The organism is Fischerella thermalis PCC 7521 (assembly GCF_000317225.1).
GTDB classification, from domain to species: Bacteria; Cyanobacteriota; Cyanobacteriia; order Cyanobacteriales; family Nostocaceae; genus Fischerella; species Fischerella thermalis.
The window spans coordinates 115,343-173,013 of the sequence record NZ_AJLL01000081.1 but is presented as its reverse complement, the minus strand read 5'-3'; the positions used below and the strand labels follow the sequence as shown (position 1 = coordinate 173,013).

At 41.5% G+C, this 57,671-nt stretch carries 52 protein-coding genes and 4 pseudogenes (2 of these 56 running past the window's edge); 33 read left to right on the top strand and 23 right to left on the bottom strand.

The genetic code is table 11. The annotated features are described in order from the left end of the window. The 3 genes and pseudogenes from UYK_RS24360 to UYK_RS26295 all read right to left on the bottom strand — a co-directional run. Positions 1-1,420 (bottom strand): annotated as a pseudogene (locus UYK_RS24360) (ATP-binding protein) (it extends 1,228 nt beyond the left edge of the window). Continuing rightward, complete coding sequence (locus UYK_RS0117705; protein ID WP_009453705.1) at positions 1,407-2,570, bottom strand: response regulator; 1,164 nt, start codon at positions 2,568-2,570, stop codon at positions 1,407-1,409. The pseudogene UYK_RS24360 and the gene UYK_RS0117705 overlap by 14 nt, the downstream one beginning before the upstream one ends. 556 nt (positions 2,571-3,126) lie before the next feature. Then, positions 3,127-3,264 carry a hypothetical protein gene (locus UYK_RS26295; protein WP_157221838.1) on the bottom strand — a complete coding sequence of 46 codons (138 nt, stop codon included), beginning with the start codon at positions 3,262-3,264 and terminating at the stop codon, positions 3,127-3,129. Positions 3,265-3,503: 239 nt separating this feature from the next. Here UYK_RS26295 and UYK_RS0117695 point away from each other — a divergent pair, with 239 nt between their 5' ends. The 13 genes from UYK_RS0117695 to UYK_RS0117630 all read left to right on the top strand — a co-directional run bounded on the left by UYK_RS0117695 (position 3,504) and on the right by UYK_RS0117630 (position 16,362). Beyond that, positions 3,504-4,634 (top strand): photosynthetic reaction center family protein, encoded by a 1,131-nt coding sequence (locus UYK_RS0117695; RefSeq protein ID WP_016871858.1) that lies wholly within the window; start codon positions 3,504-3,506, stop codon positions 4,632-4,634. Positions 4,635-4,664: 30 nt separating this feature from the next. Then, positions 4,665-5,750, top strand: a complete 1,086-nt coding sequence (gene psbA / locus UYK_RS0117690; protein ID WP_009453703.1) for a photosystem II q(b) protein — start codon at positions 4,665-4,667, stop codon at positions 5,748-5,750. Between the two features lie 146 nt (positions 5,751-5,896). Then, positions 5,897-6,373 (top strand): allophycocyanin subunit alpha-B, encoded by a 477-nt coding sequence (gene apcD, locus UYK_RS0117685; RefSeq protein WP_009453702.1) that lies wholly within the window; start codon positions 5,897-5,899, stop codon positions 6,371-6,373. A 115-nt stretch (positions 6,374-6,488) separates the two neighbouring features. Beyond that, the gene (apcB, locus tag UYK_RS0117680; RefSeq protein WP_009453701.1) at positions 6,489-6,974 is read left to right on the top strand and encodes an allophycocyanin subunit beta; all 486 of its coding nucleotides are present in this window, start codon (positions 6,489-6,491) and stop codon (positions 6,972-6,974) included. Positions 6,975-7,077: 103 nt separating this feature from the next. Further along, positions 7,078-7,557, top strand: a complete 480-nt coding sequence (apcD, locus tag UYK_RS0117675) for an allophycocyanin subunit alpha-B (protein ID WP_009453700.1) — start codon at positions 7,078-7,080, stop codon at positions 7,555-7,557. A gap of 83 nt (positions 7,558-7,640) precedes the next feature. Next, positions 7,641-9,899 (top strand): phycobilisome rod-core linker polypeptide, encoded by a 2,259-nt coding sequence (locus UYK_RS0117670; RefSeq protein ID WP_009453699.1) that lies wholly within the window; start codon positions 7,641-7,643, stop codon positions 9,897-9,899. Positions 9,900-10,024: 125 nt separating this feature from the next. Beyond that, entirely contained in the window at positions 10,025-10,546 is a 522-nt protein-coding gene (gene apcD / locus UYK_RS0117665; RefSeq protein WP_009453698.1) for an allophycocyanin subunit alpha-B, read from the top strand. Between the two features lie 31 nt (positions 10,547-10,577). Further along, positions 10,578-11,639: a photosystem II D2 protein (photosystem q(a) protein) gene (gene psbD, locus UYK_RS0117660; protein ID WP_009453696.1), complete on the top strand. Its 1,062-nt coding sequence runs from the start codon at positions 10,578-10,580 to the stop codon at positions 11,637-11,639. 74 nt (positions 11,640-11,713) lie between these two features. Continuing rightward, positions 11,714-13,138: a photosystem II reaction center protein CP43 gene (gene psbC, locus UYK_RS0117655; protein ID WP_009453695.1), complete on the top strand. Its 1,425-nt coding sequence runs from the start codon at positions 11,714-11,716 to the stop codon at positions 13,136-13,138. Positions 13,139-13,446: 308 nt separating this feature from the next. Beyond that, positions 13,447-14,979 carry a photosystem II chlorophyll-binding protein CP47 gene (gene psbB, locus UYK_RS0117650; RefSeq protein WP_009453694.1) on the top strand — a complete coding sequence of 511 codons (1,533 nt, stop codon included), beginning with the start codon at positions 13,447-13,449 and terminating at the stop codon, positions 14,977-14,979. A 73-nt stretch (positions 14,980-15,052) separates the two neighbouring features. Continuing rightward, complete coding sequence (gene psbH, locus UYK_RS0117645) at positions 15,053-15,259, top strand: photosystem II reaction center phosphoprotein PsbH (RefSeq protein ID WP_009453693.1); 207 nt, start codon at positions 15,053-15,055, stop codon at positions 15,257-15,259. A 335-nt stretch (positions 15,260-15,594) separates the two neighbouring features. Next, positions 15,595-16,074, top strand: coding sequence for a photosystem I reaction center protein PsaF subunit III (locus UYK_RS0117635; protein WP_009453691.1), 480 nt, complete (start codon positions 15,595-15,597; stop codon positions 16,072-16,074). Between the two features lie 141 nt (positions 16,075-16,215). Next, positions 16,216-16,362, top strand: coding sequence for a photosystem I reaction centre subunit IX / PsaJ (locus UYK_RS0117630; RefSeq protein WP_009453690.1), 147 nt, complete (start codon positions 16,216-16,218; stop codon positions 16,360-16,362). A gap of 31 nt (positions 16,363-16,393) precedes the next feature. On the opposite strand, the pseudogene UYK_RS27670 reads toward UYK_RS0117630, so the two are convergent. The 3 genes and pseudogenes from UYK_RS27670 to UYK_RS0117615 all read right to left on the bottom strand — a co-directional run. Then, positions 16,394-16,489, bottom strand: a pseudogene (locus UYK_RS27670) (NADH-quinone oxidoreductase subunit B family protein); the annotation flags it as partial. A 219-nt stretch (positions 16,490-16,708) separates the two neighbouring features. Beyond that, positions 16,709-17,575, bottom strand: a complete 867-nt coding sequence (locus tag UYK_RS0117625; protein WP_016871857.1) for a fructosamine kinase family protein — start codon at positions 17,573-17,575, stop codon at positions 16,709-16,711. A gap of 209 nt (positions 17,576-17,784) precedes the next feature. Further along, positions 17,785-19,065 (bottom strand): M16 family metallopeptidase, encoded by a 1,281-nt coding sequence (locus tag UYK_RS0117615; RefSeq protein ID WP_009453688.1) that lies wholly within the window; start codon positions 19,063-19,065, stop codon positions 17,785-17,787. 360 nt (positions 19,066-19,425) lie between these two features. Between UYK_RS0117615 and crtD the strand changes: the two genes are divergently transcribed. Further along, positions 19,426-20,934 carry a C-3',4' desaturase CrtD gene (crtD, locus tag UYK_RS0117610; RefSeq protein WP_009453687.1) on the top strand — a complete coding sequence of 503 codons (1,509 nt, stop codon included), beginning with the start codon at positions 19,426-19,428 and terminating at the stop codon, positions 20,932-20,934. A gap of 127 nt (positions 20,935-21,061) precedes the next feature. On the opposite strand, the gene UYK_RS0117605 is transcribed toward crtD, so the two are convergent. Beyond that, on the bottom strand, positions 21,062-21,463 hold the full coding sequence (locus tag UYK_RS0117605) for a metal-sensing transcriptional repressor (protein WP_016871855.1): 402 nt from the start codon (positions 21,461-21,463) through the stop codon (positions 21,062-21,064). Between the two features lie 550 nt (positions 21,464-22,013). Between UYK_RS0117605 and UYK_RS0117600 the strand changes: the two genes are divergently transcribed. Beyond that, positions 22,014-23,228: an HhoA/HhoB/HtrA family serine endopeptidase gene (locus UYK_RS0117600; protein ID WP_009453684.1), complete on the top strand. Its 1,215-nt coding sequence runs from the start codon at positions 22,014-22,016 to the stop codon at positions 23,226-23,228. Between the two features lie 68 nt (positions 23,229-23,296). On the opposite strand, the gene UYK_RS0117595 is transcribed toward UYK_RS0117600, so the two are convergent. After that, positions 23,297-23,677 carry a hypothetical protein gene (locus UYK_RS0117595; RefSeq protein ID WP_009453683.1) on the bottom strand — a complete coding sequence of 127 codons (381 nt, stop codon included), beginning with the start codon at positions 23,675-23,677 and terminating at the stop codon, positions 23,297-23,299. Positions 23,678-23,874: 197 nt separating this feature from the next. On the opposite strand from UYK_RS0117595, the gene hslO reads away from it, so the two are divergent. From hslO to UYK_RS0117580, 3 genes are all read left to right on the top strand, one after another. Then, a complete protein-coding gene (gene hslO / locus UYK_RS0117590) occupies positions 23,875-24,780 on the top strand; it encodes an Hsp33 family molecular chaperone HslO (protein WP_009453682.1) in 906 nt (301 codons plus the stop codon). A gap of 154 nt (positions 24,781-24,934) precedes the next feature. Further along, a complete protein-coding gene (locus UYK_RS0117585; protein ID WP_016871854.1) occupies positions 24,935-26,956 on the top strand; it encodes a coiled-coil domain-containing protein in 2,022 nt (673 codons plus the stop codon). 409 nt (positions 26,957-27,365) lie between these two features. Next, complete coding sequence (locus UYK_RS0117580) at positions 27,366-28,031, top strand: LabA-like NYN domain-containing protein (RefSeq protein WP_009453680.1); 666 nt, start codon at positions 27,366-27,368, stop codon at positions 28,029-28,031. 63 nt (positions 28,032-28,094) lie between these two features. On the opposite strand, the gene UYK_RS0117575 is transcribed toward UYK_RS0117580, so the two are convergent. Next, the gene (locus tag UYK_RS0117575) at positions 28,095-29,072 is read right to left on the bottom strand and encodes an aldo/keto reductase (protein WP_009453679.1); all 978 of its coding nucleotides are present in this window, start codon (positions 29,070-29,072) and stop codon (positions 28,095-28,097) included. A gap of 652 nt (positions 29,073-29,724) precedes the next feature. On the opposite strand from UYK_RS0117575, the gene UYK_RS0117560 reads away from it, so the two are divergent. Next, complete coding sequence (locus tag UYK_RS0117560; protein ID WP_009453677.1) at positions 29,725-30,852, top strand: glycoside hydrolase family 10-like protein; 1,128 nt, start codon at positions 29,725-29,727, stop codon at positions 30,850-30,852. Between the two features lie 275 nt (positions 30,853-31,127). Here the strand turns inward: UYK_RS0117560 and UYK_RS0117555 are convergent, their stop codons facing one another. Further along, positions 31,128-32,123: a phosphatase PAP2 family protein gene (locus tag UYK_RS0117555; RefSeq protein ID WP_016871852.1), complete on the bottom strand. Its 996-nt coding sequence runs from the start codon at positions 32,121-32,123 to the stop codon at positions 31,128-31,130. Positions 32,124-32,423: 300 nt separating this feature from the next. On the opposite strand from UYK_RS0117555, the gene UYK_RS0117550 reads away from it, so the two are divergent. The 3 genes from UYK_RS0117550 to UYK_RS0117535 all read left to right on the top strand — a co-directional run bounded on the left by UYK_RS0117550 (position 32,424) and on the right by UYK_RS0117535 (position 34,630). Then, the gene (locus UYK_RS0117550) at positions 32,424-33,392 is read left to right on the top strand and encodes a sodium-dependent bicarbonate transport family permease (protein ID WP_009453675.1); all 969 of its coding nucleotides are present in this window, start codon (positions 32,424-32,426) and stop codon (positions 33,390-33,392) included. A 4-nt stretch (positions 33,393-33,396) separates the two neighbouring features. Next, positions 33,397-33,708 carry a P-II family nitrogen regulator gene (locus UYK_RS0117545; RefSeq protein WP_009453674.1) on the top strand — a complete coding sequence of 104 codons (312 nt, stop codon included), beginning with the start codon at positions 33,397-33,399 and terminating at the stop codon, positions 33,706-33,708. A gap of 220 nt (positions 33,709-33,928) precedes the next feature. Further along, positions 33,929-34,630: a carbonic anhydrase gene (locus UYK_RS0117535; protein ID WP_009453673.1), complete on the top strand. Its 702-nt coding sequence runs from the start codon at positions 33,929-33,931 to the stop codon at positions 34,628-34,630. 78 nt (positions 34,631-34,708) lie between these two features. Here UYK_RS0117535 and mfd read toward each other — a convergent pair. After that, positions 34,709-38,274, bottom strand: a pseudogene (gene mfd / locus UYK_RS24355) (transcription-repair coupling factor). A gap of 528 nt (positions 38,275-38,802) precedes the next feature. Between mfd and UYK_RS0117525 the strand changes: the two are divergent. Then, positions 38,803-40,128, top strand: a complete 1,326-nt coding sequence (locus UYK_RS0117525) for a hemolysin family protein (protein ID WP_009453671.1) — start codon at positions 38,803-38,805, stop codon at positions 40,126-40,128. 231 nt (positions 40,129-40,359) lie between these two features. Here UYK_RS0117525 and UYK_RS0117520 read toward each other — a convergent pair whose 3' ends face one another. After that, positions 40,360-41,133 carry a hypothetical protein gene (locus UYK_RS0117520; protein WP_009453669.1) on the bottom strand — a complete coding sequence of 258 codons (774 nt, stop codon included), beginning with the start codon at positions 41,131-41,133 and terminating at the stop codon, positions 40,360-40,362. A 193-nt stretch (positions 41,134-41,326) separates the two neighbouring features. Then, entirely contained in the window at positions 41,327-41,545 is a 219-nt protein-coding gene (locus UYK_RS0117515) for a hypothetical protein (protein ID WP_009453668.1), read from the bottom strand. Positions 41,546-41,905: 360 nt separating this feature from the next. Here UYK_RS0117515 and UYK_RS0117510 point away from each other — a divergent pair, with 360 nt between their 5' ends. Further along, positions 41,906-43,198: a hypothetical protein gene (locus tag UYK_RS0117510; protein ID WP_016871849.1), complete on the top strand. Its 1,293-nt coding sequence runs from the start codon at positions 41,906-41,908 to the stop codon at positions 43,196-43,198. Between the two features lie 48 nt (positions 43,199-43,246). Here the strand turns inward: UYK_RS0117510 and UYK_RS0117505 are convergent, their stop codons facing one another. Continuing rightward, positions 43,247-43,717: a CYTH domain-containing protein gene (locus UYK_RS0117505; protein ID WP_009453666.1), complete on the bottom strand. Its 471-nt coding sequence runs from the start codon at positions 43,715-43,717 to the stop codon at positions 43,247-43,249. 479 nt (positions 43,718-44,196) lie between these two features. Here UYK_RS0117505 and UYK_RS0117500 point away from each other — a divergent pair, with 479 nt between their 5' ends. Both UYK_RS0117500 and UYK_RS0117495 read left to right on the top strand, forming a co-directional pair. Further along, positions 44,197-44,466 (top strand): hypothetical protein, encoded by a 270-nt coding sequence (locus UYK_RS0117500; protein WP_009453665.1) that lies wholly within the window; start codon positions 44,197-44,199, stop codon positions 44,464-44,466. Positions 44,467-44,877: 411 nt separating this feature from the next. After that, the gene (locus UYK_RS0117495; protein ID WP_009453664.1) at positions 44,878-45,123 is read left to right on the top strand and encodes a hypothetical protein; all 246 of its coding nucleotides are present in this window, start codon (positions 44,878-44,880) and stop codon (positions 45,121-45,123) included. A gap of 138 nt (positions 45,124-45,261) precedes the next feature. Here the strand turns inward: UYK_RS0117495 and UYK_RS0117490 are convergent, their stop codons facing one another. After that, positions 45,262-46,035 (bottom strand): amino acid ABC transporter ATP-binding protein, encoded by a 774-nt coding sequence (locus UYK_RS0117490; protein WP_009453663.1) that lies wholly within the window; start codon positions 46,033-46,035, stop codon positions 45,262-45,264. Positions 46,036-46,125: 90 nt separating this feature from the next. Here UYK_RS0117490 and UYK_RS0117485 point away from each other — a divergent pair, with 90 nt between their 5' ends. After that, positions 46,126-47,631: an ABC transporter permease subunit gene (locus tag UYK_RS0117485; protein ID WP_009453662.1), complete on the top strand. Its 1,506-nt coding sequence runs from the start codon at positions 46,126-46,128 to the stop codon at positions 47,629-47,631. A gap of 240 nt (positions 47,632-47,871) precedes the next feature. On the opposite strand, the gene UYK_RS26285 is transcribed toward UYK_RS0117485, so the two are convergent. Then, positions 47,872-48,018 carry a hypothetical protein gene (locus UYK_RS26285; RefSeq protein ID WP_157221837.1) on the bottom strand — a complete coding sequence of 49 codons (147 nt, stop codon included), beginning with the start codon at positions 48,016-48,018 and terminating at the stop codon, positions 47,872-47,874. Between the two features lie 17 nt (positions 48,019-48,035). Then, positions 48,036-48,623, bottom strand: coding sequence for a thermonuclease family protein (locus UYK_RS0117480; protein WP_009459315.1), 588 nt, complete (start codon positions 48,621-48,623; stop codon positions 48,036-48,038). Between the two features lie 129 nt (positions 48,624-48,752). On the opposite strand from UYK_RS0117480, the gene UYK_RS0117475 reads away from it, so the two are divergent. Next, complete coding sequence (locus UYK_RS0117475) at positions 48,753-49,499, top strand: hypothetical protein (RefSeq protein ID WP_009459314.1); 747 nt, start codon at positions 48,753-48,755, stop codon at positions 49,497-49,499. A gap of 617 nt (positions 49,500-50,116) precedes the next feature. Here the strand turns inward: UYK_RS0117475 and UYK_RS0117470 are convergent. Together UYK_RS0117470 and UYK_RS26870 are read right to left on the bottom strand one after the other, a co-directional pair. After that, positions 50,117-50,359 (bottom strand): hypothetical protein, encoded by a 243-nt coding sequence (locus UYK_RS0117470; protein WP_009459312.1) that lies wholly within the window; start codon positions 50,357-50,359, stop codon positions 50,117-50,119. 83 nt (positions 50,360-50,442) lie between these two features. Then, a complete protein-coding gene (locus tag UYK_RS26870) occupies positions 50,443-50,580 on the bottom strand; it encodes a hypothetical protein (RefSeq protein WP_016871848.1) in 138 nt (45 codons plus the stop codon). A 114-nt stretch (positions 50,581-50,694) separates the two neighbouring features. Between UYK_RS26870 and UYK_RS26280 the strand changes: the two genes are divergently transcribed. From UYK_RS26280 to UYK_RS0117450, 4 genes and pseudogenes are all read left to right on the top strand, one after another. Continuing rightward, positions 50,695-50,832, top strand: coding sequence for a hypothetical protein (locus UYK_RS26280; protein WP_157221836.1), 138 nt, complete (start codon positions 50,695-50,697; stop codon positions 50,830-50,832). Positions 50,833-51,050: 218 nt separating this feature from the next. Beyond that, entirely contained in the window at positions 51,051-51,224 is a 174-nt protein-coding gene (locus UYK_RS26865; protein ID WP_009459310.1) for a hypothetical protein, read from the top strand. A gap of 807 nt (positions 51,225-52,031) precedes the next feature. Further along, positions 52,032-52,211, top strand: a pseudogene (locus UYK_RS0117455) (hypothetical protein); the annotation flags it as partial. 72 nt (positions 52,212-52,283) lie between these two features. Further along, positions 52,284-52,484, top strand: coding sequence for a hypothetical protein (locus tag UYK_RS0117450; RefSeq protein ID WP_009459307.1), 201 nt, complete (start codon positions 52,284-52,286; stop codon positions 52,482-52,484). A gap of 52 nt (positions 52,485-52,536) precedes the next feature. Here UYK_RS0117450 and UYK_RS0117445 read toward each other — a convergent pair whose 3' ends face one another. Then, on the bottom strand, positions 52,537-52,839 hold the full coding sequence (locus tag UYK_RS0117445; RefSeq protein WP_009459305.1) for a hypothetical protein: 303 nt from the start codon (positions 52,837-52,839) through the stop codon (positions 52,537-52,539). A gap of 657 nt (positions 52,840-53,496) precedes the next feature. Here UYK_RS0117445 and UYK_RS0117440 point away from each other — a divergent pair. Beyond that, the gene (locus UYK_RS0117440) at positions 53,497-54,174 is read left to right on the top strand and encodes a sugar transferase (protein WP_009459303.1); all 678 of its coding nucleotides are present in this window, start codon (positions 53,497-53,499) and stop codon (positions 54,172-54,174) included. Positions 54,175-54,623: 449 nt separating this feature from the next. Here UYK_RS0117440 and UYK_RS0117435 read toward each other — a convergent pair whose 3' ends face one another. The 3 genes from UYK_RS0117435 to UYK_RS0117425 all read right to left on the bottom strand — a co-directional run. After that, positions 54,624-56,186, bottom strand: a complete 1,563-nt coding sequence (locus tag UYK_RS0117435) for an NAD(P)H-quinone oxidoreductase subunit N (RefSeq protein WP_009459301.1) — start codon at positions 56,184-56,186, stop codon at positions 54,624-54,626. A 342-nt stretch (positions 56,187-56,528) separates the two neighbouring features. Continuing rightward, entirely contained in the window at positions 56,529-56,843 is a 315-nt protein-coding gene (locus tag UYK_RS0117430; protein WP_009459299.1) for an RNA recognition motif domain-containing protein, read from the bottom strand. Between the two features lie 735 nt (positions 56,844-57,578). After that, positions 57,579-57,671: the final stretch of a hypothetical protein gene (locus tag UYK_RS0117425; RefSeq protein WP_009459297.1), read on the bottom strand. It continues 213 nt past the right edge of the window; 93 of the gene's 306 nt are visible here — the last part of the coding sequence; the start codon falls outside the window, past its right edge; it ends in the stop codon at positions 57,579-57,581.

Here is a 57,671-nt window from a genome sequence, read left to right as displayed (position 1 = left end):
TGAACTCGTTGCTCTAATTCGGCATTCAATGCACAGATTTTTTTCTCAGCTTGCTTGCGCTCTTCGATATCGCACTGCAAGTTGGCGTTGAGAGCATTGACTTGCTGATACAGTTGGTATTGATGAATTGCGATCGCAAAGTGACTAGCCAAAGCTTGGGCAAGTTCAATTTCCGTAGTCTTCCATTCTTGGACTTGACCTCGCTTCAACTCTCGCCACACCTCAAAGGATTTAATCGGAGACAAATGTCTCTCATCATCGCGGTCTGGTCGTCGCGCCCAGATAGTTTCTACGTCTATTTCGTTACGAAAAATACTTAAATAACCCAAAATCTGCTGCCGATATTGCAAGCGCACAATTAACAAAGTACGAATCCCAGACTTCAAAAACGCCTGTGCTAAATCTGACTGTAGTGCCGCTTGATACAAATCATTAACAACCCAAACTGGGCTTTCTTCAACAACAGTTGTTTCCATTCTTAGCCATTCTCGCCAGCTGGGATGTTCTTCGAGGGGGGAAAATGAAGAATTTATTACTCCCCCTTGTCCTCTTTTCCCCTTTTTCCCCCTTGTCTTCCTTGTCTTGTGTCTGGCTGTTTGCCAGTAGTAAACAACTGCGCTTCCTCAGCAGGGTTCTGGGGGGTAATGCAAATTCTGCCACCTGCGCCTTGTAGCGCTGATACAGTTAACTCTAGTGCTTGTTGCACCTGCATCTGTGTCATGGAGTGTAGCAGCTTGGCAACGCGGTTAATTGTGGCTTCTTGTTGGGCTTGGAGGCGGCTTTGTTCGAGGAGAGTAGACTGAGCGATCGCAATTGATAATTGATCTGCGACTAACTGTACCACCTGTAATTCTTGCTCTGTTATTTGGCGCGGTAAACTATGATGGGAAACTAATAAGCCCCATAATTGCTCGCGATGCAAAATTGGCACTACTAAAGAAGATTGCACTCCCATTGAGGTGAGGTATTCTACATGGCAGGGGTCTACCGAGCGAAATCGAATGTCATTTTTGAGTTCGATGGATTCGTCAGCTTCCGGAGCAGGGCTGAGTCCAATTTGTTGTGTTCCTACATCCACAATTGAACGCTGACGAGCCAACAAAAATAATTCTCGTGCTTCAGATGGAATATCCTGAGCAGGGAAGTGTTGCCCTAGTAAGGATGGTAGACGTTCTTTATCAACCGACTCTGCCACAACTTCACCACTACCATCTGTATCAAATCGATAGATTTTAACGCGGTCAGTCTCCAAGAATCCACGGATTTCGGCAACAGTTATTGAGAGTATCGCTGGTAATTCCAGAGATTGGCGAATGCGATTCATTATCCGATGTAGCAATACTTCTAAAGAAGTGATTTGCTTTTCACCAGCAGTGTTAGTCTGATTTAACGCCTTGGAATGGGGATTATTCGATGGCATCATCTAAAACATCATGGCAAAGTATTTTCTCTAGTTCTGCAAACGCAGGCTGCTGTATTTCTTGCTTCAAGGCTATAACCAAGTTGTACAAATGCAACACTTGGTTTTGATTAATGTTCATATGCGATCGCAACATCTGCTCAACTTCAAAAGCCAAACGCGACCCTTTGGTAAAACCAAAGATGCCCAAAGCCCCTGTCAGTTTATGTGCAGCTTGTTGTGCTTGTTGTCTTAATTCATCTCCCAGGTTGTTTTCTAGTAATGCTTCTGTGGCTTGCTCTAGGATGATGATGCGATCGCAATTCTTAACTTTCAATTTCTCCCACAATTTAGTTAACGCTGCTTTGGTTTGTTGTATATTATCATGTAAATCTTGAGCCTCATAAAATAAATCTTTTATCTGTTGTTTTTTACTTGGTTTTACACCATTTAATCTGTGATTTTCTTTTGTTTTTTGTGGCAATTTTTTGGAAGATGTAGGTACTTTCAGGCGATAACCCAGACCATACACCGTTTCAATAAAATTATTCTCCGCTCCTGCTTGTTTGAGTTTTTGTCGCAAACCTTTAATGTGAGCTGTAACTGTATCTTCTTGGGGAGCTTCTTCCGTTGACCACAAGTGTTCTAAAATGTCGCCGCGGCTAAAAACTTGATGTCCGTTGCGAAGAAAAAGCTCTAGCAAACGATATTCTTTGGGAGTTAAATTGAGAAGGTGATTGTTATAGACAACTTCACATTTACCAGGATCAAGACGCAGGTTTTCCCATTCCAAAACCGTTTGTAGAGTTGAATTTCGCCGCCGCAATAAAACCCGAATTCGAGCTAATAATTCTGACATGTCAAAAGGTTTAACAAGATAATCATCTGCTCCAGCATCCAATCCCATTACTTTATGAGTGCTAGAGTTTTGCGCTGTTAATAACAGCACGGGAGCTTGATAGTTATGAGAACGTAACCTTTGACAAAGCTGAATACCGTCCAACTTCGGTAGCATGACATCTAACAAAATTAAGTCATACTTGAAAGCCTCCACAAGCTCCCAGCCTAATTCCCCATCATTTGCAACATCGACAACATAATGTTGATTCCCAAGAATATTTTCTAGAGTATTGGCAATACACTCGTCATCTTCAACTAATAAAAGTCTCATGAAATATCACCCTGTTATGATTGGGAATATGTCGAATTACACGCCTAGGTTTTGAGCTTGGACAGCTTGGAGAAATTTCCCCACTTGACCATATTGGTTAAGCAAGCGTGACATTCGCGATTAATCAGTTGACTTTTTAGATGATCTTTTGGTGATGTCTAAGGAAGAATTCAAGAGAAAGATAAACAGGGAATATTTGCCTTTTCACCTTTCAGAATGTTAACAAGCTGCGTTTTAGAATTTCCATGCGATCGCTCCGCACCCTTTAGGAAGGCTCCGCCTACAAAATGAAAGTATTTTTTTAAAAATGTGCAAGTTCTGAATTAATCAGAAATAATCGCCAAAAAATCAAAATCAAGAATATCAAAAGTTTGGTTAATAAAAAATAACTGATTGTTCACAAAAATGTTACTAAGATTTTCCCATTTCTAGGATAGTTGGGCATACTAAAATATATTATTCTGTTGACAATTACAATCATTATTAACAGATTTCTCACAAAATTAATTACTTAGCTTCAATAAAATTTTCATTTCTTTACTTATTTTTATAAAAACTAGAGTAATTTTTTACACATCTCCGAATTATCCAAAGATGCAGCTGGCCAATCAGGGATTGCACGCCCCATCAAAAATTTTCCGTCATTCCACCAGATGACCAGACGTAGCATTGCTACGTCTCTTCTACGAACCATTATCTGAAAACTGCTCAAATTTACTTATCAACTATGGTTTTGTAAGTTTATGTAAAGAAAATTAATTCCTTCATTAGTTCTTCATGTTTTTTCACTATTCTGCTTTTCATCAATCTTGAATAATATTTTCGTCGTAGCTGATGAAGGTTTGACTGCAAATATATAGCCCTGCCATCGCCTCTGGTGTGAGATTGTGCTGCGATGGAAACTCCTGCCCATTCAATGAGGATGTATTGAGTATGAAGCTAGAGTCAGACCATGTAATTGCAACCTCAGATAGTAGCAATTACACTTCTGAGCCAACAGCAAACAAACTCTCAGAAAGACGCAAAAAAGTTAATCATTGGGAAAAATTTTGTTCATGGGTTACCAGCACAGAAAACAGACTATATGTCGGCTGGTTTGGTGTGTTGATGATTCCTTGCATCTTAACAGCAACAACTGTTTTTATCATCGCCATCATCGCTGCTCCTCCTGTAGACATGGATGGAATAGGTGCGCCCATTTCCGGTTCAATACTTTCTGGAAATAACATTATCACTGCTGCTGTTGTGCCAACATCGGCTGCAATTGGTCTGCATTTTTATCCAATTTGGGAAGCAGTTTCCATTGATGAGTGGCTTTACAATGGTGGGCCATATCAAATGATTGTGCTGCATTTTTTGATTGGCATCATCGCCTATCAGGACCGGGAATGGGAACTAAGTTACCGCTTGGGAATGCGTCCCTGGATTTCTCTAGCATTTACTGCTCCCGTCGCCGCAGCTGTCTCAGTGTTGTTAATCTACCCAGTTGGACAGGGTAGCTTATCTGCGGGAATGCCTTTAGGAATATCTGGCACATTTCACTTCATGTTGCAGTTTCAAGCAGACCACAACATCTTGATGAGTCCTTTGCATCAGTTAGGAGTGATTGGGGTTTTAGGTGGTGCTTTTGCGGCTGCAATGCACGGTTCCTTAGTCACGTCTACCTTAATTCGCAGTCATAATCACAGCGAGTCTGAATCAATTAACAAAGGGTACAAACTTGGTCAACAACACCCAACCTATAATTTTAGGTCTGCTCAAGTTTATTTATGGCACTTGATATGGCATCGTGTCAGTTTTCCTAACTCTCGCAAATTGCACTTCTTCTTGGCAGCCTTACCAGTAGCAGGAATTTGGTCTGCGGCTTTGGGTGTGGACATCGCTGCCTTTGACTTTGACTACTTGCAATTTCATCAGCCTGAGATCAAAAGCCAAGGGCAGATTATTCACACTTGGGCAGACACAATTGATTGGGCTTCTTTAGGGATAAAAATTTTAGATGAACGCCATATTTATGACTTCCCTGAAAACTTAACAGCAGGTGAAGTAGTGCCTTGGAAGTAGGCATCTTGAATTTTCAATTTGGAATTTTTTATGACTACTATTTCCACACGACCAACGAGCCGTTTCCCAACCTGGGATAGGTTCTGCAATTGGGTAACAAGTACCGAAAATCGTCTGTATATTGGCTGGTTCGGCGTCTTGATGATTCCTTTGTTAGGAGTTTCTATCTGCGTCTTTACGATCGCCTTTATTGCCGCTCCCCCAGTGGATATTGACGGCATCCGCGAACCAGTATCTGGTTCACTACTCTACGGCAACAATATCATTACCGCCGCCGTAGTTCCTATGTCCAACGCGATTGGACTGCACTTTTACCCCATTTGGGAAGCAGCTTCTATGGACGAATGGCTCTACAACGGCGGGCCATATCAAATGATTGGTTTCCACTACATTCCAGCCCTTGCTTGCTACATGGGGCGTGAGTGGGAATTATCATACCGTCTGGGAATGCGTCCTTGGATTGCAGTTGCCTACAGCGCTCCTCTTGCCGCCACAACTTCAGTGTTCTTAATTTACCCAATTGGACAAGGCAGCTTCTCTGACGGTCTGCCTATGGGTATCAGCGGCACTTTCAATTTTATGTTTGTGTTCCAAGCCGAACATAACATTCTCATGCATCCCTTACACATGATTGGAGTCGCTGGAGTCTTGGGAGGTTCGCTGTTCTGCGCAATGCACGGTTCACTAGTGACATCAAGTCTCATCCGTGAAACCACAGAATTAGAATCGCAGAACTACGGTTATAAATTTGGTCAAGAACAAGAGACTTATAACATCGTTGCAGCCCATGGTTACTTTGGTCGCCTAATTTTCCAGTACGCCAGCTTTAACAATAGCCGCTCATTGCACTTTTTCCTTGCAGCTTGGCCGGTGATTTGTATTTGGGGTACTGCTATAGGCATCAGCACAATGGCGTTTAACCTGAATGGCTTCAACTTTAATAATTCCATTCTTGATTCTCAAGGACGTGTACTCCCCAGTTGGGCTGATGTGTTGAACCGAGCAAACTTAGGTTTTGAAGTGATGCACGAACGGAATGCTCATAATTTCCCACTGGATCTTGCTGGTGGTGAAGCTGTTCCTGTCGCAATCACAGCGCCTTCCATCACTGCCTAGTCGGTTTTCAGTTGTCAGTTTGATTCCTCCCTGACAACTGAACCATTTCCTAATCGATTTGTTGTTAGTTGTTGGTTGTTGTTTGTAAGCTACTAAACCACTAACTACTAACCACTAACCACTAACTAAAAAATCAGGAGTAATTTATGAGTGTCGTTACCGAATTAATTCTGAATGCTGATAGTGAATCTCGCTATCCTGCTCCCAAAGAGTTAAGAATTTTTCAAGACTTTTTGAGAACAGGAGACCAACGCATTCGGATTGCAAAAATTTTAGCGGAAAATGAACAACTAATTGTGCAACGTGGTAGCCAAAAATTCTGGGAACGCTGTCCTAATACTCCTAGTAATAGTGGCAACGAGCGGAAAACAGCTTCCTGTCAGCGCGATCAAGGTTGGTATGTTCGCTTAGTTGCTTACTCAGTCTTGGCGGGCAGTGAGAAACCCTTGGAAGAAATAGGTACTGTTGGCATTAAAGAGATGTACAACAATTTAGAGATTCCACTCAGAAATATAGTGGAAGCAATGCGCTGCATTAAAGAAGAAGCTGTATCCATGATGAGTGAGGAAGATGCTGTTGAGGTAGGCCCATATTTTGACTACATCATTAGAGCGTTGTCATAGGAAGGAGTAACAGATGAATAATGAAGTATGAAAAATAAAAAATAAATTTATACTTCATTTTTCGTCTTTTCTTAAACATCTATTACTCGAATACTCAAATTAAGGATACAGAATTATGCAAGACGCAATTACTTCTTTGATTAATTCTTCTGACGTTCAAGGAAAATACCTGGATAACAATTCTTTAGAGAAGCTACAACACTACTACCATACTGGTGATATGCGAGCGCGTGCTGCTACTACGATTAGTGCTAATGCCAAAACTATCGTTACTCAAACAGTAGCCAAATCTCTGCTTTATACAGATATCACGGCTCCTGGCGGCAATATGTATACTTGTCGTCGTTATGCTGCTTGTGTTCGAGACTTAGATTACTTTTTGCGCTATGCTACCTACGCCATGTTGGCTGGCGATCCCTCAATTTTAGACGAGCGCATTCTGAATGGTTTGAGGGAAACTTATAACTCTTTGGGCGTTCCTATTGGTGCAACTATACGAGCAGTGCAAGCAATGAAGGAAGTAACTAATAGCATGATAGGTGCTGATGCGGGTAAAGAAATGGGTGTTTATTTCGACTACATTGCTTCTGGCTTGAGCTGAAGACCAATAAATAGGGAATAGGGAAAAACAATTAATCATCAACTCCCATTCCCAATTTCCAATTCATACTTTTTTACTAGCAATTAACAATTTCCTATTTCCAATGAGCATTATTATAAAATCAATTGTAAATGCCGATCGCGAAGCTCGGTATCTAAACGCTGGTGAGTTAAGCGCAATTCAAGAGTTTTATGAAAGTGGAGTTTCTCGGCTTAATCTTGCCATGACTCTAACGGAAAATGAACAAAAAATTGTAGAAAAAGCAAGTCTCAAATTTTGGGAACGCTGTCCAAATACACCTAGTAATAGTGGTAATAGAATGTATCGAAATTCGTGCTTGCGCGATCAAAGTTGGTACATTCGTTTGATTACTTATGCTGTGGTAGTGGGGGATGTAGAGCCTTTAGCAGCAATTGGTACTATTGGAGTGAAAGAAATGTACGAATCTCTAGAAATTCCCCTACCCAATCTAGTAGAAGCAATTCGTTGCCTTAAAGAAGTATCTTTAGACTTATTTACCTTAGAAGATGCCACCGAAATAGCACCTTATTTTGACTATTTGATTCAGAGTTTAATGCCTTAATTGGTTAGTAGTTAGTAGTTAGTGGTTAGTTGCTAATACTAACAACAAACAACAAATAACAAACAACAACCAACAAATAAAAAATGAGTGCTAAAGCAAGTAGTAGTATTTCAGTTGCTCATCCACAACTATATCAAACTGTACCTATTGCAGTTATTTCACAAGCAGAACAACAAGACCGCTGTTTAAAGCGTACTGAACTTCAAGAACTCAATTCATTTTTTAGTTCTGGTAATAAGCGTTTAGAAATTGTAGAAACGCTAACTAAAAATGCAGATGAAATTGTATCTGTGGGGGCAAATCGGATTTTTGTTGGCGGTTTTCCCATGGATTACTTGGAAAAACCCCAAGATCCTTTAGGATTGCCAGGTTCTGGTTATTATGTAGGTGAGGATTACCTGAGTGCAGCACGAAGAAATGGTTATGTTCCGGATAAGGAACGGGTGAATTTAATACCAACGCCAAGATTTTTCAATCCTTTAAGGGGTTGGTGGGAACAAGCGCGTACCCTCTTCACTGACAGAGATCCACTCCCGGAAGGTTTCCGTTTTATCAATATTTCTCGCTATGGGCCAACAAGAATGAAACGGTCTATGCGAGACTTAGCGTGGTTTTTACGTTATATAACTTATGCCATTGTTGCTGGTGATACTAGTATTTTGTCAGCCAATGCCAGAGGCTTGCGCGGCATCATTCCAGAAGATGTAACAGATGCTACTGTTGTTGCTCTTAAGGAAATGCAACGTCAATCCCTAAATTACTTTGCAAATGATGCTGAGGCACAGGAAATTATCAAACATAATTTTCAAGTATTAATATCCGAATACCTTGTGGAAAAACCTCCAATTGAACTTAGAATTGGGGTTTCCGACGAGCAACAAGGTTTAGTATTGCCTCAAAGTTATGCGATCGCCTCACTCGTGCGACTCAAATATGTGATGAAATCGGTCTTACCAGAAACAGAAAAGCAAGCAGTAATTAAAGCTGCCTATCGGCAAGTCTTTGAGCGCGATGTGGCTGCTACCTATGGTTTCCCTGTAGATGAATTGGAGTCCCAAGTCAAGGGTGGACAAATTTCCATGAAGGAATTTGTTCGTCGTTTAGGTAAATCTCGCCTCTACCGCAGACTTTTCTGGGAGCCGTACACCATCAGTCGCGTGATTGAATTGGCAATGCGTCACTTTTTGGGACGGGGATTGAGTTCTCTAGAAGAGTTCCAAGAATACTTTGCTGTAGTTACCAAAGGTGGTTTACCTAAGCTAGTTGACACTTTGGTAGATTCCCAAGAATACGCTGACTACTTTGGCGAGGAAACAGTACCATATCTGCGTGGCTTGGGACAAGAAGCTCAGGAGTGCCGTAATTGGGGGCCACAAATAGATTTGTTTAAATACAGCACTGTTGTTCACAAAGTACCCCAGTTTGTCACCCTGTTTGGCAAATACACCAAACCATTACCCAATCAGCATCCTTACGGTTCTGGTAACGACCCCCTCGAAATTCAATTTGGTGCAATTTTCCCTGTAGATACTTTACCCGCAACCACTCTCCACAGTCCTGCACCCTTTGGTAAAGATAACCGCCGCATTCTGATTAGCTCCAATGGCTTGGGACAAGTTCCAGGCACTTTGGGAAAGATAATCAAGTTAGATCATCCAGAGAAGTTACACACAACATCTCCAGTAAATGGAAAACAAGCACCACCCAACATCAGCCTCGCGAAAAATTCCCCATCCATAGTAATTCAAGTGGCTTATCGACAAGTATTTGGACGTGATGTCTTTGAAGGTCAGCGTATAACAGTCGCAGAATCAGCATTCCTAAGTGGTGCAATTACCATGCGGGAGTTTATCCGCCAATTAGCCAAATCTAAATTATTCCGGAGAATGTTTTGGGAACCACTATACATAACTAAGGCGATTGAATATATCCATCGGCGCTTGTTGGGTCGTCCTACCTATGGGCGACAAGAAATGAATCATTACTACGACATCTCTGCAAATCAAGGCTTTTACGCACTAATTGATGAAATGATCGATAGCCCAGAATATATGCAAACTTTTGGAGAAGATACGGTTCCCTATGAACGCTATGTTACACCCAGAGGTTTTGCAATGCGATCGCCAAAATCATCTTACGCCGTAAATCTGTCGGCAAAATCTTTGCTGTCATCCCCATCAGAATTAGACAGGTTTGTTCCCAACCACCGCAACGGACAAACACAAACTTTGCCAGAGTTGGTAAATGGGTGTGAGACTAACCTCCAAGAACAAAAGCTGGAAGCAGAATTAACTCCAGTAATTGAGTCTGAAAGCCAAGAAAGCTATATCAATCCAGTCTGATTGCAAAAAATTTGGTTTTCTTGGTGTCTTTGTGTCTTGGTGGTGAAAAATCTTTTTTTGAAACACAAAGACACAAAGACACAAAGAGCTAATCCTAATTACCAAATCCAAAATCCAAAATTGATATGAGTCTTGTAAAGCAGGTAATTGAGAACGCTGATGAACAGATGCGCTATCCTAGCCCCGGAGAAATCCGCATGATTCAAAATTTTTGCCATTCGGGGGACAAACGGATTCGCATTGCTACAACTTTGGCGAGTAACCAAAATCGGCTTGTAGAAAGAGCTAGCCAGAAGTTCTGGAAGCGGTGTCCAGTGACACCCAGTAATAGCGGCAATATGAGGAAAACAGCTTCCTGTCAACGCGATCAAGGTTGGTATATCCGTTTAGTTGCCTATTGTGTTTTGGCAGGAAATGAGCAGCCGTTGACGGAAATTGGCACAGTAGGAATGCAACAAATGTATCAATCTTTAGGAATTCCGCTCTCTAATTGGGTTGAGGCGGTGCGTTGTATTAAAGAAGAAGCTCAAGCACTGCTTGGTGATGAAGATGCTGCGGAAGTCACTCCTTATTTTGACTACATTATTCAAGCTCTTTCCTTTCCAGGTGCTCCTTATTTTATGAATGATGGTCGGTCGGATTGGTGAACAAAGTTTTTTAGCAAAAGGATAAGTGATTATGACCATTGCAATTAGACCCTCACGGACAAGGGGGTTTGAATGGTTTTATGTCCTCGATGACTGGCTGAAACGCGATCGCTTTGTGTTTATTGGTTGGTCGGGTTTGTTACTCTTTCCCTGTGCTTACCTGGCGATTGGGGGTTGGTTTACTGGTACGACTTTTGTTACTTCTTGGTATACTCACGGGATTGTGAGTTCTTATTTGGAAGGCTGTAATTTCCTGACTGCGGCTGTTTCCACTCCTGCTGATAGCATGGGACATTCCTTGCTGTTTTTGTGGGGACCAGAGGCGCAGGGAGATTTTACCCGTTGGTGTCAAATTGGTGGTTTGTGGAATTTTGTTGCTTTGCATGGTGTCTTTGGTTTAATTGGCTTCATGCTGCGCCAATTTGAGATTGCTCGTGCAGTTGGCGTTCGACCCTACAATGCGATCGCTTTTTCTGCTCCTATTTCCGTATTTGTTTCTGTCTTCCTTATTTATCCATTAGGACAATCTTCCTGGTTTTTTGCGCCTTCGTTTGGGGTCGCTGCAATTTTCCGTTTCTTACTATTTTTCCAAGCTTTCCACAACTATACGCTGAACCCGTTTCACATGATGGGAGTCGCTGGTGTATTGGGAGGTGCGCTGTTGTGTGCTATTCACGGTGCGACAGTGGAAAACACTTTGTTTAGAGACACCAAAAGCTTTAATACTTTCGGAGGGTTTTCTCCTACTCAAGCAGAAGAAACCTATTCGTTTGTGACTGCAAACCGCTACTGGTCACAGATTTTTGGGATTGCCTTTTCTAACAAGCGATGGTTGCATTTCTTTATGTTGTTTGTGCCAGTTACGGGCTTGTGGATGAGTTCTATTGGCATGGTGGGTTTAGCTTTTAACCTGCGGGCTTATGACTTTGTATCTCAGGAAATCCGCGCAGCCGAAGATCCAGAATTTGAAACTTTTTATACCAAGAATATCCTGTTGAATGAGGGAGCTAGAGCGTGGATGGCGGCTCAAGACCAGCCCCATGAAAAGTTTCAATTCCCTGAAGAGGTAATGCCTCGTGGAAATGCTGAATGAGGGAGCCAGAGCCTGGATGGCGACTCAAGACTAGCCCCATGAAAAGTTTGAATTCCCTGAAGAGGTAATGTTCTGTGGAAACGCCCTTTGATTCTAAAGTTTCAAAACCAAAAGACGAAGTCCAGAAACCTGCTTATATCGTCAATTCACCAAGCGAAGGTCGTGATGAAGCCTCAACTGGATATGCTTGGTGGGCTGGTAACGCTCGTTTTATTAACCAATCTGGTCGGTTTTTAGGTGCTCATGTTGCCCATGCAGGGCTGATTGCCTTTTGGGCAGGGGCGATGCTGCTGTTTGAAGTCGCTCACTATGTCCCGGAAAAACCGATGTATGACCAAGGTCTGATCTTAATGCCTCACATTGCCGCCCTTGGTTTTGGTGTGGGGCCAGGAGGTCAGGTAGTAGATATCTTTCCATTTTTTGCGATCGCTGTAGCTCACCTCATTGGCTCTGCTGTTTTGGGTTTTGGTGGCATCTATCACTCCCTCAAAGGCCCGCAAAAACTTCCTGGTTTCTTTAACTTTGATTGGAGCGATAAAGATAAAGTCACTAGCATTTTGGGATATCACCTGATTGCTTTGGGTGTTGCCGCCTTCTTACTTGTCGGTAAGGCGATGTTGTGGGGTGGGTTGTATGACACCTGGGCACCTGGAGGTGGTGGTGTACGCCTTGTTACTAATCCTACCCTTGACCCCAGAGTCATTTTTGGTTATCTGTTCAAAGGTTTTACAGGTGGAGCAGGTAATATTGCAAGTGTTGACAACCTAGAGGATTTAGTCGGCGGTCATATTTGGATCGGTTCGCTGCTGATACTTGGTGGTATTTGGCACATTGTTACCAAGCCTTTTAAGTGGACTCACAAAGCCTTTATTTGGTCGGGTGAAGCTTACCTTTCGCAAAGTTTGGGCAATGTAGCCGGACAAGCATTTATTGCCACGATGTTCATCTGGTTTAACAATACTGCCTATCCCAGCGAATTTTACGGGCCGACAGTTGCTGAATCTTCCAATGCTCAGGCGCTAGTCTTTCTCGTGCGTGACCAAAATTTAGGAGCAAATGTCGCTTCAGCGCAAGGACCAACAGGTCTGGGGAAATATTTGATGCGATCGCCAACCGGAGAAATTATCTTTGGTGGGGAAACCATGCGCTTTTGGGATGTCAAAGCCCCCTGGCTAGAACCTCTGCGTGGCCCAAATGGTCTAGATATTGACAAACTTCAGCATGATGTCCAGCCTTGGCAAATTCGCCGTGCTTCTGAATACATGACCCATGCGCCCATTGGTTCCCTGAATTCTGTCGGCGGCTTAGCAACTGAACTCAACTCCTTTAACTTTGTTGGGCCCCGTGCCTGGCTAGCTTCTGCACATTTTGTCTTTGCTCTCCTTTTCTTAGTTGGTCATCTCTGGCATGCCGGTCGCGCCAGAGCAGCCGCAGCAGGCTTTGAAAGGGGTATAGACCGAGAAGATGAGCCAGTTCTATCCATGCCTCCATTAGATTAGTTGGCGATCGGGGATCGGGAATAGGGAATTACTTAATCCTTAAACTCTCCCTTCTCTTCCCATTTCCCAATCCCCTATCACTAATCCCCAATCTCCCCACTCCCCATTAGGACTATGCAGTATTTGCTCAAAAATCAAATCATTGACTCCGTGGTTCACATAACTTTGTTGATGTTTTTTTGTGTAATTTTGTCTTTTTTGAAAAATTTTTTCCCTGATTCAGCATCAGGTACATACCTACGACTTTTGTTCTAAATAAGAGATTGAATTCTCTTAACTCTTGACTTTTGACTAAGGAAGCACAATCAATGGGATTACCTTGGTATAGAGTTCACACAGTGGTCTTAAATGACCCAGGACGACTTATTGCTGTACACCTGATGCACAATGCCCTTTGTGCAGGCTTTGCTGGTTCGATGCTTTTGTTTGAACTAGCTTTGTACGATCCTAGCGATCCAGTACTCAATCCCATGTGGCGACAGGGATGTTTTTTAATGCCGTTTGTGGCGCGCTTGGGAGTGACGAATTCTTGGCAAGGCTGGAGCGTTACAGGTGAAACCTTCGCAGATCCTGGTTTTTGGACGTTTGAAACTGTAGCCATAGCTCACATTGTCTTTTCGGGTCTTGAGTTCTTGGCTGCTTGCTGGCACTGGTTTTACTGGGATCTCGCCACATTCTTCGACTCCAAAACGGGCGAACCAACTTTAGATTTGCCCAAAATTTTTGGCATTCACCTATTCTTAGCTGGTTTACTCTGCTTTGGTTTTGGTGCTTTTCATCTCACCGGTATTTTTGGCCCGGGTATGTGGGTTTCTGACCCATATGGGCTAACTGGTCATGTTCAAGGAGTTGCACCAGTATGGGGCCCAGAGGGTTTTAATCCCCAAAATCCTGGTGGAGTTGTTGCTCACCATATTGCAGCGGGTATTGTGGGAATTATTGGCGGACTTTTCCATATAGTTGTTCGACCCCCCGAGGTACTCTACAGGGGGCTAAGGATGGGAAATATTGAAACTGTCCTTGCCAGTGCGCTGGCCACTTTCTTTTTTGCAGGTTTTGTGGCTGCTGGCAGTATGTGGTATGGAACTGCTACCACACCAATTGAACTGTGGGGACCAACTCGTTATCAGTGGGATCAAAACTACTTCAAACAAGAGATTGATAGGCGAGTGCAAGCTGGTTTAGACGAGGGTAAAACTCTCTCACAATCTTGGTCAGCTATCCCAGAGAAACTGGCTTTCTATGACTATATTGGCAATAATCCTGCCAAGGGTGGTTTATTCCGAGTGGGTCGAATGGTCGATGGAGATGGAGTTGCTCAAAGCTGGCTTGGTCATCCAGTATTCAAAGACCGTGAAGGACGGGAATTGACAGTTCGTCGAATGCCTACTTTCTTTGAAACCTTCCCAGTAGTTCTGACTGACAAAGATGGTGTAGTGCGTGCAGATATTCCCTTTCAGCGAGCAGAGGCAAAATATAGCTTTGAGCAAACTGGTGTTAATGTCAGCTTCTTTGGCGGGATACTTGATGGTCAAACGTTTACAGACCCTATGACGGTGAAGAAGTACGCACGTCAGGCTCAACTGGGTGAACCTTTTAAATTTGACCGCACAATCCACAATTCCGATGGAGTTTTCCGAACTAGTAACCGGGGCTTTTTTGCCTTTTTCCACACTTGCTTTGCTTTGGTGTGGTTTTTCGGACACATCTGGCATGGTTCTCGTACCATCTACCGGGATGTATTTGCTGGCATTGACCCAGAACTTGATGAACAGGTAGAGTTTGGTGTTTTCCAGAAAGTGGGAGATACAACCACACGTAAGAAGCAACCAGTTATCTAAAACACCAGTAAAGACGCGCCATGGCGCGTCTCTACAAATTACCAAATACCATCAACAATAGTCGGAGGAATCCATGCAATCACAAAATTTTCAACCCAAAAAAGTCGCACCTGTACAATATCTACTCAAACAATTAAATACTGAGGCAGGTAAAGTTACCCCTGGTTGGGGTACTACACCACTAATGGCTGCCTTGATGCTGTTGTTGTTTATTTTCTTATTAATGATTTTAGAGATTGTCAATTCCTCAATTTTGCTTGAAGGAATCAATATGAGTTGAACAAGCTTGGGAAACTAATCTATAGGTGGGGAGGTTGAGCAATAAGGAAATTAGGAATTAGGAGTTAGGAGTTAACAACCAACACCCAACAAACAACTACTAACCAATAAACTGAGGTATTTAAATGCAACACATTTATTTAGCGTATGGTGAGGGACAATTTGCCTCAACTGCAACCGGAGTTTTCTTTGGTTTGATAACAGCTGTATCTTTTTGCGCTCTCTTGATAATTTATGCAGCCAACACTTATCCAGCAGATCGAAGGTAATGTCTAAATGTCAAAAAAACAACTACTACTAACCACTAACTAATAACAACCAACAATCAACAAAATTATGAAAAGAATATTTGCTCTGATTCTCGCAATTTTTATTTGGTTTAGCGCTGTTTCTACTGCATTGGCAGAAAATACCACATTGGTTCCTTGTTACAAATCACCTGCATTTGTAGAAAGGATGAAAAATGCTCCTGACAGTTATTACACTACAAAGCCATTAAAAGCTTATTCGCAGTTGCTTTGTGGTGAGGATGGTCTACCTAGGATTGCTCTTGACCGCCTTAGTCTTGCTGTTGACGTAGCAATTCCGATCGCCATATTTCTGTATACTGCTGGTTTTATTGGCTGGAGTGGTCGGTCTTACCTACAGGCAATTAAAAAACAAGATAAAGCAGAAGAAAAAGAAGTGTTTATTGATGTACCGTTGTTCATTAGTTGTATGGTGATGGCTTTATTTTGGCCGATGGCAGTAATTAAAGAATTACTAGCTGGTGAATTAGTTGCCAAGGATGAAGAAATTCCTATTTCAGTTCGCTGAAATAATGTTGAGAGGATATCTGAAAAGTTTGTAACATTACATCAAGTAATTGAGGCAAGATAATTTATACTTCAAGAGATATTCTCTCAATAGTCAGAATAAAAATACAAATTCAATTTAATTGATGTTGGAGAAACCACGATGGAAGCACGTTATTTATTCAGATATCTTTCCAGTGCTCCTGTAGTTGCTACATTGGCATTGATTATTATTTCTGTGATTTTGATCGTATTGAATTATCTATTTCCTGGTTTGCAATACGGTACTTTTTTCCATTCTTTGCCGTAATATCAAAGAAGTTTGAATGCGATCGCCGTCAAGCGGTGACATTACCAGTAACAGCACAATCGCCAAACAAGACAAGAATTTGCGATCACTCTGTGACTATCTGAATCATTTCCAGATGCTCTTCATTTTCACAGAGAAATGGTATTAGTTATGCCTGCTTTCTAACCTGAAAAAAGGCAGAGGGCAGAAGGCTGGAAGTATTAATAGAAACTTTAGTTGTGGATATAAAGCCCACTCGTATAAAAAATTTGTGTCAAGCAGAGAGTGCGACCAGACAATAAAGTATCCTTGCTTTTGTCCCACTATTTGCGCGTGGCTTCCCTTCTGCCAAATGAGCCTCCTGCCTTCATGAATGTAAAACCCTTGCAATCATACTATTTGCTTGCGACTCATATCCGCCCCCAAACAAATTAAAGTGATTGAGGATGTGATACAAATTATACAAAGTCTTTCTGCGCTCGTATCCTGACTCTAGCGGAAATACTTGGTTATAACCACGATAAAATGCCGCCGGAAAACCGCCAAAAAGTTCGGTCATGGCAATATCTACTTCTCTATCCCCAAAATATGTTGCTGGATCGAAAATAACTGGTTCTCCTTTAACAGTACATCCAGCGTTACCCCCCCACAAATCACCGTGTACTAGGGAAGGTTGCGGATTGTGGTCTGCTAATATTTCGGAAATAGCTGCTAGTAAATCTTCAGCTTGCGAAAATCTACCACCTCGTCGCCTTGCTAATTGAAACTGATAACCCAGGCGATGCTTACTAAAAAAATCTGCCCAATTAGATGTCCAAGTATTAATTTGGGGCGTAGAACCAATAGTATTATTCATGTCCCAGCCAAAACCATTCACTGTAGTGGCTTTGTGCATCGCCGCTAACTTACGCCCCATTTCTTCCCAAGTTTTGGCATTACCTGAACCCATTTCCAACCATTCCAAAACTAAGTAGCAAAAACTACCAACTATTCCACTACAGATTGGTTTGGGAACACGGATAGTGCCTGTATTGTGTATTTGTTCTAAACCCAGGGCTTCCGCTTCAAACATGGTAACTTGGGATGCTTGATTAAGCTTAACAAAATAGGTAAGCTTGCCATCCGATATGGCATAACCTTGGTTGATGCACCCGCCACCAACTGAACGTCGTTGTGCAGAGTGGAATTTTTCACCAGTGATTTGGGTAATATGGGCGTCGATTTCAGTCCACATGGTTTTGATGGGGAGATGGGGAGGTGGGGGAGTGTGGGGAGATGGGGAGTGTGAGGAGTGTGTAGACGCGCTTTGCGCGGCTTCCCGTAAGGGTGGAGTGTGAGGAGTGGAGAAATAACCACTAACCACTAACCACTAACCAATGTACAGACCTGCCATGGCACGTCTCTACAACAACCAACAACCAACAAACAACCACTAACTACTAACTAAACTGGTTTCATTACTACTACACCGTACGCGTTGGGGGTAAGATACTTTTGGGCAGCTTGCATTAACTTGGTTGCGTCCTGTGCTTCGATATGGCTGGGGTAGTCAAAGGCTGGTTCTAAATCGCCTATTAGTGTTTGATAATAACCATATAAACCTGCGCGATCGCTTGGTGTCTCATTGCCAAAAATAAATCTATTCGCTACTCGCTTCCGCACACGGGCAATTTCTGATTCTTGCACGAACTCAGTTTGTAAGGTTCTAATATGTTGAGCGATCGCTTCTTCTACTAACCCCAAATTTTCTACTGGACAGTGAGCAGAAATATAAAATGTCCCCTGCAACTTATGAGTCATGTTACTCACAGAAATATGGGAAGCAAGTCCACGTTCTTCACGTAACTCTCGGACTAATCTGGATGTACGTCCATGTCCGAGAATTGCCGCTAAAACATCCAAAGCATAGGTTTCATCAAGTTTGTCTAAGCCTGGAACTCGCCAAACCATTACCAGTCGTGCTTGCTGTAAGCTTTCATCAGTAAATTCTTGTCGGACAATTTCACTAAATGGGAGTTCACAAACAAATTTTGGTGGTTGTTTGTTGATTGTTGATTGGTGATTGTGAGATTTGCTAAAGCCTTCTGCAATAATTTCAATTAATTCTTCTACTGCTAAATTACCAACAGCGACAGCAGTTATCGACGGTGGTTGATACCAACTAGCGTGAAAATCTCGCATTTGTTGGGGTTTGAGGTGAGAGATTACCTCTTCTGCTCCCAATACCGGACGTCGATAAGGAAGTTGTGCAAAAGCCATCTCCATCGCCCTTTTGTAGGTGCGGCGACGGGGATTATCTTCGGAACGTCTTATTTCTTCTAAAACTACCAACCTCTCTCGTTCAAAGGCATCATCAGGAATACTTGCATTCGCTACTACATCAATTTGCAGAGGCGCGAGATCAGCAAAATCCTTCGGAGCAGTAGTTATATAATAGTGGGTATAATCCTGGCTAGTAGCGGCATTAGTAACAGCACCCCGCTCTTCAATTCTACGTTCAAACTCACCGCTGATTAGTTGTTCAGTTCCCTTAAAAATCATATGCTCTAAAAAGTGAGCCATGCCATTAATCGCATCTGCTTCTACAGCTGAGCCGACGTTAATCCACAAACTCAAGTTAACTGCATCTATCGGCATTTGCTCCGCTATGATCGTTAAACCATTCGGTAATCGATGAAGCTTTGGTGCATTCAGACGAGGAAATTTTACCAGGGTTGAGGTCATGGGTAGTTGTAAGTGAGCAGTTACCTCTATCTTACATAGCACTTCAATGAGAATTGCAGCGATCGCTTAATTACAAGAAATTTACTGAGTGATTGCTGTATCTGCGACACGTATTGGTTTTTTTCTTGGTGTCTTGGTGTCTTTGTGGTTTATTTTCACCACCAAGACACCAAGACACGAAGGTACATATTAAAATGCACCTCACCCTGTTAACAGAGGTGTTGTACTTAATCGAGTTGAAAATCACCGTATATGGATGTGAGAAGCTTGCTCAGTATTGGCTAAAATTACATTGTTTCTTTATATTAAGTATTTTGTAAAATATAATTAAGAGTATTAAGAATTATCTGATAAATATCAATGCCAAATCATCGTGGTGGCAAAACTAAATCTCGTGTCATCATTATTGGTGCAGGAATTGGTGGACTTACTGCTGGGGCATTATTGGCTCGTAGAGGTTATAGTGTCCTCATTCTAGATCAAGCCCTAGTGCCTGGTGGTTGTGCTTCTACATTTAAACGCAAAGGTTTTACTTTTGATGTCGGTGCAACCCAAGTCGCGGGTTTGGAACCAGGAGGAATTCACTACCGCATTTTTTCAGAATTAGAAATTGATTTACCGCCTGCAACGCCTTGTGATCCTGCATGTGCGGTATTTTTGCCAGGAGAAAATACACCCATCAATGTTTGGCGTGATCCTCAGAAATGGCAAGAGGAACGCCAGCGACAGTTCCCTGGTAGCGAACCTTTTTGGCAATTGATTGCAGAGTTGTTTAAAGCCAGTTGGAAATTTCAAGGGCGTGATCCGGTACTACCGCCGCGTAACCTTTGGGATCTATGGCAGCTAACCAAGGCGGTGCGTCCGAGTACTTTAATTACTGTACCTTATACGTTGTTTACGGTAGGGGATGCGTTGCGTGCCTACAAGTTGGCAGATGATCAGCGTTTACGAACGTTTTTAGATTTGCAACTGAAGCTATACTCTCAGGTAGATGCAGAAGAAACAGCGCTATTGTACGCCGCAACAGCGTTGAGTGTATCTCAGGAACCACAAGGCTTGTTTCATCTCCAAGGTAGTATGCAGGTGTTGAGCGATCGCTTAGTTTCTGCTTTAGAACGAGATGGTGGTCAATTATTAATGCGCCACACTGTTGAACAAATCAAAGTAGCCCAAGGTAAAGCTAAGGCTGTAGTTATTCGCAATCAAAAAACTGGGGAAACCTGGACAGAATCAGCTGACCATATCATTGCTAATGTTACAGTCCAAAATTTGGTGAAATTGCTAGGTGAAAAGGCTCCCTCTGGGTATAAAAAACGTGTGGCAAAATTGCCACCTGCATCCGGTGCATTTGTAGTGTATCTAGGCGTGGATGCAAGTGCTATTCCCCTTGATTGTCCCCCCCACCTACAATTTATGTACGATGCCAATGGCCCAATTGGCGAAAATAATTCTCTATTTGTGTCTGTGAGTCATCCCGGTGATGGTCGTGCTACTACAGGTAAAGCTACAATTATTGCCTCTTCCTTCGTAGATCCTGAACCTTGGTGGCAGACAGAAGATTACGAAGGGTTAAAACAAAAGTATACAGAAGATGCGATCGCTCGTCTGGCACAATATTTTTATTTAAAACCAGAAACCATTATTCATGTAGAAGCTGCCACACCCCGTACCTTTGCTCATTACACCGCTCGCGATCGCGGTATTGTTGGTGGAATTGGTCAAAGGATAGCGACATTTGGTCCCTTTGGATTTGCCAATCGTACACCCATAGATCATCTCTGGTTAGTTGGTGACTCTACCCACCCCGGCGAAGGTACAGCAGGCGTGAGTTATTCTGCACTAACAGTAGTTAGGCAAATAGATGGGTAATTGGTAATGGGTAATTGGTAATGGGTAATGGGTAATTGGTAATTGGTAATGGGTAATGGGTAATTGGTAATTTGTCACTATTTATTCTCCTCACACTCCTCTCACTCCCCCTACTTCCCCTATCCCCTCAAGGTAAAAACCGATCTAAAGCTGCTTTGAGTTGCTCAATTTCTACATCAATATTGCCCTCTTCTGCTGCTCTGGCAATACACTCAGTTAAATGTTCATCCAAAACAATGCGTGCTACTTTATCCAGCGCACCTCTAACTGCGGCAATTTGCAACAACACATCAGGACAAGGGCTATTTTGCTGTACCATTGTCTTGATTCCGCGAATATGTCCTTCTATACGTGATAATCGATTTACCAATCGGCGCAAAGACTCTTCGCTATGAATGTGAGGATGAGGCGACTGTTCATGGTTATGAGTCTTGTGTGTGTGAACGTGGTCTGTTTCTTCCAAGAGTACATCCTCATCTTGCTCAAAACTAGGCAAAGATGATTTAGCTAATCGCTTTGATCCATTCATTGGCTGCTGTTTGGAGTTTTAGGAATACATAAGATCCTAACTTAGATAGGGATAGTAGTGGGGAGTAATGTACAGACGCGCTGTTTGAAGCGTCTGGGAATGTAAGGGGTGTGGGGAGTGGACTTTATCCGTCTTGTCTGTAATAAGGGTCTTACAAAGGTCTTATGCTTCCAAAGGAAGCAATGGGTTCATTTGAGTCCTATTGTACTTTGTGATTTTAAGTAAAGCGTATATTATATCTTTGAATTAACAGCAATTGCCAAGAAAGAATCATCCTAATTCCCGAATATTGCGAGTGTAAGTTTCCAGAATGGCTTGTCACCTACAAATTCAAATAAATTGATCTATAAATGGGTCATAATAATCTCCAAGTGTCAAGACTAAAGCAAGTATGAAACTCTGACATGAGAACTAGCGTCAACACTTAGGAATTAACATCAAATCTGCAACAATTAATATTTAGGTATGTTAAGTAGCCATTATAAACTACTTACACTAAAGAAAATGAACAAATACATAACTAACTAGACTGAAAAATAAGGTTGTGGTTATGCGATTTTCCCAACTACCCAGGTATATCAAACAACTCTTCACTCATGCATTAGCGATGATTTTAGGAGTTGTACTCACTGTTGGCACTATCCGAGTGTCACCCTCCCAAGCTGACCCAGCACCGAAGCCAGTTACAAATGACACACCACAACTTATTGCTCAACGGCAATCACCAACGACAGCAGCGATTGGTAATAGCAGCTTTGTGACTGCGGCGGTAAATCGTGTGGGCCCAGCTGTAGTTCGGATTGATACTGAGCGTACAGTTACTCGTCGTCTACCTGATTTTTATGACGACCCGTTTTTCCGCAGGTTCTTTGGGGACAGTTTTCCCCAACAGTTACCCCCAGAACAATTGCGGGGTCTAGGTTCTGGTTTCATTATTGACAAAAGTGGCTTAGTTATGACTAATGCCCATGTGGTCGATAATGCTGATAGAGTTACAGTCAGCCTTAAAGATGGGCGTAAATTTGACGGCAAAGTCCGAGGTGTTGATGAAGTCACCGATTTGGCAATAGTTAAAATTGACGCTGGCGGTGATTTGCCTGTCGCACCTTTGGGTTCTTCTTCTAATGTCCAGGTAGGAGACTGGGCGATCGCAGTCGGCAATCCCTTAGGATTTGATAATACCGTTACCTTAGGAATTGTCAGTACCCTGAGACGCTCTAGCGCTCAAGTTGGTATCCCTGACAAACGCTTAGACTTTATTCAAACAGATGCTGCAATCAACCCCGGTAACTCTGGTGGACCACTGTTAAATGACCGAGGTGAAGTCATTGGTATTAATACAGCTATTCGTGCTGATGCTATGGGAATTGGCTTTGCTATTCCCATCGATAAAGCTAAACAAATTACAGCCCAATTGCAACGTGGTGGTAAAGTAGCTCATCCTTATTTGGGTGTGCAAATGATCACTCTCACACCCCAGCTAGCAAAAGAAAACAACAACGACCCCAATTCTCAGTTCATCATTCCAGAAGTGAATGGGGTTTTGGTAGTACGGGTTTTACCTAATTCTCCAGCAGCTACAGCAGGTATCCGACGTGGCGATGTTATTACCCAAGTTGATGGACAAGCAATTACTAGTGCTGAACAGTTGCAAAATCTTGTGGAAGACACTCGCGTAGGACAGGTGTTACAGGTGAAAGTCCAACGTGGAAATCAAACGCAGCAATTATCAATACGCACAGCTGAATTGAAGAGTACTTCGTAATTGGTTAGTGATTGGTTGTTAGTTGTTGATTGTTGATTGTTCCAAACAACCAACAAACAACAACTAATTTATTTTTGTGCTAAAAACTGACGCAAACTTAGTAAATTTAAACTTTGTCCTAAAGCCAGTGGCAAAAGTGAAATTCCTTCTAGGCGAGACTGTACCCAACCTTCTCCCCAGTACCATTCATGGAAACCATCAATTCCTTGACTGAGAATTAAACGCAGACAATTAGGACGTGCTACATCTACTTGATGATGAATCGTGATCGGCCCGAATCGAGTTGTAAATTGAAATCCTGGATGTAACTGTTCTGGCATTCCGGGGGGAAGACTACCAGAAAGTAGCCATTTTTCCAATTGCGTAGGACGCAGCAGACTGTCTCCAATGGCAGTTGCTGATGCTTCCATTTCTATCCGGAGTTGACTTTTTTGAAAATTACCTAGCATTGTTGACGCGATCGCTCTTATCGCTTTTTCTTTATAGTATGACAAAGACTGGGATGAGCTATACTTCTGCTCTACGGAAAGCCGCTTGTGGTTGGTACGGGTATTGTCATCCTAATTGCAATATATTTGGTTAATTTTAGTTAAGCTGTGAACTTAAAATAGAGAAAGTAAGTTTGTAAAGAAATGTAAGGATTTTCATGGCGGATCAATTAATTCGCGCTACAGCAGCCGATGGTGGAATTCGTGCGGTGGGTGCGATTACAACTCGTCTCACAGAAGAAGCACGGCGGCGCCATCAGATGTCTTATGTAGCAACAGCTGCCTTGGGACGGACTATGACCGCTGGCTTGTTGATGGCATCCAATATGAAGCGGACTGGCTCTAGAGTCAACATCCGGGTAAAAGGTGATGGGCCTTTGGGTGGTATATTAATAGATGCTGGTCTCGATGGTACAGTACGTGGCTATGTGGGCAATCCGGCAGTAGAACTACCGCCCAATGCTAAAGGCAAGTTAGATGTCGGTGGTGCAGTTGGTGATGGATTTCTCTATGTAGTACGTGATATTGGTTATGGCTACCCATATTCCAGTACAGTTGAAATTATTTCTGGTGAAATAGGAGATGATGTGGCCCATTACCTGGTAACATCTGAACAAACTCCCTCAGCGTTAGTACTAGGCGTATTTGTAGAACCAGGTGGGGTAACTGCTGCTGGCGGTCTTTTGGTACAAGTTTTGCCCAAAGCAGCCAGAGATGAAGCTTTAATAGAAACTTTAGAATCACGAGTTGCTGCTTTAAGCGGTTTTACACCTCTGCTTCAAGCTGGTAAGTCTCTGATAGAAATTTTTCAAGATTTACTGGGAGATATGGGAGTAAATATATTTCCCGAAACTCAGATGCTACGCTTCCACTGTGGTTGCTCTTTTGATCGGGTTTTAGGAGCGCTGAAAATGTTGGGAGAAGCAGAACTGCAAGACATGATCATCAAAGACAATGGCGCAGAAGCGACTTGTGACTTTTGTGGCACAGTTTACCAGGCAAGTAGCGATCACTTAGCTCAGCTAATTGTTGATTTGCAAGCAGAATCATCCGCTACCAGATAGCAGTATAAAAAGATACTTTATGTTTGGGATAGTAATGATATCTATGGAGGTATGATGGTGCAAGAGGTGGATTTTTCTCGATGAGAAAGTTACCATGACAACAACATAGTTGCGATTCAACGTAGATCGCCATTAAACTACTTTGGTGTGAGAGATGACAGAGCGGGATACTTCAGAAAGTTGGTCATTAGGCAGAGCTAGAGAGCCAGATATGATGACAAGATTATCCCGAGCCGGTCACGCTAATGAGACTAAAATGTCTGGTATACCACCTGCCGGCTCTAACTCCAAGTCTGTGATGCAGTCAAAACCAAACACTTCTGAACAACTACCCCCCAGTGGTCATGGTTCTGGAAAAATGCCACGCTGGTTAAAAAGCTGGGTTTTGTGGGCGCTTTTGTTCACACTAGTCCCTGGCGGCATCGCATTTATGGCAATGGGAATGCTACTCAAGTTGCCATCTGCCCCCAACTGTCCATCTATTTTCTGGCCTCTGGCTAGTGCGTCGGTACGCTTACATTGTGCCCAACTCGCGGCTTCTAAGCAAACAGTCAAAGACCTGCTGCAAGCAATTGATCTAGTGAAGCTATTACCAGAAAGCCATCCCTTACGAGGGGAAATAGACCGCTACCTGGAACAATGGTCACGAGATATTTTAAAGTTAGCAGATGAAAGTTTTCAACAAGGCAAATTAGAAGAAGCGATCGCCACTGCCAAGCAAATCCCAGAAGACCTGCCTGCTCATCAACTGGTAAAAGAGCAAATTAGCACATGGGAAAAAATTTGGTTAGAAGCAGAGGGTATTTACCAACAAGCAGAAAACGAAATGCGTGAACAACACTGGCACGACGCATTTATGGCTGCTGCTAAATTATTACGAGTCAATAACAAGTATTGGGCGAGTATCAAATATGACCAACTAAATAGACGGATTACTAGTGCCAGAGAAGATGGCGATAAACTGGCGAAAGCTGAAAATCTAGCTGAAAGCGGAAATGTAGATAACTTACTCAAAGCGATTAAAATTGCAGAGTCGATCCAAAAGGACAGTTACGTTTACCCGAAAGCTCAAGAAGCAATTCCCAAATTTGGACGCGCGATGCTAGATTTGGCACAGAAAAACCTAGACCGTCGTGATGCCGACCAAGCTATATCCATAGCCCAGCAAATTCCTTTGAGTACAGGACTACAGTCAGAAACAGAGGACTTTATTGCGATCGCAGAAGCCCAAAGAAATGCTTGGATTGGCACTGTAGCAGCTCTAGAGACAGCAATTGCCCAAGCTCAACAAATTGATCCATCCAGAGCAGTCTACGACAAAGCCCAACAGTTGATCGCTCGTTGGCAACTAGAAATTGAAGATGTCTCAAAACTCGAAAAAGCACGGACACTGGCAAGTCAAGGAACAATTAACGATTTAACAGCAGCGATCGCCCAAGCACAACAAATCCCCAATAGCAACCCACGTGCAGAAGAAGCTAGGGAAGAAATAAATGGTTGGGTTGCTCAAGTCCAAACAATCGAAGATAGACCTTATTTAGAACGTGCTGAAGAGATAGCCTTGTTAGAAGATATCAACTCTTTGCAAGCGGCAATTACTGAAGCAAGGCAGATTCGGCGAGGACGGGCATTATATAGAGAAGCACAAAGAAAAATAGCCCTTTGGACAGCCAAGATACAACGGATAGAAGACCAACCATTATTGGATCAAGCACGAGATTTAGCTAGTAGCGGTAACCTTCCCGCCGCTATTAACGTTGCCCAACAAATACCCTCAGGCAGAGCCTTATCTGGTGAAGCACAAGCCGCCATAGATGACTGGCGCGCCCAAATTCGCGCTCGAGAAAACTGGAGCAAAGCAAAAGAAGTGGCATTGGCAGGTACTCCTCAAGCTCTCGTAGAAGCAATTAGACTCGCAAGTCGAGTGCCTCGCAGTAGTATTTTAAGCAGTGATGCAAGCATTGCCATCGACCAATGGAGCCAGCAATTATTGGACATAGCACGCTCCCAAGGCGAGTCTGATATTCCCAGAGCGATCGAAACAGCTAGGCTAATTCCACGTTATGCCGCTGCTTACAACGCTGCTCAAGAACAAATTCGTGTTTGGCGTAATTTTCTAAATCCTGAACCAGAGCAACAATTTGACCCATTATTGCCAGGGAGGATTCAACAATAGCAGTAATATTAAGTTTGTTAGGGTGCATGGACAAAGGCAATGGGATAAAAATGATTTCCCTTACACTCATACACCCTTTTTTTAAGGCGAACAGAAATCTAACATAATTCTGTTGAATTTATACACATATGTTAGAAAGATGATTTAATGACTAGTTAGACAATTGGAAAACTTTTCTGTCGGCTTTAATTTCGATACTGAATCATTTCTTTAATGATGAGCTATCATTTTTCACTGTGAAGTAATATTATGACCAAATATTTGGTCATGGCTTAACCACTTGTAAAAATCATGCAGCGAGAAATTAAACTGTTTACAGAATTCTTAATATTACTTGAACAATGATAAAGTTAGCTAATGAACAACTGTAATTTCAATAATTTTTTTGAATTTTTATATTGAGGCAATAATGTCTAACACAGCCAATTTTAATAAAAAAAACACTCAAAATCAAGCATCGCGACACCAATCCCTATATCAAGAACAAAATATCCTTGAAGGGGATACTCAAGACGCAAACATTGATGAAATACCAGAATTTTCCGAAGAAAGTACTATTTGTAACATCTCAAATCGCGGTCGTGTAGTAATTTTGATTGATGGTTCTAACCTATTCTATGCAGCTTTACAATTAGGGATTGAAATTGATTACTCCAAGCTACTGTCTTATTTAGTAAAAGACGGCAGACTGCTGCGTGCTTTCTTTTATAGTGGAGTTGACCGCACCAACGATAAACAACAGGGTTTTTTGTTATGGATGCGTCGTAATGGCTACCGCGTAGTCACCAAAGACGTGGTTCAGTTTCCTGATGGCTCTAAAAAAGCCAATTTAGAAGTAGAAATTGCAGTAGATATGATGACTTTGGCTTCCCACTGTGACACAGTGGTTTTAGTCAGTGGGGATGGAGACTTAGCTTACGCTGTAAATGCAGTTTCCTACAAAGGAGTGAGGGTAGAAATTGTCAGTCTGCACTCAATGACTAGCGAGAGTCTAATTAACTATGCTGACTGTTTTATTGATCTCGATAGCATTAAAAAAGAAATTGAAAAAGTTGCTAATACTAGCTATATCTAGTTAGTGGTTAGTGGTTAGTTGTTGGTTATCTCACCATCACCCCATCACCCTTGTCCCCGGTCCCTATTTTGTCTGAAAAATATTTTGCACCATTTTTTTATCTGTACTTGCCGCTGTTTTGTCCAATTCTGCAATTTCGCTAGAGTCTAGTTGCCAACCTAAAGCACCAATATTATCTTGTGCCTGTTCTACACTCTTGGCTCCAGGGATAGGAATAGTTCCCTTGCAGATGCACCAGTTGAGAGCTACTTGGGACATGCTTTTATTTCTGAACTGAGCAATCTCTCGCAAACACGCTAAAAGCGATCGCACCCCTGGTAATAACTGCCTAAATAATAGTCCCCGAATACCTTTAGGAAACGGGCCTTGCTCAGAATATTTTCCTGTTAATATTCCCAATGCCAAAGGACTATAGGCAATTAGTTTAATCCCCAGTTCGTCACAAACCTCTTTAATCCCCAATTGGGTAACAGGATAAGTAGACAGTAAAGAGTATTGTACTTGCAGAGTCGCAATTGGTATTCCTCGTTCTGCAAACTTTTTATGCACTTGTTTAAGCCGTTTAGAGCCGTAATTAGATAAGCCTACTCCTTTCACCAAACCTTGTTCGTAGAGATCCCCTAAACCATCCAACAGCCATCCCTCTTGCCAAGGAGCATAGTTAGCTGTAGACCAGTGCATTTGTACCAAATCCACATTTCTTCCCAAACGCTCAGCAGAAGCTTTACAAGCCCGTACCATCGACTGGCGTGTCAATCTCCAAGGATAGGCAGCAAGTTTAGTGGCAATGAAAATATTTTCTTTACCTATACCTTGATATTCTCTGGTAAATCTTCCTAAAAGTAACTCACTGCGACCATTCAATTTTCCCGTTCCGTAAGAGTCACCCGTATCAAATAAAGTCACACCACGACTTACGCAAAGGTCAAAGACTGCTTGCAATTGGTTATCTATGCTTTCATCGTATCCCCACAGCAGCCGATTACCCCATGCCCAAGTTCCACAGCCCATTGTTGGCAGAAAAAGTTTTTGACTATGCATGTTACACTTATCAGTCATCAATTATCAGTTATCAGTTAGCCGAGTCACAGCCTTAAAATCCCTCCATCATCAGCCTGTTTACTTAATTGCCAATTGGTTTTTGGTAAATTTCCAAAGTTTGATTTTGATTAAATTAGACGCCCCATAGGATAGCTTTCCGGAGGTTACACCGATGCACACTGAGTAATTTATCTGTGTTCCATGAGTGTACCCTGCGGGAAGCCGCCCTTACGGGCGTCTACATCTGTGTTCGATTATAAAAACAGACTGTTGCCATAGTTTTAATTCACGGCGTGATTAAATAAAAAGCTTTCCCAAAATTCATTATCAAACAATTCAATACATTCAATAAACTTATTCTTGGAATAAGTATTTACCCTTTGTGCAAAAGTAATAGTGGGCACTACCAAGCCATTATCTGCGTCAATCATTTCACTGTGCTAAATCTGCTTCAGTTTTTGGGCAGGCAATAAATCAATTCGCACGGAATGAACAACCACTGATCAACCAGTTCATAGACACGATGGCTAGTAAATTTCATAAACAAAGCAGACGATCGCACATGTGGGTAGATAAAAAATCATACAAACCTCAAAGTTCGTGCCCTCTTAGCAGGCGATGGCTCAAGTATCTTCTCCCACTACTTTTTGTAATGTCATTCTTGACGACATTTTTGGTTAATAACCTTTACTCTGCAACAGCACAGGTTTCTCGTCAGGAAATTCGTGGTGTGTGGATGACCAGCAATGACTTTAACACCCTCAGGGATCGTACCAAAGTCCAAAATGCCGTTAGGCAATTACGGGAATTGAACTTCAACACAATCTATCCCGTAGTGTGGAACTCTGGTTATGTCATGTATCCCAGTGCTGTAGCCAAACGCGAAGGTATCCAACCCTTTGTATTGCGAGGCTCAGACGGGCATGATATCTTAGCAGACTTAATTAACCAAGCCCATCGTCAGGGACTACTTGTGATTCCCTGGTTTGAGTTTGGTTTTATGGCTCCCCAGATGTCGGAATTGGCATTGAACCATCCAGATTGGTTTACCCAAAAACGGGATGGTAGCCAAACTTCCATCAGTGCTGCGGGTGAGGTGATGTGGCTCAATCCCTTTCATCCAAAAGTACAAGAGTTCATCACTAATCTCATCGTCGAAATCGTCACCCAATACGATGTCGATGGTATTCAGTTTGATGATCACATGAGTTTACCCCGAGAATTTGGCTACGACAAATACACAACTGCCTTATATACCCAGGAAACTCAAAACAATCCACCTAGCAATCCTGAAGATCCAGCATGGATGCGCTGGCGGGCAGATAAGATTACGGCGTTTATGGTACAACTCAATCAAGCTGTAAAAGCCAGAAAACCCAATGCCATTTTCTCCGTTTCCCCTAATTACCACGACTTTGCTTATAAATTCCAGTTGCAAGATTGGCTGGCTTGGCTCGATAAAAACATCATAGATGAGCTAATCATGCAAGTTTATCGTTCCGATTTGCAAAGTTTCGTCGCTAAAATTTCCCGACCTGAAATTCAGATATCACAACAAAAAATACCAACAGCCATCGGTATCATGACAGGATTGCGAAATAACCCTGTGCCAATACAACAAATCAAGTCACAGGTGCGCGCTGCTCAAGAACGTGGTTTAGGTGTGGCTTTCTTCTATTACGAAAGCTTGTGGGAATATGCTCCAGAACCACCCGACAAGCGCCAGGCTGCATTTAAGACTCTGTTTGCCAATCCTGCACTCCGTGCCAGAGTTGAATAATTTCTTTGTGTCTTAGTGTCTTTGTGTTTCAAAAATCTTTTTTTGAACCACAAAGACACAAAGGCACCAAGACAGTTAATCATAGGAAAATCCCACGAACCTTGCAATGAAAATAACAATCTTCCTACACCCCCACACCTATTTTTAAGCTAGATGCCCATGGGTAACAATTAAACGTAGACCCGCAAGCGGCTTCCGTAAGGTACACCGTGCAAGGCGATGGATATCGATGGATTATGGGTTTGCTGTGCGGTTAAAAGCGTTTCTGTTGGCAGTTATCTGTAGCTGACAAGCGAGAACTTTTCCCCTATCTCCATTGTTTGAATACATGCAGTCAACCACACTAAACCTACGGCATAGCCAGCTATTACATCAGTAGGCCAGTGTACACCTAGATACAGCCGAGTTAAACCGATCGCCAAGATTAAAGCGGTGGTTCCAGCAAAAATTAGTCGCCGATGTTGAGGGAATTTCTTGGTTAATGTGTATCCGATGAAACCATAAATTACCATTGATGCCATAGCATGACCGCTAGGAAAGCTATAATGACGAACTTTGACAAGATGATCCCACAGTACTGGACGTGCCCGACGAAATAGTTCTTTAAGCAATATATTCAAGCTGATCGCACCAACTGCGGCTAGACCTAGGTTATTTGCTTCCCAAGGACGCTGATTGTATGCTGATCTGGTTGCGAATCCCAAACAAATCAAAAACAGAACTAGTGGCTCTCCTAAAAAGGTGATCCCAAGCATGATCTGGTCTAAGAGTGGTGTGTGCAACTTTTGAATTGTTAGTAAAGTTACTTCGTCTAATCCAGATTTACGCAACAATGTGGCGCATAAAATAAAGGTGGAAATAGATCCAGATAATAGAATAAGTTTACTATTGGCTTTGTTTAGTTGTTTTTGCACAGGCTGGTCTGGAATTGGTGAATTCTTAACTTTTTTTGGTGCTGTGTTGGTTTTAGTTGTTTGTAGAGGTAATTTATTAATTAGTTTTGTGTAATCTACGACTATTTCTTGCAGAAGCCAAGCGATCGCATTTGGGTTAATCTCCGAATGGAAAAGAACCAAGACGTTTCCTGTGAGAGTGTTAGCACGAACTTGTGTAATTATTTTTTCTTGTGACAATCTGGATTCTAGGTATTTTTTGAGACTTTCTGAATAATACAGTCCGTTGACTTTATATCTGGCTCTGCCTTTGACAGCAGTATGTAGCGCCTGTATCAAAGGATTTCCGTTGGGGAAATGATTGAGAGAATTGCCCATTTTACGAATTGGAGATTGGGGATCGAGGAATGGGGGAATATAAAGGAATATAAAGAGAAAAATACCTCTTTGTCTGTTTTGTCTTCCTTCCCTTCCAGACTAATATCTAATATTTTAAGTACCTAAACGAAATACACACATTTTTTGCCTATTGCCTCTTTTGACTAAGTTTTGAGATACTTCACATTCAATTGACATTAGGTAACGATACACGATAAACCAAGGCTTATGGTTGTGTAAGTTTTTTTCAATGCAAAGTTTTTTAAACTTTCGGTTTGATCAGCATAAGGAGGGATGGACATGGATGCCAATTTGATCGTATCCAACATCCTCAATCCCCCAGTCTTGTTTTTTTTCTTGGGGATGACTGCTGTTTTTGTCAAGTCTGATTTAGAAATTCCTGCACCTGTACCCAAGCTTTTATCACTGTATTTGTTATTTGCCATTGGGTTTAAGGGAGGGGTAGAACTGATGAAAAGCGGCGTGACTCAGGAAGTCGTACTGACACTTGTAGCAGCAGTGCTGATGGCTTGTGTTGTGCCGATTTACACTTTTTTTATTCTGAAGCTGAAGTTAGATACTTACGATGCTGCTGCGATCGCTGCGACTTATGGTTCTATCAGTGCTGTTACTTTCATTACGGCGAGTGCCTTTTTAAATGAGCTGGGCATTAATTTTGATGGTTACATGGTAGCAGCTTTGGCTTTGATGGAATCCCCAGCCATTATTGTTGGTTTGATTCTGGTGAATCTATTCACTACTGATGGCAAGCGGGACTTTTCTTGGCCGGAAGTTTTACGAGACGCATTTCTGAACAGTTCAGTCTTTCTTTTAGTCGGTAGTCTGCTGATTGGATTCTTAACAGGAGAACACGGTTGGCAGGTTTTAGAACCCTTTACTCAGGGAATGTTTTATGGCGTTCTCACCTTCTTTTTACTAGATATGGGGTTGGTTGCAGCTAGAAGAATTAAAGACTTGCAAAAAACTGGGGTTTTTCTGATCTCTTTTGCCATACTGATCCCAATAGTCAATGCAGTCATTGGGTTAGCGATCGCCAAAGTAATTGGTATGCCTCAAGGAGATGCACTTTTATTTGCTGTGCTGTGTGCTAGTGCCTCTTACATAGCTGTGCCAGCAGCCATGCGATTAACCGTTCCAGAAGCAAATCCCAGCCTCTATGTTTCTACTGCTCTGGCAGTTACGTTTCCGTTCAACATTATTGTGGGAATTCCGCTATATCTGTACGGGATTAACCTATTTTGGAGGTAATGTTATGCACCTAGTTAAAAAAATAGAAATTATTGCCAACTCTTTTGAACTGGCTAAAATTTTGGAGAGTTTAGACAAATCAGGTGTACATGGCCATATTGTCATTCGTAATGTCGCTGGTAAAGGATTACGAGGAACGGCTGAAGATTTGGACATGACGATGCTTGATAATGTTTACATCATTGCTTTCTGTATGCCAGAACAACTCAAGTCAGCGGTGGAAAATATCAGACCCGTACTCAATAAATTCGGTGGAACCTGTTACGTCTCTGATGTGATGGAAATCCGTTCCTTAAAATGTGTCGCGTCACTATGAGAAGGCAGAAAGCAGAAGATAATTCCATTAATAAATTGAGGGATTTCAAGCAAGGACACCTTTTGTCTCCACTTTGGAAGTCTCGTAGATGGAAAGAGGCTTCAAGGAAGATTAAAAGATCCTTTTACCCTTTTGATAAGTATATTTTCAACATAACTGCCTTTTGCCTCCTGTCCTCTGCCTTTATTGGGTAAAAACCTTACATGCAAGGAAGTTTTTCATGGAACGTCGTGACTTTTTAAAGTGGGGAGCCTTTGGGGGAATGGGTTTGGTGGTAACTGCTAGCAATTTACTCTGGCAGGTTGAACAAGTTCAAGCCGCTGAATTACCCGTGACGGCTAGTCTTTCTCTTAGTCCAGATACTGCACTACAAAGACTGATGGAGGGAAATCAGCGTTTTGTTCAGCATCAACCCCAATATCCCGATCAATCTCAGGCTCGATTGCAGGAAGTAGCTCAAGCTCAACATCCATTTGCCACTATTTTAAGTTGTGCAGATTCGCGAGTGCCTGCGGAAATTATTTTTGACCAAGGCATCGGTGATATTTTTGATGTTCGCATTGCCGGAAATATTGCTACCCCAGAAGTGATCGGTAGTATTGAATATGCAGTTGCGTTGTTGAATACTCCTTTGCTGATGGTATTAGGTCATGAGCGATGTGGAGCAGTCACCGCCGCAGTGCAGAACGAACCATTACCCGGTGATATCAGCACTTTTGTCAAGGCAATTAAACCAGTCGTAGCCAAGGTCAAATATCAGCCAGGCAATACAGTTGATAATGCTGTAATTGCTAATGTGCATTATCAAATTCAACGGTTAAAGCGATCGCCCCTTTTATCTGAACGTTTACAATCTGGAAAATTGAAAATCGTCGGTGGTCGTTATGATTTAGATACGGGTAGTGTGGGTATTATCACTTAATATCATACTGTTGGTAATTGGTAATGAGCGATCATCTGCGTCATTACCGATTACCAGCCTTGTAAATCAAGATTTGAGTTAAATAACCGCCGCTTCCACAACCGCACCCTGCATTTTCTCAAACGCATCTATGAGGGTTTGCAATTGCTGATCTGCCTTGAACACTCCCAAACCGCGCACTGTGACTTTTCCTGGTGAATAAACAAAACGAGATTTGAGATTTTCTGGTAAATTTCCTGCTAACAAATTCCAAGCAGGTTCTTCCATTGGTGTTTCTAAAACGACGTGTTGTTTTGCTTCTGGTTTAATGCGACTAAAGCCTAGTTTTTTAGCTAATTGTTTCAATTCCATCACCCGCAATAGTTGACTAGCAGGTTTGGGAATTGTACCGTAGCGATCGCTCCACTCAGCAGCAATTTGTGTTAGTTCTTCTTTAGATTTGGCAGCAGCTACCGCACGGTAGGCGCTCATCTTTTGATCGATATCGGGGATGTAATCAGCAGGAACAAAGGCTGTGAGGTTGAGATCAATTTGAGTGTCCTCAACTTTGGGTATTTCTTGTCCCCGGATTTCCCGAATGGCTTCTTCCAACATTTCCATGTATAAATCGAAACCAATTGCTTCCATTTGCCCTGATTGTTCTGCACCCAATAAGTTACCAACACCGCGAATTTCCATATCCCGCACGGCTAATTGATACCCGGAACCCAACTGTGTAAATTCCTGGATGGCTCGTAGGCGTTGGCGGGCAGCATCAGATAATGTGCGTTGTTTCGGGTAAAATAGCCAAGCGTGAGCCTGAATCCCTGCACGTCCTACCCTTCCCCGCAACTGATACAACTGTGCTAAACCAAAACGATGGGCATCTTCTATCAAAATTGTATTGACGCGGGGGATATCTAAACCAGATTCAATAATTGTGGTACAAACCAAGATATCTGCTTCCGCACTACTGAAGGAAAGCATGATCGATTCTAATTCGCCTGCTTCCATTTGTCCGTGAGCGATCGCTATTCTTGCCCCTGGGATCATTTGCCGCAACTCCTCTGTTCTTTTTTCGATACCTTCGACACGGGGTACGACATAGAACACCTGTCCGCCTCTGTCGAGTTCTTGCCGAATGGCACTGCGGACTGTTTCTGGGTTCATTGGTGCAAGATGAGTTTTGATCGGACGGCGGGATGGTGGGGGTGTAGTAATCAAACTCATTTCCCGGATACCCGATAAAGACATATATAAGGTACGGGGGATGGGTGTGGCTGAGAGAGTCAGTACATCCACCTGAGTTTTCAAAGTTTTAATTTTTCTTTTTGGTTCACTCCAAACCGCTGTTCTTCATCTACCACCAACATTCCCAAATCTTTGAAATTTACATCTTTGCTCAATAGTTGGTGTGTACCCACCACTACATCTAATTCACCCGTTGTCAAGCGTTTTTGAATATCGCGGCGTTCTTGGGGACTGCGGAAGCGGTTAAGTAAACCAATGTTAATCGGGTAAGGGGCAAAGCGTTCTTTGAGAGTGTGATAGTGTTGCTGCGTTAGGATAGTAGTAGGTGCAAGGAGTGCCACTTGTTTGCCGGCGGTGACTGCTTTAAAGATAGCGCGGATAGCCACCTCAGTTTTACCGAAACCGACATCGCCACACACTAAGCGATCCATTGGGCGATCGCTTTCCATGTCCCGTTTCACATCTTGTACAGCTTTGAGCTGATCGGTTGTGGGTTGGTAAGGGAACGAGTCCTCCAGTTCTTGCTGCCAAGGCATATCTGCCGGAAAGGCAAAACCTTTTTGTTGCGATCGCGCTGCATATAATTTCAGCAAGTCCACCGCCAGTTTCTTTATGGCTTTGCGGACTTTGTTCTTGGTATTTTCCCAAGCCTTACCAGTCATTTTATTTAGTTCTGGTGGCTTATCGCTGGTGGTACGAAAGCGTGATAAAGCATTGACTTGATCGGCTGCTACCCGTAACAAACCATCTGCGTATTGCACGACCAAATAATCACGGGTTTCATTGTTAACCGTGAGACTTTCCAGCTTGAGGAATTTCCCGATACCGTGATTTCTGTGAACTACATAATCACCGGGACGGAGTTTGTTGGGGTCTACTTGCTTAGAAGCAGCTTTACGACGCTTACGGATATAACCGAAAGTTGCCAGAGTATGCTGCCCGTAAAATTCCCGGTCAGTGACAATCACTGTGCGAAAAGTCGGCAGGATAAAACCTTCCAACTCTGCCAAACCGGAATATTTCAGAGCAACTGGTACGTGATTAATTTGTAACTTGTCGATCGCCTGGTAGTCGCGGGGATTCGGGATAAACTGGGCAGGACAATCGTGTTCTTGCAACAGCGAGACGGAACGGCTAGGTTGTGCCGAAATTAACCAAATCGAGAAATGGCGATCGCGCTCTTGTCTAAGGGTTTCAGCAATTTTGGCATAAGCGTGGGGCGTCGTTGGTAGTCCACGACAAGCAAGATTTATACCTTGATTTTCTTCGGCAATTTCTGATAGATATACTTTCTTAAATGCTTGGGAAGCAGCCAAACAATCATCAAACCAACAATGAATTTTTGGTAATTGGTAATTGGTAATTGGTAATTGGTTGGATTCTTCCCGATTCTCGCTTGCCCACTGTTCCTCGGCATTTTCTACCCAGCGATCGCTATGAGCATGACACTGTTCTGGTTCATCAATAGCAATTAAAGTATTTGCTGGTAAATAATCTAATAATGAAGCTGGTTTTGTGAAAGCCAAGCCTAAAAAGCGACGGCTACCTTCTAAAGATGTACCTGCTTCAAATTGTTCTTTTTCGACGGCGGAAAGATAGGTTTTGACATTTTCTAGCCTTTCCCCACTCAAAGCTGCCATTACCACAGGCGCAAAGCTAGTGGGAGTGAGAATTAATTGGTCGATTTTATCTAAAGCTGAACGTTGAGTTGCCGGATCAAATTCTCGGATTTGCTCAATTTCGTCACCAAACCACTCTAAGCGGACTGGCAGTTCAGAGGACACAGGAAACACATCAACAATATCACCCCGGCGACTCCACTGCCCTTCTGTTTCTACTAATGCAACCCGTTCGTACCCCAGACTCGCTAATTTTTCACTGAAACTATTTAAATCCAATTCCATTCCTTGTTTGAGGGTAAAACAGAAAGGAGCAAAGCTTGTTGGCGGTGGTAGGTGGGGTTGTAAGGCGGCGTGGGTGGCGACGATGGCCATTCGGCTGGTAGTGATGGAGTGATGAGGTGAAACTGTCTCCCCATCTCCCAACTTCCCCACCTCCCCATCTTCCTGGGTTCTAAATTTTACCAAATCTGCCAATACCTGCATCTGTCCCCAAGTCATTTCGGTTTCAGGGTCAAAAGGTTCGTAGGGGGATGCTTCGGATGTGGGATAAAAATGTATAGTTTGCCATCCCATCGCCTCCAGTTGTGCTGTCCAGCGTCCAGCTTCCTCCAAAGTGGCACAGACCACAAATAAATTCTGTCCCATAGTTTGAGCTAGTGCCGAAGCTAGCAAGCCTTTTGGCAGGCGAGGAATGCCATTTAAATGTAAATCTTGGTGCCGATCCAGCTTGGAGATAAATTCTGTGGTGAGCGGCGATCGCCCTAGAGCGCGCACAATGGAAGAAAATGCCATAACTTTTTAAATAGGTGGGAGTCGTTCTGACCAGCAATGCACAATCATAGCGTTTACTTTAACTATTTTAAAAATGTCAACGATAATCAACCCTTATTTTCAAATAAGGCAGAGAGCAGATGGCAGAGGGTAGATGGGGTAAGAATTTTCATGTTTGGTTGTGTACCAACATTCATGAATGGCTTACTTGAAAATATGTTAGTCCCTAGTACAATTACGACTGGACAATAGCTAATATACCGAAACAGTCTTTAACAGTCTTTCTTGACTGATTAATCACTTAATGAATAATGACTAATGGCTGGGTTTGTCTACATAACTCTTTGAGGTGTCTATAGTCAGGTATCCAGGGTCAATTGTCCATAGTAAAGATTTATTTTACGATTGACGATTGATTTTTGACCTGACTGAACACAGACGCGCCTTCTTCGGCTTCCGACAGGATAGCTAAGTAAGTGTTAGATACCGGATACTAATTCAGATTAAAGTTTAAAATGTGGTTGCCGATAGCATCGGTAATTTTAAAGAATGTCACCAACTATCGAAATTCTAATTATTCTTCTACTAATCTTCGCCAACAGCCTATTTGTCATGTCTGAGTTGGCGATCGTCTCAGCTCGAAAAGTGCGTCTGCAACAGCTTGCCGAACGCGGGGATCACAAGGCTCGTGTTGCTTTGGAACTGGCTTCCTCCCCCAACAAATTTTTGGCTACTGTTCAGGTAGGTATTACTCTGCTTGGTATTTTATCCGGTGCTTTTGCTGAATCGACCATAGCCAGAAGACTAGAGCCTTTTTTAGGTTTTGTCCCTTGGTTGCAACGCTATGCTGATGCGATCGCCACTGTCATTGCTGTTTTGATTATCACTTACCTGACGTTGATTCTTGGCGAATTGGTTCCCAAGCGATTGGCATTGAACCACCCAGAACCAATTGCCTCTATAGTTGCTATTCCGATGCGGATGTTGTCAACAATTGGCTCACCAGTTGTTTCTTTACTAAGTATTTCTACTGATGCAGTGCTGCGTATATTAGGCATTAGACCATCCACAGAACCACAAATCACAGAAGAAGAAATCCGGGTTTTAATCGAGCAAGGTACTGAAGAGGGGACTTTTGAGGAAGCGGAACAAGATATGGTAGAGCGAGTATTTCGCTTAGGTGATCGCCCTGTCAGTTCTTTTATGACACCGCGTCCGGATATTGTCTGGCTAGACTTGGATGATTCTCCCACAGAAAATCGTCAAAAGATAATTGAAAATGGTTATTCTCGGTATCCGGTTTGTCAAGGAGGACTAGATAATGTCCTTGGTATAATTGCTGTGACTGACTTGTTGGCTCGGAGTTTGTGTGGAGAACAGCTAGATTTAACTGTAGCATTGCGAAAGGCTGAATTTGTCCCAGAAAGCACCCGTGGCTTGAAAGTTTTGGAGTTGTTCAAACAAACTGTCACTCACATGGCTTTGGTAGTAGATGAATACGGTGTGATTCAGGGATTAGTCACTCTCAACGACGTGATGATTGAAATTGTGGGTGATGTTCCCACAGCCGATGAACTGGAGAATCCCCAAGCTGTACAACGGGAAGATGGATCTTGGTTATTAGATGGAATGTTATCTGTAGAAGAATTTTTTGAAATGTTCGACCTTGAGGAATATCTACGAATTCATCAAGGTAATTACCAAACATTGGGTGGTTTTGTGATTACCCATCTCGGTCGAATTCCCGCAGCCGCTGATCACTTTGAATGGCAAGGTATGCGTTTTGAAGTCATGGATATGGATGGTAATCGCGTGGATAAAGTCCTGGTTATACCAAAACAGATGCGATCGGCTGATCAGGAAAAAGGAGATTAGGGTTTTGGGGAGATGGGGTGATGACAGGGGTATGAGGGGTATGAGGGGTGTGAGGGGTGTGAGGGGTGTGAGGGGTGTGAGGGGTGTGAGGGGTATGAGAAGTACAAGGATAAAATATTTCTTTATACTCTTCACACTCCCCACACTTCCCCCACTCCTCACACTTCCCTTCCCTCACTCCACCCTTACGGAAAGCCGCTACGCGTCTACACACTCCCCATGCTCCCGATTCTAGGCTGTTTTAAAAAATCTAATAATCTCACGAACATGGTCGAGAAATTGCCCGTCGGTGGAAAGTTGAGCGATCGCAGCCCTTGCTTCTCTTGCTAGGCGTTCGTGTTCTGTTTGATTTGTCGCCCGTAATTCTTCTAAATTAGCACAAAGACGAGCCAATTCTTTGCGTGTGTCTTCTGTGTAACGTTGCTGATTTGCTACTAGCGAGTAGGAATTTTCGGGGTCTAGTTGTTCTTCTATGCGTTTAATCCTGTCTTCGTTGACATCCAAGCGGTTACGGAGTTCGACAATGTCTTGGCGGGGATATTTCCATTCATTCCCAATCGCAGTTAAGCGTGTATATAAATATTCATAAGCACTGATCGCTGGACGTAAACCTGTTAAGAGTAAAGCTGCACCAGAACCGAAGTATCCGACAGCACTAATACCTTTAAGAGCGAGAATATAAAGACCAACTGCTGAGATTAAGTGTAAAGTAATGGCAATTAGGAGCGATCGCTTGGCTAAAATCTTCACATAATCCAATTGTTTATCATCAACAGGGATTTCTTTTTCTGTTGATTGTTCTGCCTCTGCTAATACTTCTTTGGCTTTAAAATAGACATTCCAAGGCACTGTCACAATCACTAACAACCACCAAAAACTTGCACCACCAATCACCCAATCCAAAAAGTTACCAGAGGGTAAATGAAACCATTGAAATATACTAAAAATTAGCAATACGGAAACTACAATTCCAATACTAGAACTGAGAAAAAAGTTAAGATACATAATGCTTTAATTCCCATGTAGGTCTTTTTTCCATCATGGCTTTTGGTTAATAGAAGAACATAAAAGCTTGTGATGGTTTTCAGAGCTACACACAGTTATGGGTAATGCGTATTTAATTGCCAATGCAATAAAAGTAATTACACATTTTGGCATACCCCCCGTTGCTTGAGAAATTGCTTTAGCCTAGCTGTTTTTATGGATTAGTTGTAGGCTTTAGAAATAGCCATGCGACAAAAAATGTGGCTGCTGTCAACAATTGCGTTAAATCCAATGCAGATAGATATCCATCTGCAAACGAAGCAATACTTCTATCTGTAATGCCAAATAACCAAGAAGAGATGCCAAACAGCCAAATTCCATTCTTCAGATAGCCGACAAATTCCTTGGTTTCAGAAGGTTGCTGCTTATTCATGCTTTTTTGTCTCCGTTAGTTAAAAAATACGCAAAGAACCTAGATATGACGAAAAACCACCAGTAGCTGTCTTGGCTACCAGTGAAATACCCATGTGATATTCACTACAAGCACTTTTTGCCCTTGATTACTATTAATTTCTGTATAACTATATTAATAAATATTTTAAATCATTGACATAACTATCCAAAGGTACATTGTGATCAAACTATGTCAAAAGCAAAGAGTCTGAGGTTAAAGTGAGTTTGATTAATTTCCTTTCCCCCTTGATCTTTAACCTTTTCCCCTACTGCCAAGCCGCGAAAAATAAAACTTTATACTTGAAGAAGAAAGAGTAGTTTTCAATAGGAGGGGAGAGCAATGGCTCCCAATCCCGCCATCATGCAAGCTGTAGAACGGTTGGGTTATCGTGTCACAGTGGGCGATGTGGCATCCCAGGCAGGATTAAATGTCGAACTCGCAAGTGCTGGACTATTGGCACTCGCATCAGACGCTGGTGGACATATGCAGGTAGCAGAATCAGGCGATATTGTTTACCTGTTTCCGCGCAATTTTCGAGATATTTTGCGCAGCAAATACTTGCGGTTGCAGTTGCAGGAGTGGTGGAGAAAAATCTGGAGCGTCCTATTTTATATAATCCGGATTTCTTTTGGTATTTTACTCATAGCTTCTATCGCCTTAATTTACATCACTATCCTCGTGATTATTATGTCTGCTAACTCCGATCGCGATAGTGGCGATCGCGGTAGTGATTTTGGCGGAGGCTTTTTCTATTTTCCCAATTTATTTTGGTATTTCAGTCCCAACTACGACACATACTACCCAGAAAGACAACAGGAACGAAGACAAAGCGATCTGAACTTTCTGGAAGCAGTATTTTCATTTTTGTTTGGTGATGGGAACCCCAACGCCAACTTAGAAAAACGTCGTTGGCGGACAATTGCAGCAGTAATTCGCAATAATAAAGGCGCAGTGGTAGCTGAACAAATAGCTCCCTACCTTGATGATATTGGTGAAACGTATCAACAAGAGTATGAAGATTATATGCTGCCAGTTTTGACGCGATTTAATGGTCAGCCAAAAGTAAGTCCAGAAGGGCAAATTGTCTATTATTTCCCAGATTTACAAGTAAGTGCTGCCAAAAAACGCGATCGCTCAATATCACCCTATCTAGAAGAATTACCCTGGCGTTTTAGTGCAGCTTCTTCCGGACAAATTCTCCTCAGTGCTGGGTTGGGTGTCGTCAATATTGTCGGTGCTTTAATTCTGGGAAGCTTGTTAAGAGATGGTACAGCAGCAGCTGTTTTAGGCGGATTAGTAGCTTTTGCCCAAGGAATTTATTGGCTGCTGTTGGCTTATGGTATTGGTTTTTTGGGTATACCCTTAGTACGTTATTTTTGGATTCAATGGCGTAATCGTAAAATAACTGAACGCAACCGTACTAGACAAGCACGAGCCAGAGTATTAGCAAGTGCAGATACTCAATTGCAACAAAAAATAGCCTATGCAGGACAATTTGCGGCTGAAAAAATAGTTGGTAAAGAAGATTTAGTGTATTCCACTGAAGCCGACTTGCTAGAACAGGAAGTTGAGCGTAGTGATCAAATTGACGCAGAATGGCACAAGCGTCTTGAGGAAGGGAGTAGGGAATAGGAGATGGGGAGTGTGGGGAGTAAACAACCAACAACCAACAACCAACCACTAACCACCCCATTGTGAAAAGGGGTTTTTGACTAAATTACTGTTGAAATATCTGGGGTCTTCTGAAACTTCTTCACCAATCCAAGGAGGTAATTCAATTTTTTGTGTTTCTTGATTGAGTTCGACTTCTGCTAATATTAGCCCTTTATTAACACCTTCAAATTCGTCTATTTCCCAAACTAAACCACCCCAGTCTATCTTATATCTAGTCTTTTCTATTAAAGGGCGATCGCACAACTTATCCAGCATTTCTTGAGCATCTTCAATCGGAATAGAATATTCAAATTCAGATCTAGAGTAGTGAATACTGGGGCCTTTTATTGTTAAATAACCTTGGCTGCCTACTATGCGGACACGTACAGTAGCTTGTTTTTGTGTAGCAATGTATCCCTGACGGTATACACTACCTTCAGCCAGTTTTCTCCACTCATCTCCTTTAACTAAAAATTTACGCTCTATTTCCTTCGCCATAATAATCCCTTCATTAGTTAGTCATTAGTTATTTGTTGTATAGAGAAGTGCAATTTTGATATATAACATCAATTTACTAAGAGTAATAATATTTCAATAGTAATGCATAATTAACAATCAACAATTACCACTCAACCATCAACGCATAATCTATCTGTAATCTGTGTTTATCGGTGTTTATCGGTGTTCGCTTTCTAAAACAGAAATTTTCTTACCGCCTTAATTCACATCGGACATAATTTATATTTATTTACATATCATATTGATTTCTGGAATTTTATTTAGCTATCTAGTAGTTCTATCTAAGCTTAAGTTTTTTTGAGAATTGTTTGGGTCTTGCCTTAAAAGTGCATAAATTGATTTAACTGCATCATATAGTTAAATCAGGAAATTTTTGAGAAATTTTGAAGTGTTCCCAAGCATTAGTGTGGGTGATGAAAAAGCTTGACATAAACTCTACTCTATAAAGGAGAATTTATATGTCGAAGAATACCGAGCATGTATTTGTAGATGTTGTAGAGACTAATCACAAATCAGTAGTTCAAAGATATCTACAAAATCCCTTTTCTATTGCATGGTCAAAATTGTCTGCCTTAACACAATCTATCCACAGCCGCACAGCAGAAGTACAGCAAGAAAATCAATTTGAAGAAGACAGACCAGATTCTACCCAAGAGCGATATTTATACCGTCCCTTCACAGATCGCATCGACCCATCACTTTACTATGCGATTTTCTTTCACAGCTAACACTTATAAGCTTGAGTCAATATAAATTAAAAGCTGTTTATTTATCCAGTTAGCTTGCGTTTGTACCCATGTGTGGGCGTGGGGGTGTAAGGGTGTAGGGGCGAGGGAGTTCAATTTGTTATTCCTGTAGAAAATAAGCAGCTTTTACTTTTTACAACCATATCACTGCCTGATTTTAGTGAAACCTAATATTTGAAATAGGGTAAAGGTAGAAGGGACGACAAGCTAGCTAAAGTGCTTGCTGTATAAGTCCATGCTTGGTGGTGAGTAAAATTTTTTTATTGGGACTGGCTTCTACTTATTTCCGGTCTATTTGTGTGAAACGTGTAATGATCTAGTAAGTGCTGCTAAATGCTGCCTGTGCAGTTACACTACCATTGTTAAAGCTAAAATAATTTTTATTTATAGATCGTGAAGAACAATCTTTCCTGGGAGTTAATTAAAATTCTTCACTTCAATTCCCAAACACACCAAGAAGAAGTGCATGCTCCGCCATTATCGGCCCTGAAAGAGCGTGACTGGAAGGCATTGAAAGAACTTTTTGACAGGAAAGATGGTGATGAAATTGAAGCAGATATCAACAGTAAATTGTGTTTGATGGTTCCAGAACCATGTTGGGAAGATGAACCCTTTGATTTCTTGCGCGAATATCTTTAAATGATTTGTTGGTGGTTAGTGGTTAGTTGGTGGTTGGTGGTTGGTTGTTGTACCAGACGTGTCGTGGCACCTCTGTACAGTGGTTAGTAGTTAGTGGTTAGTAGTTAGTGGTTAGTAGTTACTTATTCTTTAAACTACTTACTCCCCCCACCTCCCCACCACTCCATTCAGGCGACTCAGAAAAGTACGCAGGCGATCGCTTCGGGGATTTGAGATCACTTCACTAGCCGGCCCTTGTTCTGCCACAATGCCTTTATCCATAAAGATAACGCGATGTGCAACTTCACGAGCAAATTGCATTTCATGGGTAACAACTACCATTGTCATGCCCTCAGTTGCTAATTCCTGCATTACTTGCAAAACTTCTCCGACTAGTTCTGGATCTAGGGCGCTGGTGGGTTCATCAAATAGCATTATTTGGGGATTCATGCATAAACTGCGAGCAATAGCTACCCGTTGTTTTTGTCCACCAGAAAGCTGTTGGGGGTAAGCTGATGCTTTGTCAAATAGTCCCACTTTTTCTAGATAAAACCCTGCTTGTTGTGTACTTTCTTTGCGGGTTTTACCTAAGACTTTGCAAGGCGCTAGTATTAAATTTTCCAAAACTGTGAGGTGAGGAAACAAGTTGAATTGTTGAAAAACCATGCCAACTTGAGTCCGTAATTGTCGCAGTTGCTTTTGATTGAATTGGGGATGGGATAAATTAATACCGTTGACTGTTAAATGTCCGCTATCAATTTTTTCTAAGCGGTTGAAGCAGCGCAGTAGGGTACTTTTTCCGCAACCAGAGGAACCGATAACGGCGACTACTTCTCCTCGGTTAATTTCACCGCTAATTCCTTTGAGGACTTTGAGGGAACCGAAGTTTTTTTCAATGTTATGAAATGTGATCACGGGGGTGGAGGAGTTCATGGGGGTGTAGGAGAATTAGTTATCTATTCATTTGGGTAATGGTGTATTAATGAACCACCAAGACGCCAAGACGCCAAGAGGGAAGAGAGGATGAGGGTTTTAAGCTGGTTACGGTTTGTGTTGGTTATGGGATTTTGTTGTTTGTTGTTACTTGGTGGTTATGGTTTTAACGATAGTGTAAGTGGTGCAGTTAAAACTTTGAAGGTGGCGACGGAACCTGCTTTTCCTCCTTTTGAGTTTATAGGGGAGGGTGGTCAACCCCAAGGTTTTTCTTACGATTTGATGAGGGCGATCGCTAAGGCGGCTAATTTTAATGTTAATTTCCAGAGTATACCGTTTGATGGGATTATCCCAGCTTTACAAGCAAAAACAGTGGATGCGGCGATTAGTTCGATCACTATTACGGAGGAGAGGGCGAAAGCTGTTTCTTTTTCGCGTCCTTATTTTAAGGCGGGGTTAGCGATCGCTATTCGTGCTGACAATCAAGATATTACTAATTTTGCAAGTTTGCGGAATAAGAGAGTTGCTGTGCAAATTGGTACTACTGGTGCAAAGAAAGCTCAAAGTGTTCCGGGGGCGCAAATTCGCAGTTTTGATTCTGCACCTTTGGCATTACAAGAGTTGGCAAATGGTAATGTAGATGCGGTTATTAATGATGCACCAGTGACTTTATATGCAATTAATACTGGTAATCTTCAGGGAATTAAGGTGGTGCAGGAGTTGTTGACCCAGGAGTATTACGGTATTGCTACGGGGAGAAATTCACCTAATTTGGCATTAATTAATCGAGGTTTGACAAGTGTCTTGAAAAGTGGTGAATATGCCCAAATTTATCAAAAATGGTTTAAAGCAACACCGCCTGATTTACCAGCAAAATTACCATTTACTACTGATACTGGTTCTGGGGAATCTGGACTAAATAATTCTGTTGGTGTGGTTTTGCGGTCTCTGCCAATTTTATTACAAGGCGCTGTGGTAACGCTGCAACTAACAATATTTTCTATTGTTTTGGGTTTGGTTGGGGGTTCTTTAATTGGAATTATTCGTCTTTCTCATATCAAGCCTATACGTTGGGTAGCACGAGCGTATATTGATTTTTTCCGGGGTACACCATTATTGGTACAAATTTTCATGATTTATTTTGGCATACCTGCAATTATACAGGAGCTTGGTTTGACGTTTAATTTTAATCGCTTTGCAGCAGCAGTTATTGCATTGAGTTTGAATTGTGCTGCTTACATTGCAGAAATTGTTCGTGCTGGGATTCAATCAATAGAAGTAGGACAATCAGAAGCAGCGCAATCATTAGGTTTAAGTTCTGTACAAACGATGCGCTATATTATTTTCCCCCAAGCTTTTCGGCGGATGATACCACCTTTGGGTAATGAATTTATTAGTTTGTTGAAAGATACGAGTTTAGTGGCTGTAATTGGTTCTGAAGAATTATTCCGCAAAGGACAATTAATAGTTGCAGACAATTACCGCCCCTTTGAAATTTATGCGGCTGTAGCAGTAATATATTTATGTTTAACGCTGCTTTCTTCGCAAGCTTTTAGTAAGTTGGAAATTTGGATGAGTCCAGCTAAGAAATTATGAATTATGAATTATGAATTATGAAAAAATAATAGACACACATCGATAAACCATCTGTGTGCATCTGTGTTCATCTGTGTTCGTTATTCATCGATTTTGATTGTGGCTGTAAGTTATCTGCTGAGTCCGATATTTTTTGGGAAGGCGAACACCGATACACACCGATGTAGACGCCCCTAAGGGCGGCTTCCCGCAGGCTACACTGATGGTTTATCTGTGTGCATCTGTGTTCATCTGTGCTCGTTATTCATCGATTTGATTGTGGCTGTAAGTTATCTGCTGAGTCCGATATTTTTTGGGAAGGCGAACACCGATACACACCGATGTAGACGCCCCTAAGGGCGGCTTCGGTGCAGGGTACACTGATGGTTTATCTGTGTTCGTAATCATTTTATATTTTTTGCCTTTTAGTTTTTAGCTTTTAACTTATACAAACTTCTATATTCCCAAGGTTTCACGAATTTGGTATCACTCCAAACGCCTCTTTGATTTGCTTTGGCTTCGGTTTCGGCTGCTTCAATGATTTCTTTACTAGGACATTTATTTAAGTAAGGACGATAAACTAGTGCTAACCCTTCACGTACTAACAATTCTTGAATAAAAGTACCATTACGTAATCTAACTTCTGCAACTTTGCGCCCATAGCGATCGCTGTCTGTAACTGTAAGATTAACGCGATCGCCTGCTTGGTTGATTAGTTCTTGCACTCTTGCTTGCGCTTTTGTTCCCCAAGTAAATTGGTTGCGATCGCTGGCGGCTTTACTTTGTCTTTCTTTTGTGGAATGAGGTATTTCTGGTGCATCCACACAAGCAAAGCGGACGGTGAATTCATTACCTTTTGTATCTTTGATTCTGATAGTATCACCATCGCTGACTCGTTCTACGATGTCGCCTGAAGGAAACAGGCGATCGCATCCCATCAAACCAAAAATTAGGATAGCCGTACAAAGCCAAAGTAAAGTTTGTTTACTTGTTTTCACAACGCTAAAATTCATATTCCTCTTTGTCTAGTTGCTTGCCAAATGTATCAGGATTAGGGCGCATCATCACGTAGACAGAAGTTCAATAGATATTAAGCGTTAGTATAAGAAATGTAAACTCCCAACAGTAAGTATAAGTTTCTCATGAACTTTTTGACTTACGTCATGCATCTTGTGGGTTCGGGTGCAGTTGCATACTACAGCGCCGCACAAATCCGTGACTCTAAAACCCGTCCTAATGTTCTCGCAGGTTTTCAGTTAGCAGAATCTGGTTCTGTACCTTTTTTGACAAAACTTAGCGATCGCGCCGCCGTAGAAGGTGATACATGGTTGGCAGAAAAATTGACAAAACATGCAGCAGATGAAACCAGACATGGTCAAATTTTTGCCCATGCTTTAAAGCAGCTGAATAAACAAGTGATTGATTTTAAGAGTTTACCGCAGGGAACTGAGGAAAACAAATCACAACAAAGACGTAGCCCATTTTTTGCTGCTTACTTTGAGGGCTACACTCAAGAACAGTTAAAACCAGATGTGATTGACTGGGGTGTTTTTATGGGTAGCACCTACATCCTAGAACTAGACGCCAGTAAAGATTTCGCACGCATGGCAAAGGTGTTGCCTGATGATGATCCAAAAAGTCGTAATCTCAAGTTAGGGATGTTAAGTGTTGCCAAGGATGAAACTGGCCATGCTGGATATCTCTATGAAGCAATGATGCGACGGATGTCTGCTGTTGAGGTGCAAAAACTAGTAGATGAGTGGCGTACTCGTAAAGTAAATGCTTTGTTGGCGTTTGCAGCTAATATTTTGCAAGTTAAAGGACAAACTCGTTCTTTAGTACAAGATGGTGCTGCTTCGGAAAGTGACTCTGAACTAATTGTCGCTTAATAATTGCACAGGGGAATGCAGATCTCTTACACAAATATTTTTTACCCCACCCTAACCCTCCCCTTGTAAAGGGGAGGGAACTATATATGATTTATGAGAATCGCAAAGCCTAGATCCCCAAATTTTTAGAAATGTCGGGGATCTTTGTTGTATGAACTTTTTTACAATTAGAATCCAGTATTATTTACATTGTCATTTAAAAACTACACAATTTCGTAAATTTTTGAAGAACGCATTACTAAATATACTGATCCCGAATCAATAGTTTGATATGCTGTTACAGCATATCAGTCAAAGCTGCTTAAGTACACACTTAAGTAGTATCTGGTTTTCATTTTTATGTTTTCATTAGATCAAAAAAAGAGTTCAAAACAATCTTTTCAATCTCCGGCAAATAAAGTGTCTTGGTATTATCGAAATATAGTCTTTGTGAGCGTGTTTTTTGCTGTTATATCCACTTGCATCTATGGGATTTATTCCTTGAAATTCACTTTAATTACTTCTAATTTGAGTCGTTCATCTCAATCATTTCACCCCACATCTATTCCTTGGCTAACTAATAAAGCTGATTGTGAACATAATCTTAGTCGAGTCTGGCGTGAAGGTCATTGTTGGGATTATGAACACAATCCTAGTTTTTGAACACAAGCATTGAGAACTTGACTGGATAATTTGGTTGGTACTTGAGTCTCAGGCTGTTGGGCTTTTACAGAAACAGCTAAACTACTAGAAGCTAATACAATAACTGTTGCTAAAAGTTTAGTATTCATGCATTTTAGGCAGTTCACTGTTTCTATTTTAATTTTTTTTAGATGATGATAAGCTCCAAGTAACCATCTAGGAAGTTTTTCTGGATGCATATTAATTTTCTCCTGTTCAAAAGTTGAAAAACACTTTCATCGGAGCTTCCTAAGTTTACAGATTGCTTGGAGTTTTGCTTAATTCAAACAGAAGCAAACATTGTCACCAAAATTAACATTACAGCCAAACCACAAACCCAAAGTATTAAAGACCCCCAGCTAACAGAATCTTGTTGAATTTTGTGCCACAAACTATTTTCTGAATTATTGCGAGTTGCCATAATTCCTAACCTCCAATTTTTGATTGTGATATTGCAATCACTACATGTGTAATTAGCGGATGCTTACTTTTATTAAGCTTTTTCTACTTAAAAGATGATCAATGTTATTTGATTATGTTTTTTATTCTGCTACAACAAGGCGATCGCACAATCAAGTCTGTGAACATTCTTAATATATTGCAGTTTACCGTAGAGAGTACAAAAACTAACTGCGATCTCTCTGTTACCTCCATAGAGTATGAAAAGTTATAGATACGCCCAATAACGGCTTTCCGTAGGGTCAATTGCGTAAGCGATTAGCAGCAATGGATTATAGGTTTACTGTTGAGTTAATCTCTGTTCTCTATTTTCAATACACATAACTTTAAAATCATACTTAGGAATTAAGACTATTTACTTCTGTTGAATGTGAACAAGTTATAAATCATTATGATTAGCTTAAGACTAGCAATTATTCAAGGTGACAAAATATGCATAGAACACTGATCACGACTTTAATTTTTATATTCTTAATTTTGTTTATCATCTCTCCCTTTGCTGCTCTTGCTAATTTAATGCTCGTGTTATTAGTTGCAGCATTCTTCTTTTTACTATGGAGTGTATTGCAAGCAATTGTTGGTAAAAAAACTGATTCTCATAGTTGATAAAATATCATCTCATACCAATTCCAAAAATGTTTGCAATAGATAACTCCACCCACCTAACAGCACCCTTCCCGCTCTCGCTATACATCATCTCACTTAAACAAAAAGATGCTTCGAGTCAATAAAGACAAGAAGCATCCAATATTAGTGTTTTGACTTTGGCGATTTCACCATTGACAGTACTATTGTACTAAAAAAGGTGAATCGCGACCACAAGGTGATAGTAGAAGGTAGTTACCCTCTTGTTAAACGGACATGTTCTAGAATTCGCTGTTTGCGGTCATTTGAGCTGGAGTTCAGCGTAGGCTTTATAAAGTCGTTTGTACTCCGAGCTAGATGCTCCATGATTCGCTTTTGACGGTCAGATTGTGTAGCCATAATCTAGTGTAAGATAATACTCGATTCTTAGACTGTGGGCTTTAACCAATCATTTGTCTTAGTACGATTTTAGCGAAATACTAAAAATAAAATCGCATAATATACCCTAACATTTAATTCTCTAAGCAGAGTATTTTTACTCTCTATCTTATCTGCTGATTTTTGCCAACAATTGCTATGAGACTTTGATGCTAGCCAATAATGAGAACTAGGTTAAAAGAAGGTTAACATTATTCAGACTTTACCAATCAAAAATGACGAACCTTAGCACTTAGATTCAATTTGTGCTGAGAGAATTAGTAAAATTTAACAAACTAAGAAAAAATTTGCACAAAATAAAATTAAGCTTCAAGATGTCAAGGCAAATTTAGCTATCGAGGAACAGATTTTAAATAAAATTAAAACTTGAGCAGAAGAAGGTGCGATCGCTCAACTTCAATGCCACTAGATCAAACACATCCTTATTATCGTTTTCCAGCAAAAATTCGTTTAGAGAAACAATCGCTAGATATCAAGGGTAAAAGTATTTCTCTACAGTCAGGAATGTCTATCACTGCTAACATTAAAGTCTGCGAAGAACGGAGGATTATGAGTTTATTCACTGAATGATTTACTAAGCAGGTTGAGAGCCTGAAAGAGGTTCGTTGTTGTTTATCAGGGAAAGGTGCAACAATAAACTTAATGAAAGGTTTTCGTTGTCGTTTGAATGACGTGTCACCTTTTGTAGAAGATGGCACTTATCCTTTTACTAGGCGTTTATTCATCGCAATTTGTCGGGATGGTACACCTGACGAAACTGCTGGGATTGCCTACGTTAATATGTTACTATCCAAAGAAGGTCAAAAGCTCGTTGAAAAAGCAGGCTATGTCCCTCTACGTTAATTGTCTGAAATACATAAGATACGATTTTGCAAGATGTCTACTTATTTAGCCTTCATCTTTCTTCTGATGCTTCAATGAGTTTCATCAGACTATCTAAAGTTTTTGTCAGCTGCGATATTCTTTGCAGTGAATGATCCTGTGTTTCAGCCAGAGTTTGTACTGCGTCACACAAGGCTAAGATTTGATAGCCCTGCTGTTGCAACTGTTTTCCTTGTTCTTCAACTTGGGTGCTAAGATTATCCACTCTTTGAGCTAAACGTTCAATAGTTTCTGTAGTGGCTAGTACAGCTTCTCCAATTTGCTCAACAATAGATTCTAAGCGACCTACTTTAATTTCCGCCCCTGCTATAACCATTTATCCAACTCCTTAATTTTGAGATCGCATCACAGTAAATTTTTTGTTGCTTAATTTTTTAATAAGTTGAATACAAGCAGCTGTTGCCACTTTATATATTAGTCTGTGATTTTTCCAGACTTCAATTAAGATAAGTTACGCTCTAAGAGCAAAAAGTTTCAACTCAAACATCATCTATCTCAGCAGGAAAACACTCTACAAAAACAAAGTGTTATTTCTAGCCACCACCATATACGATTTTTGACTTTTAGGGAGAAAATAAATACTAGAGTTACTGTATGTTTTTGCAATGATTTTGCTTTTTATACAAAGCAAAATCGCTTTTCTCCAACCTTGATAGATATCAATGTTTGAGTGGGGATTACAAGCTGATATTCTTAAGTAACATAACTGACTTTAGTGTTTCAATGTTAACACTCAGTTGATAGCAAATTTTAACACAATTAGTTGTGATATCCAGATGAAAAACGTTTTTTCATCCACCATAAGATATATTAAATACGCTTTATGTGAAATTTATAAAAAGTGATGATCCCTATCTACTAGATGAAGATTCAGTGAATATACGGTTGTATTTGAATCTTAATAATAAAGGTGAGTCTATAGTCGAAATAAAGGTACGTAAAATAACTTTTTCGCTCAACACTCGGCTTGACAATGTACGAAATACCATTTACAACCGTTGTTGAAGGTGCAACTTCTAACACATGGAACCTATCATTTCATCCTCACCCCTCAGTAACGTCTAAATTTAAACGTTGTTTAGATATTCTGGGTGGCATCATTGGGCTATTTATACTAGCTATTGTATTTATCCCGATCGCGATCGCGATCAAACTAGACAGTCCTGGTCCCATTTTTTTTGTACAAGAACGTTACGGATTACAAGGACGACCATTTTATATTCGTAAATTCCGCTCAATGGTTCCTGAGGCTGAACAGCTAAAATACTTAGTTAGAAATGAAGCTAACGGGCTTATATTTAAAAATAAGAATGACTTCCGAGTAACCAGAGTAGGACGTTTTTTACGAAGCACTAGCTTAGACGAACTTCCGCAATTTTGGAATGTCCTGATTGGGGAAATGAGTTTAGTAGGAACACGCCCGCCCACCGCTGACGAAGTAGCACATTACAATCAACGTCACTGGCAACGTTTAAATGTTAAACCAGGTCTAACTGGTGAGTGGCAAACTAGCGGTCGCTCCCATGTGAAAGACTTTGAACAAATTGTAGATTTAGACTTGCAATACCAAAAGAAATGGCATCCCTTATATGACTTGCTATTGATTGCTAAAACTTTCTATATTCTAATGGCTAGAGTAGGAGCTTTCTAATTAAACGAGTCGATAGTTAATAAACAATACAGAGGTCTAATAAATAAATGCCAAGTAACACAATATTTGTTACTTGGCAAAATTTTTAACTCACTTTGCCTTGTTAAAACTAATACCAAGTTCCATTCATAGACATTACATCACCCCGCCTTTGGCACCCCTGTGGTGAACCCGCACAGAGGGGATGGGGTGAGGTTTTCTGATATTTTGCACCTACGCCATATCCCGCCGATGAATAAATTCCAAGGCTAATAGCACAAGTCCGTGTTAGTCAAATTTATCTGACTTTGGCTATTAGCCAATAAATTTATTGAGTTAAAAATGTCTATAAATTATCATAACAATAAAACCCCATAGAACTCCAGGGTCAAAACACGCAAAAACGCCTGACAAAAATGCCAGGCGTCTTGTTGCAAAATTGTAAACAGAACAAGTATTTGCAATTAAATTTACAGCCCCTCGGCTTGCTCAGTAGAAATAGCACTTACTTGCGTGCTATCAACTGTTTTAGCTTGCAAAGTAGGGATATCGGTAACGGAATTGTTAGCCAGGGTAAATAATGGATTCGACAAAATTCCGGCAATGGAAGTGGCGATCAAAGTAGTTATCAAGCCCACTTGTAAAGGTCTAAACCCAGGTAAATTCCAACTGATTGCAGGATAATTCTTCACAGAATTGGACATTTCTTGGGGTTCTTTAACTACCATCATTTTCACTACCCGAATGTAGTAGTAGATGGAGACAACACTAGTAATTAACCCCAATAAAACTAACCAGTAAAGACCTGCTTGCCAACCAGCCCAGAATAGGTAAATCTTTCCAAAGAACCCAGCTAAGGGCGGAATACCACCTAACGACAACAGGGAAATACTTAATCCCAAAGTCAACAGGGGATCTTTCTGATATAAACCAGAATACTCGGCAATTTGGTCAGTTCCCGTCCGCAGAGAGAAGAGAATCACGCAGGTAAAGCCGCACAGGTTCATAAATAGATACACCAACAAATAAAATATCATGCTGGCATATCCGGCTTGGGTGTCAGCAATCAAGCCAATCATCACAAATCCAGCTTGGGCGATGGATGAATAAGCTAACATCCGTTTCATGCTGGTTTGTGCTAGGGCGACGACGTTACCCAACACCATACTCAGCACAGCTAAGGCGGTAAAGACGAATTTCCACTCCTCGGCGACAAGAGGAAAAACAGTTGTCAGCAAACGAATAGCAAGGGCAAATCCAGCAGCTTTGGAACCAACAGATAAAAAGGCAATGACTGGGGTAGGTGCGCCTTCGTAAACGTCTGGTGTCCATTGGTGGAAGGGTGCTGCGGAGATTTTGAAGCCAATACCTGCAATGGCAAATACCAGAGCAATCACTATACCTAATGATTGAGATAGGTTTGCACTAGCAATACCATTAGCGATCGCATTGAGTTCCGTTTGTCCACCAGACAAACCGTACAGCAGAGAAACGCCATACAAAAATACCGCTGTACTTGCAGCACCAATTAACAGGTACTTCAGTGCTGCTTCATTAGAACGGGGATCGCGTTTGGTATAACCGGTCAGCAAATAAGAGGAAATACTCAAGGTTTCTAGCGAGACGAAAATCATCACCAACTCACTAGCGCCTGATAAAAACATTCCTCCCAAGGTCGCTGTCAGCAAAATCGCTATGAATTCTGCTAAAGCGGTGCCACTTTGTTCAACGTAGCGTATTGACATCAAAATTGTCACCGCTGCGGACAAAGCCACAATACCGCGAAAGACAATACTGAGGTTGTCACCGTTAAAAGCACCGGCAAAAAACAGGGGATTGGCATTATCCCATTCAAAATAGAGGGCGACTATGGAGGCTAACAAACCTGCGATCGCCAGATATCCAATCCAGCGTGAAGAATTGCGCCCCAAAATCAAGTCCACTATCAAAACCCCCAAGAAGGTTAAGACTACAATTCCCTCTGGTAATATAGTTCCAGCATTCAACTGGGATGCAACATTAGCAAAATCCATGAGCTGTATAGGTTTTGGCGATTAGACATTTAAGGAACCAACTGTGTTAATTCTATTGTTTTTTTAACTAAAGTTTCCTAAATCTGTTTGTATTACGGGATCAATAGCATCAAATTAATTTATGCTTCAATTTGTTATTTGTAGATAGTTGATTGTTGGTTGGAAAAACTACCTACCAACAATCAACCACGAACCACTAACACATTTCCAAACAATAAGCAGATTCAGTGACATACTGAATCTGCTGTTCTTAAGTATTATATTGCGCTTGGCAAATGGTTATTATTTATGCCTTCTAGCAATTGCTCTTTAGGTGTTGAACTCTATAAGTTCATTCAAGCCTTAATAACGTCGAGAGTATCCACCGCTGTTACTTTTTCCCCAGCTACCACCGCCGGAGCGTCCACTTTTTTCCTCCCGAGGTCTTGCTTTATTAACTTTCATTACGCGACCTTTCCATTCGGCGCCATCCAAAGCATTAATGGCAGCCGTTTCTGCTGCTTCTGATTCCATTTCTACGAAACCAAAGCCTCGTGAGCGACCCGTTTCCCGATCTGTGGGAAGTTGAACTCGCGTCACAGTGCCATACTCTGAAAATACGTCGCTTAGCTCTTCTTGGCTAACACTGTAGGATAGGTTGCCTACGTAAATTGACATTAATCTCTCCAGAATTCAGTTATGCATATGCAGAGCCGTTCATCCGGAGAGCCACTTGCAGTTTTCAACAAAAACAAGAACACCACCGCCGAACTTTATTCTCCAACCTTATTTTAACATAAATCTTATTCTAGCAAGGCTATATTTACCCTTTTATGGCATATCTTTGAGCAAAATGTATTATTTTTAACGGTTAATCCTATTATTATTGCTTATGCTTCAGCTGACACAATAATTTGTCACCATACTAGGTCTTAATAAATAGTAAATATTAGATTTTATAATTATTATTAGTTTGATTGTTTATAGAAAGTTTTCGAGCGATCGCTAAGCTGAATATACCAGAGTGAAAATATCAAATTATGTCTTAGGCAAGATGTGAAATACCTAATTGTATGAGTTTATTAATTGATTTAACTTTGATGAAAATCAAAGTTTTATATTTTCAACTTGGACTTTGAAACATCTAAAACAAAACACCTATTATTTAGTATTGACCTAAAAATAAGTTTTTGTTCATGGATACTGAAGATTCCCTATGTTCACTCAACTGAAAATACAAAACAATTGTTAACATTTTTACCTAGATTTAAACCATAATTGATGAGAGTGCATGGAAGAATACAGTGTCAGAGGATAAAATTTACGGTGCAGACAATGCAACATACATGCACATACAAGATGCGCAATCATCAAAAATCAAACAGCGATCGCGCACCATAGAATCAATGCTTTTCAATCTGCCACGTACCGCCAACCTTGAGGCTGATACTCGCGCTGAATTCGTACCATCCACGTACCTTGAGGGATAGAAATAGCTTTATGCTC

Bases quoted from the DNA above. Each gene is read 5' to 3' on its own strand.
- UYK_RS0117545 (WP_009453674.1), top strand. From the start codon at position 33,397: ATGCACCTAGTTAAAAAAATAGAAATTATTGCCAACTCTTTTGAACTG.
- UYK_RS0117490 (WP_009453663.1), bottom strand. From the start codon at position 46,035: ATGAACTCCTCCACCCCCGTGATCACATTTCATAACATTGAAAAAAAC.
- UYK_RS0117450 (WP_009459307.1), top strand. From the start codon at position 52,284: ATGAAAGGTTTTCGTTGTCGTTTGAATGACGTGTCACCTTTTGTAGAA.
- UYK_RS0117615 (WP_009453688.1), bottom strand. From the start codon at position 19,065: ATGACCTCAACCCTGGTAAAATTTCCTCGTCTGAATGCACCAAAGCTT.
- UYK_RS0117605 (WP_016871855.1), bottom strand. From the start codon at position 21,463: ATGAATGGATCAAAGCGATTAGCTAAATCATCTTTGCCTAGTTTTGAG.
- UYK_RS0117470 (WP_009459312.1), bottom strand. From the start codon at position 50,359: ATGCATCCAGAAAAACTTCCTAGATGGTTACTTGGAGCTTATCATCAT.
- UYK_RS0117445 (WP_009459305.1), bottom strand. From the start codon at position 52,839: ATGGTTATAGCAGGGGCGGAAATTAAAGTAGGTCGCTTAGAATCTATT.
- UYK_RS0117585 (WP_016871854.1), top strand. From the start codon at position 24,935: ATGACAGAGCGGGATACTTCAGAAAGTTGGTCATTAGGCAGAGCTAGA.
- apcB (WP_009453701.1), top strand. From the start codon at position 6,489: ATGCAAGACGCAATTACTTCTTTGATTAATTCTTCTGACGTTCAAGGA.
- UYK_RS26870 (WP_016871848.1), bottom strand. From the start codon at position 50,580: ATGGCAACTCGCAATAATTCAGAAAATAGTTTGTGGCACAAAATTCAA.
- hslO (WP_009453682.1), top strand. From the start codon at position 23,875: ATGGCGGATCAATTAATTCGCGCTACAGCAGCCGATGGTGGAATTCGT.
- UYK_RS26280 (WP_157221836.1), top strand. From the start codon at position 50,695: ATGTTTTTTATTCTGCTACAACAAGGCGATCGCACAATCAAGTCTGTG.
- crtD (WP_009453687.1), top strand. From the start codon at position 19,426: ATGCCAAATCATCGTGGTGGCAAAACTAAATCTCGTGTCATCATTATT.
- UYK_RS0117430 (WP_009459299.1), bottom strand. From the start codon at position 56,843: ATGTCAATTTACGTAGGCAACCTATCCTACAGTGTTAGCCAAGAAGAG.
- UYK_RS26285 (WP_157221837.1), bottom strand. From the start codon at position 48,018: ATGATTACGAACACAGATAAACCATCAGTGTACCCTGCACCGAAGCCG.
- UYK_RS0117635 (WP_009453691.1), top strand. From the start codon at position 15,595: ATGAAAAGAATATTTGCTCTGATTCTCGCAATTTTTATTTGGTTTAGC.
- UYK_RS0117670 (WP_009453699.1), top strand. From the start codon at position 7,641: ATGAGTGCTAAAGCAAGTAGTAGTATTTCAGTTGCTCATCCACAACTA.
- UYK_RS0117695 (WP_016871858.1), top strand. From the start codon at position 3,504: ATGAAGCTAGAGTCAGACCATGTAATTGCAACCTCAGATAGTAGCAAT.
- UYK_RS26865 (WP_009459310.1), top strand. From the start codon at position 51,051: ATGCATAGAACACTGATCACGACTTTAATTTTTATATTCTTAATTTTG.
- UYK_RS0117595 (WP_009453683.1), bottom strand. From the start codon at position 23,677: ATGCTAGGTAATTTTCAAAAAAGTCAACTCCGGATAGAAATGGAAGCA.
- UYK_RS26295 (WP_157221838.1), bottom strand. From the start codon at position 3,264: ATGGTTCGTAGAAGAGACGTAGCAATGCTACGTCTGGTCATCTGGTGG.
- apcD (WP_009453702.1), top strand. From the start codon at position 5,897: ATGAGTGTCGTTACCGAATTAATTCTGAATGCTGATAGTGAATCTCGC.
- UYK_RS0117575 (WP_009453679.1), bottom strand. From the start codon at position 29,072: ATGCATAGTCAAAAACTTTTTCTGCCAACAATGGGCTGTGGAACTTGG.
- psbB (WP_009453694.1), top strand. From the start codon at position 13,447: ATGGGATTACCTTGGTATAGAGTTCACACAGTGGTCTTAAATGACCCA.
- UYK_RS0117550 (WP_009453675.1), top strand. From the start codon at position 32,424: ATGGATGCCAATTTGATCGTATCCAACATCCTCAATCCCCCAGTCTTG.
- UYK_RS0117555 (WP_016871852.1), bottom strand. From the start codon at position 32,123: ATGGGCAATTCTCTCAATCATTTCCCCAACGGAAATCCTTTGATACAG.
- UYK_RS0117515 (WP_009453668.1), bottom strand. From the start codon at position 41,545: ATGAATAAGCAGCAACCTTCTGAAACCAAGGAATTTGTCGGCTATCTG.
- UYK_RS0117480 (WP_009459315.1), bottom strand. From the start codon at position 48,623: ATGAATTTTAGCGTTGTGAAAACAAGTAAACAAACTTTACTTTGGCTT.
- apcD (WP_009453698.1), top strand. From the start codon at position 10,025: ATGAGTCTTGTAAAGCAGGTAATTGAGAACGCTGATGAACAGATGCGC.
- apcD (WP_009453700.1), top strand. From the start codon at position 7,078: ATGAGCATTATTATAAAATCAATTGTAAATGCCGATCGCGAAGCTCGG.
- UYK_RS0117535 (WP_009453673.1), top strand. From the start codon at position 33,929: ATGGAACGTCGTGACTTTTTAAAGTGGGGAGCCTTTGGGGGAATGGGT.
- UYK_RS0117580 (WP_009453680.1), top strand. From the start codon at position 27,366: ATGTCTAACACAGCCAATTTTAATAAAAAAAACACTCAAAATCAAGCA.
- UYK_RS0117625 (WP_016871857.1), bottom strand. From the start codon at position 17,575: ATGTGGACTGAAATCGACGCCCATATTACCCAAATCACTGGTGAAAAA.
- UYK_RS0117485 (WP_009453662.1), top strand. From the start codon at position 46,126: ATGAGGGTTTTAAGCTGGTTACGGTTTGTGTTGGTTATGGGATTTTGT.
- UYK_RS0117705 (WP_009453705.1), bottom strand. From the start codon at position 2,570: ATGAGACTTTTATTAGTTGAAGATGACGAGTGTATTGCCAATACTCTA.
- UYK_RS0117435 (WP_009459301.1), bottom strand. From the start codon at position 56,186: ATGGATTTTGCTAATGTTGCATCCCAGTTGAATGCTGGAACTATATTA.
- UYK_RS0117440 (WP_009459303.1), top strand. From the start codon at position 53,497: ATGTACGAAATACCATTTACAACCGTTGTTGAAGGTGCAACTTCTAAC.
- UYK_RS0117630 (WP_009453690.1), top strand. From the start codon at position 16,216: ATGGAAGCACGTTATTTATTCAGATATCTTTCCAGTGCTCCTGTAGTT.
- UYK_RS0117505 (WP_009453666.1), bottom strand. From the start codon at position 43,717: ATGGCGAAGGAAATAGAGCGTAAATTTTTAGTTAAAGGAGATGAGTGG.
- UYK_RS0117525 (WP_009453671.1), top strand. From the start codon at position 38,803: ATGTCACCAACTATCGAAATTCTAATTATTCTTCTACTAATCTTCGCC.
- psbD (WP_009453696.1), top strand. From the start codon at position 10,578: ATGACCATTGCAATTAGACCCTCACGGACAAGGGGGTTTGAATGGTTT.
- UYK_RS0117475 (WP_009459314.1), top strand. From the start codon at position 48,753: ATGAACTTTTTGACTTACGTCATGCATCTTGTGGGTTCGGGTGCAGTT.
- psbH (WP_009453693.1), top strand. From the start codon at position 15,053: ATGCAATCACAAAATTTTCAACCCAAAAAAGTCGCACCTGTACAATAT.
- UYK_RS0117500 (WP_009453665.1), top strand. From the start codon at position 44,197: ATGTCGAAGAATACCGAGCATGTATTTGTAGATGTTGTAGAGACTAAT.
- UYK_RS0117520 (WP_009453669.1), bottom strand. From the start codon at position 41,133: ATGTATCTTAACTTTTTTCTCAGTTCTAGTATTGGAATTGTAGTTTCC.
- UYK_RS0117600 (WP_009453684.1), top strand. From the start codon at position 22,014: ATGCGATTTTCCCAACTACCCAGGTATATCAAACAACTCTTCACTCAT.
- UYK_RS0117560 (WP_009453677.1), top strand. From the start codon at position 29,725: ATGTCATTCTTGACGACATTTTTGGTTAATAACCTTTACTCTGCAACA.
- UYK_RS0117510 (WP_016871849.1), top strand. From the start codon at position 41,906: ATGGCTCCCAATCCCGCCATCATGCAAGCTGTAGAACGGTTGGGTTAT.
- psbA (WP_009453703.1), top strand. From the start codon at position 4,665: ATGACTACTATTTCCACACGACCAACGAGCCGTTTCCCAACCTGGGAT.